Origin of the sequence: Dietzia timorensis (assembly GCF_001659785.1) — a bacterium.
Taxonomy (GTDB): Bacteria; Actinomycetota; Actinomycetes; order Mycobacteriales; family Mycobacteriaceae; genus Dietzia; species Dietzia timorensis.
In genome coordinates this window covers 2471060-2528730 of the sequence record NZ_CP015961.1, presented here as the reverse complement: position 1 = coordinate 2528730, position 57671 = coordinate 2471060, and the positions used below count along the sequence as shown (strand labels likewise).

42 protein-coding genes (1 of these 42 cut by a window edge) are annotated in these 57671 nt (G+C 65.7%); 29 read left to right on the top strand and 13 right to left on the bottom strand.

Annotation, left to right across the window (positions count from 1 at the left end; all coding sequences use genetic code 11):
- The 8 genes from BJL86_RS11625 to BJL86_RS11590 form a co-directional block, all read left to right on the top strand.
- Positions 1-526 carry the 3' portion of a lipocalin family protein gene (locus tag BJL86_RS11625; protein ID WP_231887151.1) on the top strand. The gene continues 197 nt to the left of window position 1, outside the view, so 526 of the gene's 723 nt are visible here — the last part of the coding sequence; its start codon lies beyond the left edge, outside the window; the stop codon is at positions 524-526.
- A 59-nt stretch (positions 527-585) separates the two neighbouring features.
- Entirely contained in the window at positions 586-2100 is a 1515-nt protein-coding gene (mftF, locus tag BJL86_RS11620) for a mycofactocin biosynthesis glycosyltransferase MftF (RefSeq protein WP_082908391.1), read from the top strand.
- Positions 2097-3455, top strand: a complete 1359-nt coding sequence (locus BJL86_RS11615) for a GMC oxidoreductase (RefSeq protein WP_067472743.1) — start codon at positions 2097-2099, stop codon at positions 3453-3455. The genes mftF and BJL86_RS11615 overlap by 4 nt, the downstream gene beginning before the upstream one ends.
- 67 nt (positions 3456-3522) lie before the next feature.
- Complete coding sequence (locus BJL86_RS11610; RefSeq protein WP_067472787.1) at positions 3523-4461, top strand: alpha/beta fold hydrolase; 939 nt, start codon at positions 3523-3525, stop codon at positions 4459-4461.
- 303 nt (positions 4462-4764) lie between these two features.
- Positions 4765-5148 (top strand): thioredoxin, encoded by a 384-nt coding sequence (trxA, locus tag BJL86_RS11605; RefSeq protein ID WP_067472740.1) that lies wholly within the window; start codon positions 4765-4767, stop codon positions 5146-5148.
- Between the two features lie 249 nt (positions 5149-5397).
- Entirely contained in the window at positions 5398-6519 is a 1122-nt protein-coding gene (locus BJL86_RS11600) for a Zn-dependent alcohol dehydrogenase (RefSeq protein ID WP_067472738.1), read from the top strand.
- Positions 6520-6573: 54 nt separating this feature from the next.
- A complete protein-coding gene (locus BJL86_RS11595; protein WP_067472737.1) occupies positions 6574-7197 on the top strand; it encodes a DUF1707 SHOCT-like domain-containing protein in 624 nt (207 codons plus the stop codon).
- A gap of 125 nt (positions 7198-7322) precedes the next feature.
- Positions 7323-7850: a putative glycolipid-binding domain-containing protein gene (locus tag BJL86_RS11590; RefSeq protein WP_067472736.1), complete on the top strand. Its 528-nt coding sequence runs from the start codon at positions 7323-7325 to the stop codon at positions 7848-7850.
- Positions 7851-7878: 28 nt separating this feature from the next.
- On the opposite strand, the gene BJL86_RS11585 is transcribed toward BJL86_RS11590, so the two are convergent.
- A complete protein-coding gene (locus BJL86_RS11585) occupies positions 7879-8445 on the bottom strand; it encodes a dihydrofolate reductase (protein WP_067472734.1) in 567 nt (188 codons plus the stop codon).
- Positions 8442-9245 carry a thymidylate synthase gene (locus BJL86_RS11580; RefSeq protein ID WP_067472732.1) on the bottom strand — a complete coding sequence of 268 codons (804 nt, stop codon included), beginning with the start codon at positions 9243-9245 and terminating at the stop codon, positions 8442-8444. The genes BJL86_RS11585 and BJL86_RS11580 overlap by 4 nt, the downstream gene beginning before the upstream one ends.
- A 135-nt stretch (positions 9246-9380) precedes the next feature.
- Here BJL86_RS11580 and BJL86_RS11575 point away from each other — a divergent pair, with 135 nt between their 5' ends.
- Positions 9381-10202 carry an ABC transporter ATP-binding protein gene (locus BJL86_RS11575; protein ID WP_231887150.1) on the top strand — a complete coding sequence of 274 codons (822 nt, stop codon included), beginning with the start codon at positions 9381-9383 and terminating at the stop codon, positions 10200-10202.
- Here the strand turns inward: BJL86_RS11575 and BJL86_RS11570 are convergent.
- Together BJL86_RS11570 and BJL86_RS11565 are read right to left on the bottom strand one after the other, a co-directional pair.
- Positions 10199-10978 (bottom strand): inositol monophosphatase family protein, encoded by a 780-nt coding sequence (locus tag BJL86_RS11570; RefSeq protein ID WP_082908393.1) that lies wholly within the window; start codon positions 10976-10978, stop codon positions 10199-10201. The genes BJL86_RS11575 and BJL86_RS11570 overlap by 4 nt on opposite strands.
- Positions 10979-11042: 64 nt before the next feature.
- On the bottom strand, positions 11043-12182 hold the full coding sequence (locus BJL86_RS11565) for a DoxX family protein (protein WP_067472731.1): 1140 nt from the start codon (positions 12180-12182) through the stop codon (positions 11043-11045).
- 444 nt (positions 12183-12626) lie between these two features.
- Between BJL86_RS11565 and BJL86_RS11560 the strand changes: the two genes are divergently transcribed.
- The 3 genes from BJL86_RS11560 (at position 12627) to BJL86_RS11550 (ending at position 19640) form a co-directional block, all read left to right on the top strand.
- Entirely contained in the window at positions 12627-13853 is a 1227-nt protein-coding gene (locus BJL86_RS11560) for a hypothetical protein (RefSeq protein ID WP_156515241.1), read from the top strand.
- A 62-nt stretch (positions 13854-13915) separates the two neighbouring features.
- The gene (locus BJL86_RS11555) at positions 13916-18766 is read left to right on the top strand and encodes an Lhr family ATP-dependent helicase (RefSeq protein WP_232228992.1); all 4851 of its coding nucleotides are present in this window, start codon (positions 13916-13918) and stop codon (positions 18764-18766) included.
- Positions 18759-19640: a DNA-formamidopyrimidine glycosylase family protein gene (locus BJL86_RS11550; protein ID WP_067472532.1), complete on the top strand. Its 882-nt coding sequence runs from the start codon at positions 18759-18761 to the stop codon at positions 19638-19640. Before BJL86_RS11555 ends, BJL86_RS11550 begins: the two co-directional genes overlap by 8 nt.
- Here the strand turns inward: BJL86_RS11550 and BJL86_RS11545 are convergent.
- The 5 genes from BJL86_RS11545 to BJL86_RS11525 all read right to left on the bottom strand — a co-directional run bounded on the left by BJL86_RS11545 (position 19637) and on the right by BJL86_RS11525 (position 27347).
- Entirely contained in the window at positions 19637-20917 is a 1281-nt protein-coding gene (locus tag BJL86_RS11545) for a DUF7373 family lipoprotein (RefSeq protein ID WP_067472521.1), read from the bottom strand. The two genes, BJL86_RS11550 and BJL86_RS11545, sit on opposite strands and share 4 nt — an antisense overlap.
- Positions 20918-20962: 45 nt before the next feature.
- Positions 20963-22486, bottom strand: coding sequence for an Hsp70 family protein (locus tag BJL86_RS11540; protein WP_232228991.1), 1524 nt, complete (start codon positions 22484-22486; stop codon positions 20963-20965).
- A 327-nt stretch (positions 22487-22813) separates the two neighbouring features.
- Positions 22814-24094: a DUF7373 family lipoprotein gene (locus BJL86_RS11535; RefSeq protein ID WP_075844982.1), complete on the bottom strand. Its 1281-nt coding sequence runs from the start codon at positions 24092-24094 to the stop codon at positions 22814-22816.
- A 63-nt stretch (positions 24095-24157) separates the two neighbouring features.
- Entirely contained in the window at positions 24158-26041 is a 1884-nt protein-coding gene (locus BJL86_RS11530; protein ID WP_067472512.1) for an Hsp70 family protein, read from the bottom strand.
- Positions 26034-27347: a DUF7373 family lipoprotein gene (locus tag BJL86_RS11525; RefSeq protein WP_156515231.1), complete on the bottom strand. Its 1314-nt coding sequence runs from the start codon at positions 27345-27347 to the stop codon at positions 26034-26036. Before BJL86_RS11525 ends, BJL86_RS11530 begins: the two co-directional genes overlap by 8 nt.
- Before the next feature lie 251 nt (positions 27348-27598).
- Here BJL86_RS11525 and BJL86_RS11520 point away from each other — a divergent pair, with 251 nt between their 5' ends.
- A complete protein-coding gene (locus BJL86_RS11520) occupies positions 27599-28393 on the top strand; it encodes an SDR family oxidoreductase (protein ID WP_257787267.1) in 795 nt (264 codons plus the stop codon).
- Positions 28394-28449: 56 nt separating this feature from the next.
- Here the strand turns inward: BJL86_RS11520 and pgi are convergent, their stop codons facing one another.
- Together pgi and BJL86_RS11510 are read right to left on the bottom strand one after the other, a co-directional pair.
- Positions 28450-30132, bottom strand: coding sequence for a glucose-6-phosphate isomerase (gene pgi, locus BJL86_RS11515; protein ID WP_067472506.1), 1683 nt, complete (start codon positions 30130-30132; stop codon positions 28450-28452).
- A gap of 146 nt (positions 30133-30278) precedes the next feature.
- On the bottom strand, positions 30279-30596 hold the full coding sequence (locus tag BJL86_RS11510; RefSeq protein WP_067472505.1) for a chorismate mutase: 318 nt from the start codon (positions 30594-30596) through the stop codon (positions 30279-30281).
- Positions 30597-30677: 81 nt separating this feature from the next.
- Between BJL86_RS11510 and BJL86_RS11505 the strand changes: the two genes are divergently transcribed.
- Positions 30678-33212: a UvrD-helicase domain-containing protein gene (locus BJL86_RS11505; protein WP_082908374.1), complete on the top strand. Its 2535-nt coding sequence runs from the start codon at positions 30678-30680 to the stop codon at positions 33210-33212.
- Positions 33213-33269: 57 nt separating this feature from the next.
- Here BJL86_RS11505 and BJL86_RS11500 read toward each other — a convergent pair whose 3' ends face one another.
- Positions 33270-34397, bottom strand: coding sequence for a M23 family metallopeptidase (locus BJL86_RS11500; protein ID WP_231887137.1), 1128 nt, complete (start codon positions 34395-34397; stop codon positions 33270-33272).
- 464 nt (positions 34398-34861) lie between these two features.
- Here BJL86_RS11500 and sucC point away from each other — a divergent pair, with 464 nt between their 5' ends.
- The 8 genes from sucC (at position 34862) to BJL86_RS11460 (ending at position 44383) form a co-directional block, all read left to right on the top strand.
- The gene (gene sucC / locus BJL86_RS11495; protein WP_067472500.1) at positions 34862-36025 is read left to right on the top strand and encodes an ADP-forming succinate--CoA ligase subunit beta; all 1164 of its coding nucleotides are present in this window, start codon (positions 34862-34864) and stop codon (positions 36023-36025) included.
- 16 nt (positions 36026-36041) lie between these two features.
- Positions 36042-36944 carry a succinate--CoA ligase subunit alpha gene (gene sucD, locus BJL86_RS11490; protein ID WP_067472497.1) on the top strand — a complete coding sequence of 301 codons (903 nt, stop codon included), beginning with the start codon at positions 36042-36044 and terminating at the stop codon, positions 36942-36944.
- Positions 36945-37065: 121 nt separating this feature from the next.
- Positions 37066-38529: a DUF5336 domain-containing protein gene (locus tag BJL86_RS17420; protein WP_067472494.1), complete on the top strand. Its 1464-nt coding sequence runs from the start codon at positions 37066-37068 to the stop codon at positions 38527-38529.
- A gap of 108 nt (positions 38530-38637) precedes the next feature.
- Positions 38638-40470: a cell division protein PerM gene (locus BJL86_RS11480; RefSeq protein ID WP_156896127.1), complete on the top strand. Its 1833-nt coding sequence runs from the start codon at positions 38638-38640 to the stop codon at positions 40468-40470.
- Between the two features lie 129 nt (positions 40471-40599).
- Positions 40600-41199 (top strand): phosphoribosylglycinamide formyltransferase, encoded by a 600-nt coding sequence (gene purN / locus BJL86_RS11475; protein WP_197487538.1) that lies wholly within the window; start codon positions 40600-40602, stop codon positions 41197-41199.
- 74 nt (positions 41200-41273) lie between these two features.
- Positions 41274-42902, top strand: coding sequence for a bifunctional phosphoribosylaminoimidazolecarboxamide formyltransferase/IMP cyclohydrolase (gene purH, locus BJL86_RS11470; protein WP_067472549.1), 1629 nt, complete (start codon positions 41274-41276; stop codon positions 42900-42902).
- A gap of 25 nt (positions 42903-42927) precedes the next feature.
- The gene (locus BJL86_RS11465; protein WP_067472546.1) at positions 42928-43740 is read left to right on the top strand and encodes a CPBP family intramembrane glutamic endopeptidase; all 813 of its coding nucleotides are present in this window, start codon (positions 42928-42930) and stop codon (positions 43738-43740) included.
- Between the two features lie 10 nt (positions 43741-43750).
- Positions 43751-44383 (top strand): TetR/AcrR family transcriptional regulator, encoded by a 633-nt coding sequence (locus BJL86_RS11460; protein ID WP_331710371.1) that lies wholly within the window; start codon positions 43751-43753, stop codon positions 44381-44383.
- A gap of 57 nt (positions 44384-44440) precedes the next feature.
- On the opposite strand, the gene BJL86_RS11455 is transcribed toward BJL86_RS11460, so the two are convergent.
- Positions 44441-48007: an indolepyruvate ferredoxin oxidoreductase family protein gene (locus tag BJL86_RS11455; protein WP_067472544.1), complete on the bottom strand. Its 3567-nt coding sequence runs from the start codon at positions 48005-48007 to the stop codon at positions 44441-44443.
- A gap of 271 nt (positions 48008-48278) precedes the next feature.
- Between BJL86_RS11455 and BJL86_RS11450 the strand changes: the two genes are divergently transcribed.
- From BJL86_RS11450 to BJL86_RS17160, 7 genes are all read left to right on the top strand, one after another.
- Complete coding sequence (locus BJL86_RS11450; RefSeq protein ID WP_067472541.1) at positions 48279-49859, top strand: carboxyl transferase domain-containing protein; 1581 nt, start codon at positions 48279-48281, stop codon at positions 49857-49859.
- A gap of 9 nt (positions 49860-49868) precedes the next feature.
- The gene (locus BJL86_RS11445; RefSeq protein ID WP_075844980.1) at positions 49869-51983 is read left to right on the top strand and encodes an acetyl-CoA carboxylase biotin carboxylase subunit; all 2115 of its coding nucleotides are present in this window, start codon (positions 49869-49871) and stop codon (positions 51981-51983) included.
- A gap of 18 nt (positions 51984-52001) precedes the next feature.
- A complete protein-coding gene (locus tag BJL86_RS11440) occupies positions 52002-53147 on the top strand; it encodes an acyl-CoA dehydrogenase family protein (RefSeq protein ID WP_067476337.1) in 1146 nt (381 codons plus the stop codon).
- Complete coding sequence (locus BJL86_RS11435; RefSeq protein WP_067476334.1) at positions 53144-53683, top strand: MaoC family dehydratase; 540 nt, start codon at positions 53144-53146, stop codon at positions 53681-53683. Before BJL86_RS11440 ends, BJL86_RS11435 begins: the two co-directional genes overlap by 4 nt.
- Complete coding sequence (locus tag BJL86_RS11430) at positions 53680-54546, top strand: HpcH/HpaI aldolase/citrate lyase family protein (protein ID WP_067476332.1); 867 nt, start codon at positions 53680-53682, stop codon at positions 54544-54546. The genes BJL86_RS11435 and BJL86_RS11430 overlap by 4 nt, the downstream gene beginning before the upstream one ends.
- Before the next feature lie 158 nt (positions 54547-54704).
- Complete coding sequence (locus BJL86_RS11425; protein ID WP_067476330.1) at positions 54705-56333, top strand: AMP-binding protein; 1629 nt, start codon at positions 54705-54707, stop codon at positions 56331-56333.
- A gap of 746 nt (positions 56334-57079) precedes the next feature.
- The gene (locus tag BJL86_RS17160; RefSeq protein WP_067476325.1) at positions 57080-57670 is read left to right on the top strand and encodes a PDDEXK family nuclease; all 591 of its coding nucleotides are present in this window, start codon (positions 57080-57082) and stop codon (positions 57668-57670) included.
- Position 57671: the final 1 nt, after the last annotated feature.

The window sequence follows — 57671 nt, the reverse complement described above, 5'->3', positions numbered from 1 at the left end:
GCTCGGCTCGGTCGGCGGGGACCCGCTCACCGAGGTCGGCCACGTCGATCCCGAGCGTTATGCGGGCAAGTGGTACCAGCTTGCCGCCATACCGCAGCCGTTCAATATCCAGTGCGTCGCCAACACGACCGCCGAATATGAGGTGACCAACCCGACGACCCTGTCCGTGCGCAACTCCTGCGACCGGGCGTTCGGTGGCCGCTCATCCATCGACGGCGAGGCCCGGGTGACAAACGAGGAGACGAATGCCTCGCTACGCGTTGCGTTCTCCGGCGTACCCGGGCAGGACCCCAATGGGCCGACGAATTACCGCATCACGTATCTGGCGGACGACTATTCGCTCGCGATCGTCGGGTCCCCGGACCGCAGCTCGGGCTTCGTGCTCAGTCGCACCCCGGACCTGCCCGCCGATCGCTGGGACGACGTCAGCGAGATCATCACCGAACGGGGCTGGACCGACTGCGCATTCCTCTCGTCTCCGACCACGGACGGACAAGGCGGAATGACGCCGCTATGCCTGCGCTAGCGGCGTCGCCGCGGTAGGTGTGTGACCTCAAACCGGCACATGCCACTACTGTGGAGGGCGTGAGTGAGGGCGCGCGCGACGAACACACCGAGGCACCGGCGGCGCCGACTCACGGCGCGCTCGCACCGATTCTCGACGTGCGCACAGAGGTGTCCTGGCTAACCGACGGGAGCTACCGTTTCGTGGGCGGCGAACCCATGACGATGCTGCGGTTGGACGGCCAGGCATTCAGTCGTCCGCCGCTCGGGATCGGTCTACTCGGTATCTCCGACCGGATCGCCGAGGCGTTCTATGCCCGCGGGCTCGCGCATCCCACGCCGATCGCCTACAGGGGTCCCTACCGCCTCGACGAGTCCTCCAGTCTTGCGCACCTGTCCATCGTCGTGCCGGTCAAGGACGACCACGAGGGTGTGCGGGCGCTAGCCGAATCGCTCGGGCCGATTCGAGCGCGCGGGGCTTCGATGATCGTCGTGGACGACGGAAGTGCAACCCCGTTGCGAGGCGCCGATCTCGGCGACGCCGAAACGGTGCAGATCGTGCGCCACGATCGCACCCGGGGGCCGGCCGCCGCCCGTAACGCGGGCATCGCGCTGGCCGAGCAGCGCGGCGCGACAGAGGTGATGCTCCTCGATGCCGACACGGTTGTCTCCGGAAGCGGATGGCTCGCCTTGCTCCGCCTACACTTCGCCCGGCCGGACGTGTGCATGGTGGCTCCGAGAATCGTTGCCGCCGAGCCCGGCACGAGGGGCGTGCGCGGGTTCGAGACCGCCCGTTCCGCCCTTGACATGGGTGCGCACCCCGCCCGGGTCGCCCCGCGTACCTCGGTGCCGTACGTGCCCAGCGCCGCATTGCTGCTCCATCTCCCGAGGCTGCGCGAACTCCTCGGCGAAGGCGATCTTTTCGCCGCCGGTATGCACGTTGCCGAAGACGTCGACCTGTGCTGGCGCGTGCTCCGCGCCGGTGGCGAAATCCGCTACGAACCCGTCGCTCACGTCGCCCACACCCATCGACTCGGCCTCGTCGCGATGCTGCGGCGACGAATGTTCTACGGCGAAGGCGCATCTCGGCTTGCCCGGGATCACGAAGCCGAGATCGTCCCCGCGATTTTCAGCACCAGAACGTTGATCGCAGCGGCCGGTTTCTGGTGGTTTCGGCCCTGGTCTCTCGCGCTTGCCGCGGCGATGACGGTGTGGTCGGCGGCATCGGTTCACAACACTCTCGGCGGCAGCAAGCGACTGACCGCGCGCATCGTAATCAAGAGCCAGGCCAACTCTGTATGGCAACTCGCCTCCGCAGTGCTTCGCCCGTACGCGCCCGCAACGCTTGCCGTTCTCGCGGCTACCTCCACCTCGTCGATCGGTCGCAGGGGCGCAAGGATCGTCGCCGTTGCCGCAGTCGCCGAAGGTGTGCGGCACTGGTGGCGCCAACGGCCGCCGCAGGGCCGCCCGGTCAACGACCTGCCCTCGCATCTCCTTCTCCACCGCGCCGACGATCTCGCCTACGGGCTCGGGGTGTGGAAATCGGTTCTCGCCGAGCGAAGCCCCAGGGCGCTCCGGCCGGAACTTCGGCGATGATCTCCTACTCTTCTGGCGCCCCTCGGCTGCCCGACGTGATCATCGTCGGAGCCGGGCCCGCGGGAGCCGTGCTCGCCCGGCGGCTCGCGGACGCCGGAGCCGAGGTGAGGGTGCTCGAGGCCGGGCCGGACACGCGCGAGACGCCCCGGCAGCCCGCGGCTCTACTTCCGTTGAGTGGGGACGAGCCCGCGGCCCGGCAGATCGCTGCGCGCGGTCGCGCCGGAGAGACAGTGTCCGTCTGGCGCGGCCGCGGTCCGGGAGGTTCCGGCGCGATCAACGGGGCCGCGTGGACTCCCGCGCCCGCCGACGTCGTCAAAACCTGGCCGGGATGTACCGCCGATCGTTATGCCCGGGCACTCGGCCGCGCCGAAAGCGTGATGTTGCCCGTAGAGGTTTCGCCCTCGCCGCTGGCAGTAACATTGTCCGGCGTTCTCGGAGAACCTATGGCGCCCGGTCGACTCACCGTTGAGCCCGACGGGCGCCGCCGCGATCCATGGACCGCATATTGCCCCGAACGTGCGGGAGCGACACTTCACTGCAGCGCAGGTGTACGCGAGCTGCTTCTTTCGGGCTCCGATGCCGCAGGACCGGGCGGCTCGATTCGGGCCGAGGGGGTTGTGCTGGATGACGGCGAACGACTGTACGGCGGAGAGGTTGTACTCGCGGCCGGCGCAATAGACACCGCGCGGCTGCTTCGACGAGCCGCCGCGAACCCCGTGGTACAGGCTCACCCGGAAGTGCGTTCCACATTGAGTTCGGCGGGGCGCGACGCGCGCGAACACCCGGAGACTCTTCTCGACCTGCCCGGTTCATTGCACACACTGCTGCACGAGGCGCCGGCGGGGATACTCGGCGCACGCATTCCGCTGACAATCGCTGGACGCCGCATGGAAGTGCGCCCCTACGAGCGGCCCTTCCACGCCGCGATCCCAGGTCTGCCGGAGGCCTCGGCCCAGATCGGCGTGGCCCTGCTTGATCCGCGCTCGGTGAGCATCGTCGAGGACGACAGGCTCACGCTCTCGGCAGTTACGGACGACTCCGACCGCGAGGTACTGGACGCGGGCGCCGGCCTCGTGGCGGATGCCCTGGCCACGCTGGCAGAAGCCCGCGGCGGCCTGGCGGTGGGGGAGGTCCGACGTCATACCGGGTACTCCCAGCACCTCTACGCCACCGCCCCCATGGGACAGGTGACCGATGCGGACGGGCGCGTCGAGGGGCTGGACGGGCTGCGCGTCGCGGACGCGGCGATCCTGCCGCCGGGGCTGGGCGCGGGCCCGTATGCGAGCGTGTTCGCGGTCGCCGAAGCGGTGGCGGAGTCGATCGCCGCGGGCAGCCGGGCCGGTCTCGCGCGGTAGTTCGGTGCGGCGGAACACATCGGCGAAAGCCCGCGCGGTGCGTCGGCAGTGGTGCACAATGACGTCCATGTCGACTGCGACCGGATCACAACCCCAGGTGGAGGCCTTCACGGTGCGCGGGGCCGTGGGAAAGATCGCCGGGGACCGCTGGAGCCCGCCGCAGCACGCGGAGCGACGCGACAAGGCCGGGAACCCGAAACCTCCGGTGCTGATGCTCCACGGCGGAGCGCAGACGCGACACTCGTGGAACCGCGCGGCGACCGCGCTCGCCGGCGACGGCTACGAGGTGATCACCCTCGACGCGCGCGGCCACGGCGACAGCGAGTGGGCGCCCGATGGCGACTACGACATCTTCGCGATGGCCGACGACCTCGTTCTCGCCGTCGGCCAGCTCTTCGACGGTGCGCGCCCGGTGCTCGTCGGCGCCTCGCTCGGCGGGATCACCGCGCTCATCGCCCTGGGGCGCGGGGATGACGTCGGAGGTGCCCTCGTTCTCGTCGACGTGGCGCCCAAGCTCGAACGAGAGGGGGTCGAGCGCGTCGGCGCCTTCATGCGTTCCGGGGTCGAGGGCTTCGATTCCCTCGAGCAGGTGGCCGATATGGTCGCCGAGTACCAACCGCACCGGCCGCGCCCGAAGAACATCGACGGGCTGCGAAAGAACCTGCGACAAAAGTCCGATGGACGCTGGTACTGGCACTGGGACCCGCGCTTCGCGGACAATGCCAACGGGGACAACGCGGCGCTCGGTGCCGAGGTGCTGGGCCGGTATGCGAGCTGTGTGCAGGTACCGACGATGATGCTGCGCGGTTCGAATTCCGACGTGATCGCCGAGGACGCGGGGGATGCGCTGCGCAAGCAGATCCCGCACGTCTATACGCGATCGGTCGCCGAGGCGGGGCATATGCTCGTCGGCGACGACAATGCGGTGTTCCTCGGTAACCTCGGTTGGTTCCTCGACGAGATCGCCGGCCCGCGAGCCGAACAAGCCGGTCGCGCGGAAAGTTAAGGCGGCAGGTTAATTACCTGGGGAAACAGGCTTCCTGGGCGCCTGGGGAATTGGTGCTCGATGCCCCATCTTTGGGGTGGAGTTCGGGACGTTGTAATCGGTGTATCCCCAGGTAAGCGCCCTTCGGGGGCGCAAAGTTCGATTTTGGAATGAATCTCGTGCCAAGCTGGTTGCACTCATTGAGTCAACTAAGGCCAACAAAGTAATCGCCGCCCCAGGCGGCAACCCCCGGTAGAGCCACTGCCGGCATCGGTTGCGGTGGACTAACGACGGCGGACACAAACCGTAAAAGGAGCTATATAAATGGCAACCGTGGACGTCACCAGCAGCGAATTCGAGAAGACGGTCACCGAGAACGACATCGTCCTCGTCGACTTCTGGGCTTCCTGGTGCGGACCGTGCCGTTCGTTCGCACCGACGTACGAGAAGACCTCCGAGAACCATGAGGACGTCGTGTTCGCGAAGATCGATACCGAGGCCGAGCAGGATCTCGCGGCCCAGCTGCAGATCCAGGCGATCCCCACCCTCATGGCTTTCCGCGAGGGCGTGGCCGTATACCGTAACTCCGGCGTCGAGTCCGCCGCCCGCCTCGAAGAGCTCATCGGCAAGATCAAAGAGCTCGACATGGATCAGGTGCGTAAGGCCATCGAGGAAGAGACCGCGAAGGCGGCTCAGGGCAACTCCTAGTCGCCTTCGGCGCGGGCTTTCCCGAGTCTTTCGGAGCCCCCGTAGGGATTTCCCTACGGGGGCTTTTTCGTGCTCCGGCCAGAAAAAACTAGAACACGTTCACGCACGGGCTGTGCTGTGTGCCACAATGCTTGGCAGACACGTAGAACGTGTTCTAGAACTCGTCGAGTTCGCCGCGGCTCGAGTAGGGGCGGGGCGTGGGCGAACTCGGCGCACGACGCGCAAGACAAGTGAGAGGGCCGAAAGAACGTGAAAACCAAGGTCGCCGTCGCGATGGAAATCGGTAAGCCGTTCGAGCTCATGGAGGCCGAACTCGACGGTCCCAAGGATTTCGAGGTACTCGTCAAGTGGAAGGTCGCCGGCCTGTGCCATTCCGATCTCCACATCTCCTCCGGTGATATGCCGGCCACGCTTCCGCTGGTTGTCGGCCATGAGGGGTCGGGCATCGTGGAGGAGGTCGGGCCCGGCGTCACGCGCGTCAAGCCTGGTGATCACGTGGTCGGCTCCTTCATTCCGGGCTGCGGCACGTGTGGCGCGTGCTCGCGCGGCATGTCGAATCTGTGCAACGAGGGCTGGAACGGCACCACCGGCTTCATGGCCGATGGCCGGCTTCCGTTCAAGCTTCCCGGCGGCCGTGAGGCCGGCGGGATGACGAACCTCGGCACGTTCGCCGAGCGCGCGGTCGTCAAGGAAAAGTCCGTCGTGCCGGTCCAGGAATGGATTCCGTTCGAGACGGCGGCGCTCGTCGGCTGTGGTGTGACCACCGGGTACTCCTCGACGATCAACACTGCGGGCGTCAAGGCCGGCGACATCGTCGTCGTATTCGGTATCGGCGGGCTCGGCGCCAACGCGTTGCAGGCCGCGAAGCTCGCCGGTGCTCGCTACGTCATCGCCATCGACACCGATAAGACGAAGGAAGACGTCGCGATGAAGTTCGGCGCGACGCACTTCTTTTCCGACCCGGCCGAAGCTGGCCCTGTGGTCAACGAACTGAGCTGGGGCGAGCAGGCCGACAAGGCGATCATCACCATCGGCGTCGCCGACGCGGCGGTCACCGAGGCCGCGTTCAACCTGCTCGGCAAGCGCGGCGTGCTCGTGCTCGTGTCGATGGGAGCGATGGACAACTACTCGGTGCACATCCCGGGGCTGTTCCTGTGCCAGTTCGAGAAGGTGATCAAGGGCTCGCTCTTCGGTTCGGCCAACGCGAACTACGAGATCCCGGACCTACTCAAGCTGTGGGACCAGAAGCACATAATGCTCGACGAACTCGTGTCCCACCGGTTCACACTCGACCAGGTCAACGAGGGATACGAGATGATGGAGACGCCTGGCTCCGGCCTTCTTCGCGGGCTGATCATCCACGACGACTAGTACGCGAGCCGCGACCGGCGGACCGCCTGGGCGAAAGCTGTTAATCTGCACCCCATGGGAGACCTGAACGACAATGATCGTGAACGTGCCGCGAAGGCCCTGGAAAAGCAGGTCGGCCTCGGTCGGTTGACGCTCGGCGAGTTCTCCGACATGTCCGGCAGGATATGGGAGTCGGAGACCGCCGAGCAGCTCAACGCAATCTTGGCCGAGGCCGGCGCGCTGCCTGAAAAGGGCAGGCCGATCATGGCGGAGGAGGCCGACTCGCAGGCGGTCATCCGCCGCGAAAGCTCGGCCGTGACCATCCGCAACGTCGGCCCGGTCAAGGGCTGGATGGACGATGTCGAACGCAAGGGTCGCTGGGACCTCACCGAGGGCGCCGAGGTCTTCACGCTCATGGGCGATATCTACCTCGACCTGCGCGAGGCAATCATCGATTCGGAGATCACCGACCTCAAGACCCATTCGGTCATGGGAGATACCCGCATCCTCATCCCGCCGGGGGTGCGCGTCGAACTCAGCGGCAGCCGCATCATGGGCGCGCTCAAGACCGAGGAGGGGCGGTACGCGGCGCCGTATGGGCCGATCATCCGTATCCAGGCGGATACCTTCATCGGCGATGTCAAGATTCGCGTGCTCGAACCCGGGCAGCGGGTGCCGAAGAACTGGAAGTGGTTCTGATCGCGTGACTCCAATGTCGCACGCACTGTGAACGCGATGACAAATCTATGCTCCTCTTGCGGATCGATGCTCGTGCATTAGATCTTCCGCAGGACTTTCTTCTCTCATTGCTCTAGGAGGTAAAGATGGTTGAGGTTGTGTGGACCGGCTTGGAAGATCCCTCCCGTGAAGTGTGCTCCATCGAGAGTGGACCACAAGGCGTGGTTATCGCCAGCCGCATCCAGGGAGGAGATAGCGACTGTTCGTACAGGCTTCAAGTAACAGTGGATTGGACATTCGAATCCCTGGAAATTCAGTCGAACGGACGCGATCTTGACCTCCGTCTTACGGAGCGTGGCTGGGTCGTCGACGGCACACAACGACCTGACCTGAAGGATGCACACGAGGTCGATATCTCTGTGTCTCCGTTGAGTAATACGCTCCCCATCCGGCGTCTTGACCTAGCGGTGGGAGAGAGCGCAGACATCACAACCGCATATATTCGAGTGCCAGAACTCGACGTCACGACCGATCCACAGCGATACACGAGGACGGACGAAAACGTGTACTTGTACGAATCCCGAGATTCAGACTTTCGCCGGTCCGTTCTCGTGGATTCGGAGGGATTAGTGATCGAGTACCCGGGGCTATTTCAAAGAGAACGTCGCAATTAGGCATCCCGCGAATTCTTGACAGTGAAGGCTAATCCACCATCGGCGTCTGGTTCTCAATCCGCTCGTAGCGGATAAACCGGTAGCGCACCGGCCCGTCCCAGCCGTCGATGTGCCCGGACTCCGAGGTTTCCCACTCGCTCGTCTCCGCCGCGCGCCACTGCGCAGGGGAGAGCTCGGGCGCGCGCACTGCCCCGATCGCATCCGCGTCGAACTCGGTGACGATCGCCTCGCTCGCCATATCGTGCAAGGCCGCGTAAATCGAGCCGCCCCCGAGGACATCGGCGCCCTCACCCACCATGTCCACCGCCTCATCGAGAGTGCGCGCGACCTCGGCACCCTCAGGGGTGAAATCCGGGTCCCGAGAAAGAACGATGTTGCGCCGGCCCGGGAGGGGACGGAACTTCGGCGTCAGAGATTCCCACGTGGCGCGGCCCATGAGCACCGTGTTCCCGCGGGTGACCTGCACGAAATGCTTCATGTCCTCGGGCACGTGCCACGGCATGCCGTCCCCTGTGCCGATCACGCGGTCGCGGGCCTGCGCCCACACCATGCGCAGGTGCGGCGCGGACGAATCCTCGCTGGGCGAGCCGCTCATACCGCCACCGGCGCCTTGATGCCCGGGTGGTGCTCGTAGCCGACGACCTCGAAATCCTCGAAACGGTAGTCGAAGATCGAGGCGGCCTTGTGCAGCTCGAGTCGCGGGTACGGGTACGGCTCTCGGGAGAGCTGCGTGCGCACCTGCTCGACGTGATTGTCGTAGATGTGGCAGTCGCCGCCGGTCCACACGAAATCGCCGACCTCGAGGCCGGCCTGCTGCGCCATCATGTGCGTGAGCAGCGCGTACGAGGCGATGTTGAACGGCACGCCGAGGAACAGGTCCGCCGAGCGCTGGTACAGCTGGCACGAGAGCTTGCCATCGGCCACATAGAACTGGAACAGCAGGTGGCACGGCGGCAGCGCCATGTTCTCCAGCTCGGACACGTTCCACGCGGAGACGATATTGCGGCGCGAATCCGGGTTGTCGCGCAGCGTGTCGAGCGCCGCGGCGATCTGGTCGATGTGGCGGCCGTCCGGGGTCGGCCACGAGCGCCACTGCACCCCGTACACCGGGCCGAGATTGCCCTCCGGCGAGGCCCATTCGTCCCAAATGCTCACGCCGTGCTCGTGGAGGTAACCGATGTTGGAGTCGCCGCGCAGGAACCACAGCAGCTCGTGCGCCACGGACTTGAAGTGCACGCGCTTGGTGGTGATCAGCGGGAAGCCCTCGGCCAGGTTGTAGCGCAGCTGGTGGCCGAACACCGACCGCGTTCCCGTGCCGGTGCGGTCTGCCTTCGGCGTGCCGTTGTCGAGCACGTGCTGCAGGAGGTCCTCGTAAGGCGTGTGGATCGCGGACATACCCTAAAGTATGGCCGAGTTTCGCCCGGCAGGTCGAACCGTGGGCCTCTTCGGCGTGCCACCATCCCGGGGGAGTAGACCGGGAGGGCGTGCACGTGGCCGGGGCGCCGGCCCGAAAACAAGGGGAGGACACAGATGGCAATGGACGCGGACGCATCGAATATGACGCCGGACGCCGCCGATTTCGTGTTGGCCGTCGATAGTGTCTCGCTTATCCGCCAGCGCCGTCCGCTCCTGCAGGACGTGAGCTTCCACGTGCGTCCGGGAGAACACTGGGCGCTGCTGGGCCCGAACGGTGCGGGAAAGTCGACGCTGCTCAGCCTGTGTGGGGCGCGCGAGCACCCGACGCGCGGCGAGGTCCACGTCCTCGGGCACCGGCTCGGCCGGGTGGACACGCACTGGCTGCGGTCGACCATCGGCCACGTCGACCCGCGCTCGCGAATCGAGCCGTGGCTCACCGTGCGCGAGGCCCTCTACACCGGGCTGTTCGGCGCGGCCGGGCTGCGCCGGCACTGGGCGCCCGACACCACCGAGAAAGAGCTCGCCGAGCGTCTGCTCGCCTCGCTGGGGATCGAGGAGAAGGCCGACCGCAAATGGGAGGTGCTCTCGCAGGGTGAGCGCGGCCGCGTGCTCATCGCGCGGGCGCTCATGCCGCAGCCGTCGCTGTTGCTGCTCGACGAGCCGACGACGGGCCTCGACCTCGCCGCGCGCGAGATCCGGCTCAAAGTGATCGGGCAGCTGCGGGACCTGCGACCGGAGTTGGCGACGGTCATGGTCACCCACCACCTCGAGGAGCTTCCCGCCTCGACGACGCATGCGATGGTGCTCGCCGATGGACAGGAACTGGCGTGCGGGACGGCCGAGGAGGCTATTACGTCCGGCGTCATCTCCGAGGCTTTCGACTACCCGGTGCGGGTGGAGCGGCGCAACGGCCGCTGGTCGGCGATCGGTTCTTAACGGCGCGCTGCGGCCGGGTCGCGGCGCTCGTAGTTCTGCGGCGGCAGTTGCGCGGCCGCGGCGAGGACCTCGTCAGTGATCTCCGGCCGACAGACGAGGAAGTCCTTACGCCAGACGTCCGCCTGATTGAATTCGAGCGGAGAACCGTCGAGGTGGGAACAGTGCAGGCCGGCGCGCAGCGCGACGCCGGCCGGTGCCGCCTGGTCCCATTCGTTGTGGCCGCCGGTGTGGATGTAGGCGTCGGCATCGCCGAGGAGGACGGAGATCGTCTTCGCCCCTGCCGAGCCCATGGGCCGCACCATGCGTTCGATAGACGCGGCGAAGTCGTCGATCCCCGCGGGCGGATTATTGCGGGAGACGACGATCTTGCCGCTCATCGGACCGTCGACGTATTCGCATAAATCGTCGCGGAATACGCGCTGCGCATCAGGCATGCCCACCGACGCCGCCTCGATCTTGCCCCCGGACGCCAAAGCGACGTGCACCGCCCAGTCGCCGCGCCCGGTCGCGTACTCCTTGGTTCCGTCGATGACGTCGAGGATCCACACGCGCTCGGAATCGAGCCGGGCATGGTCGTCGGCATAGTCCTCGGACAAGATCGCATCGTCCGGGCGATTGACGCGCAGGACCTGGTCGACCCAGTCGTGCGCCACGCGGTTGGCGACCTGCGCGAGATCGCGCGCCTCGATGAGGCCGCCGGTACGCGCGCCCGTGGCGATGGCACCGATGCCCTCGGCGATGTAATAGGCCAGTTCGTGATCGTTGAGGTCTCGCACGCCCCCAAGCATAGGGAGGACCGGCGACATTTGCGGGCGAGCGCGGGCCGCGCTGCCAGCGACGTCAGCGATTGACCGGCTTACCCGACCACGAGAACCCCTTGTCGAACAGGTACTCGCCCTCGGTGTCTCGAGTGGCGTGCAGGGTTCGGTCTCCTCCCAACGTGAGCTCATCGCCGCCGAGCGACACGGTAAATGATTCCTCGACGACCTCGCTGTCGTGCGACTCTGCATCTCCGCCGTCATCCGGGTTCTGACCGAGGTTCGTATCGCCGCCGAGCTTGGCATCGAGAGTGACGTCGACGGTGGGATCGGCATCGCCGCCGGGCTCGCCTCGGAGGGAATACGTGCCTATCCACAGTGTGCCGTCGACCTCGCGGACCGAGACAACCTGCGGCTGCGGCTCGCCATCGGGTGATGACGTCGACGGTCCGGTCGCCGGGCGCCTGCCAAACGCGATCTGGCTCCACCGTGAGTCCTCTGCGAGATTCTCAGCCGGACCACGGGAATCCGTGTGTACGCGCCAGACCCCGGCAAGCGGGGTCGCCTCGTCCTCGGTCCCGTAGTCGGACAGCGCCATCGACTGCGTGGCGAATGGCAGGGCGATCGCGCAAACCGCGGCGAGCGCGGGGAAGAAGCGCGTGACCCGCCGCAGCTTCTCCGGCGGCACCGCGTTAGGGAGCACGGCACGATTGACCGGCGCCCCGATAAGGAAGCGGAAGACCCGCGGGATCCACGGGATGAGGATGACGGCGCTGAGTACCGCAAGCATGCCCGACAGTCCCTTGACCGGCACGTCGTAGGTCATGTTGAGCAGCCACACCGAGAATCCGGCGCCCAGACCCGCGAGCGCGCCGAGCGCTGCGGTACGCCTCCACAAAAGTAGTAGCCCGACGAGTACCTCGATCGCGCCGGCGGCGAATTGGATGGTGGGCGAGTAGCCCATCCACGTCCACAGGATGCCCATGGGTGACTTCTCGCCGACGGTGATGAGCGATTCGGGGTAGTCGATCGTCCCCATCTGGAGCAGGAACACCTTCGACCAGCCGTAGATGAAGAAGTATCCGGCGACGAACATGCGAAGAAACCAATGCGCGCACCACGCGGTTGTGACCCAGCGGCTCTGGCGGGCCGGTTCTGCGCATTCGGCTTCGGCAGGCGTGGTGGGCGGCGGTGAGATTGCGTCTGTGTTCGTCGAAGTCATGCCCCGATTTCTACATGCAATCCCCATGCCAAACCAGTGCTCCCGCAACAAATCAGACCCAGGTATGACGGCGGACGGGCCGAAATCGTCCCGCGGTCCGACTCGCATGTTTAAGGAGAAGAGAATTCGATATACGCCAGGGTTACTGCTGCGCTACGAGGTGACACTTTGTCTGCTCCGCGCGCAGCTGTCCGCTAGGGCCTTACAGGGTTCAAAGTCACCGGGAACTTCTGTACGCGCGAGAGCATCCGAGGATTGCGTGGACGGATCCACACACTTGATTCGAGAGCGGCATGTACTCACCTGTGCCCCGGCGTCACAAATTGCGAGTGCCAGCGAGACATGTAGTGCTCGCAAGCTCGGTTCACTGTCCGATGCGTGCGGGGACAGAAGAGAGTTCTTGTTGCCGCAGGACGAGTTCAGACACGAGAAGGAGCTTCTGCCTTGTCATACATCTACGAAGAGTGCATAGACCTCTTGAACGAGAATCTGGTCGAAAAGCTTGGCTGGACTCCTATCGAAGGCGCCGCCTTTGTTCGGCCGTTTTCCGTAGAAGGCGCGGCATCGTCGTTGTTGCGATGGCGGGTTTCGCCAAGGGTGTTCGACCTCGGGCCTCGCATCTGGATGAACTGCGAGTTTGCACTGGAAGCAGAAGTATCGAGTGCTGACGCCCCAAGCTCTTTGTCGCGCTTTGCCCGAGCGCGAGGGCCTGAAACCGAAAGCCATTGGTCTGCGCTGTACGAGTCATCGCCCTTCCACGAAACGACATGGGCTCCCACGACGGCCGGCTGCGTCGATCTAGATGCAGCAGCCGGTCTGGTCCAGAAGTTCGTCCTCGATCCAACGCTGGAATTCGCGGTAAGCGACCCCGCATGGCTCACGACCTCCAAAGTGTCGCAGATCGCACTGACCTCCTCGGACGGCTACCGAGTCGACCCGAAAAGGTGGAGGACCGCCGTGATCGTCCTAGCAATGTGCGGGCATCCGAAGTACGCGTCGGAGATTATCGACGAAGTCGGCACACGCCCCCGAATGCCGATCGATTCTGATGCAGCCTTGAGCGAGTGTCGGGCGGAAGTGGAGTCGATATCGACGTGCGACTCGGCCCTACTGTCCTTGACCGATGACGACTTGGGAGTTCCTCCACTTTTTCCTCGACAAGGCGAAGTCGTTCCCGCCCGCGCATCATTCAGGCGCGGCGCCGAGCGACCAGTAGCCATACCCGAGCCACAAGCCGGACCCGAACTCCTGGAGGAATCCTTTCTCGGCTTCAACGACCTCGAAACCTGGCTGGGCGGAATGTCGATTCTCGATGTCGAATTCTTTGTCTACGACATCGCCGGGGCCACCACGGGCGATCGTTGTGGTGCGGTCGATGCGCCGGTGATCGAACGGCATCTCCTCGATACTTTCGCGTCGTGGGACGAGGCGGCCCGCCCTGAGAATCGCGACCTTCTCGACCGCTATCAGAGGCACCTAGGGCAGATGGTGCTCACGCTGGAGCCGGGCAGATGGGCCGAGCGGTGGAATGGAAACGGATTCCTCGATCCGTTCGTGAAGCTCGATAGTGGAAACGTCCTGGACCCGACCGTCTTTATTCGCGAGGCATTAATCAGGCGCTCCGGTGAAACCTATGCCCGGTTGGTGGACGTCATCAACGCGAATCGCTGACCACCTGTCGCACTATTGGCGGACCGCGTCGAATGTCGGGGTCATGCGGAACAATGGGACGCGTGACTGATTCGACGTCGAGCTCTGAAGCGCTCTCGGCTTTCACCGCGCCCACCGCGCGGTGGTTCGCCGAGTCCTTCGGCGCGCCGACCGCGGCCCAGGCCGGCGCATGGGAGTCGATCAGCCGCGGCGCACATACCCTCGTCGTTGCGCCCACAGGGTCGGGCAAGACGCTCGCCGCGTTCCTTTCCGCGCTCGACCGGCTGTTCGCCGAGGAACCGGGGCGCAAGGGCACGAGCGTCATCTATGTCTCACCCCTCAAAGCCCTCGCCGTCGACGTCGAACGCAACCTCCGCGCCCCACTCGCCGGCATCGCCCGCACCCGCGAGGTCGAGGGCCTGCCCGAGCGGCGCATCACCGTCGGCATCCGCACCGGAGACACCCCGCCCGGAGAACGCGCCAAGCAGCGCCGCAACCCTCCGGACATCCTCGTCACGACCCCCGAATCGCTCTACCTCTTGTTGACGTCGCAGTCCCGCGAGGGCCTCGCCGCCGCGCATACGGTGATCGTCGACGAGGTCCACGCGCTGGCCGGAACCAAACGCGGGGCGCATCTCGCGCTCAGCCTCGAACGGCTCGACGCCCTGGCCGCCGAGGAAGGCGACGCGCAAGAATCATCCGCCCAGCGCATCGGTTTGTCGGCCACGGTGGCCGAACCACACACCGTTGCCGCGTTCCTCGCGGGCGAGCGCTCTGTAAATGTAGTGGCTCCGCCGTCAGCCAAGAGGTACGACATCGCGGTGCGGGTGCCCGTCGACGACCTGGCGGATCTGTCCGGCACACCGTCCCCGGTGGAAACGCCGCCGGGCAGCGCGGGGCAGGGCTCGATCTGGCCGCATATCGAGCGGCAGGTCGTGGACCTCATCACGGAGCACAGGTCGACGCTGGTGTTCGTCAATTCCCGGCGGTTGGCCGAGAGGCTCTCCGCGCGGATCAATGAAATCCACGCCGCCGACACTGCGCCGGAGAACCTTCCAGACGAACCGCCGCGCCCGCCGGCGCAGATGATGGTGCCCTCAGAGGTCACACGCGGGGCGCCGTCGGACCTGGCGATGGCGCACCATGGTTCGGTGTCGAAGGAGCGGCGCGCCGAGGTCGAGCACGCGCTCAAGAGCGGCGAACTTCGCGCCGTCGTCGCGACGAGTTCGCTTGAACTCGGCATCGATATGGGCGCGGTCGACCTCGTGATCCAGGTCGAATCGCCAGGGTCGGTCGCCTCAGGGCTGCAGCGCGTCGGCCGAGCCGGCCATAACGTTGGCGACACCTCGGTGGCCGTTTTCTACCCGAAGCACCGCGCGGACCTCGTGCATTCGGCGATCACCGTCGAGCGGATGCTCGCCGGCGCGATCGAAAAGACGGCACCCGTGGCCAACCCGCTAGACGTACTGGCACAACACACCATCGCCGCCGCCGCGATGGACGACCTCGACGTCGAGGAATGGTTCGACCTCGTGCGCCGGACCGCAAGTTTCTCGGGCCTGCCGCGCGCCGCCTATACCGCGACCCTCGACATGCTCGCCGGCAAATATCCGTCCACTGACTTCGCCGAGCTGCGTCCGCGCGTGGTGTGGGACCGCGACGCAGGAGTCCTGCGCGGTAGACCGGGAGCGCAACGCCTCGCCGTCACCTCTGGCGGTACCATCGCCGACCGCGGCATGTTCGGCGTGTTCATGGTCGGCGACAGCCCCACGCGCGTCGGCGAGCTCGACGAGGAAATGGTCTACGAATCGCGCATCGGCGACGTGTTCGCGCTCGGCGCCACGAGCTGGCGGATCGAGGAGATCACCCACGATCGCGTCCTCGTATCCCCGGCTCCGGCGCATTCCGGACGGCTGCCCTTCTGGCGCGGAGACGAGACGGGCCGCCCGATTGAACTCGGGCGCGCACTCGGCGCGTTCCTCCGCGACATCGCCACCGGTTCGACACAAGTAGAGGAACGGTTGAAGGCTGCGGGGCTCGACGAGCGCGCCCGCGAGAACCTCCGCCGCTTCGTCGCCGAACAGGTCGAGGCCACGTCCGTCGTTCCGTCGGACAAGACCATCCTCGTCGAGCGCTTCCGCGACGAGGTGGGGGACTGGCGCGTCGTCATCCACTCACCGTTCGGCGCCGGAGTGCACTGGCCCTGGGCCGAGGCGATCCGCGCCCGCCTGGCCTCCCGCCACGGATTCGACGCCGTCCCCGTCGTCCACGACGACGGCATCATCCTGCGCGTCCCGGACGTGGGAGGTGCCGATGACGGCGCCGTTCCCGATCTCGACGCGCCCCTCGATTCCCTCCGCGCCGATCCGTGGGGATCCGGCGCCGGGCAGCCGCCCGTCGGCGCGAACGAGATCGTCTTCGACCCGGCGGAAGCGGTGGACATCGTCACTTCGCACGTCGCGGACACGGCGCTGTTCGCCTCGAAGTTCCGCGAGTGTTCGGCGCGCGCGATGCTCCTGCCGCGGCTCGACCCGGGCAAGCGTGCGCCGCTGTGGCAGCAACGCCAGAAGTCGTCGCAGCTGCTCGACGTAGCCAAGCAGTACCCGGACTTTCCCATCATTCTCGAGGCCGTCCGCGAATGCCTGCAGGACGTGTACGACGTGCCGGCGCTCGAGGAGGTTCTCGGTTCGATTGCCTCGGGGGAGATTCGGGTCTCCGAGGTCACAACGTCCACGGCCTCGCCGTTCGCCGCCGCGCTGATGTTCGACTACATAGGCGCCTTCGTCTACGAGGGCGACGGGCCACTCGCCGAACGTAAGGCCGCCGCGCTCAGCCTCGATCCCTCGTTGCTCGGCCAGCTCCTGGGCCGGATCGAACTGCGCGAGCTGCTCGACCCCGCGATACTCGAACAGGTCGAGGACCGCCTGCAGCACCGGGCCGAGGGGTACAAGGCGCGGGACGCCGAGGCGATCGCGGACCTGCTGCGCCTGCTCGGTCCGCTCACCCGGGAGGAGCTCGCCGAGCGCGCCGAGAATCCCGCCGAGGTCGATCGAAACCTCGAGCAGCTTAGCGGCGAATCCCGCGCCGCGGAGGTGTCCTTCGCGGGCACGAACTGGTGGGTGGCCAGCGAGGATCTCGGCCGACTCCGCGACGGAATCGGCGTCCCACCACCACCGGGCACCGCGGCAACGTTCCTCGACTCCGGCGACGATCCCCTCGGCGAGCTGGTGCGCCGCTACGCCCGCACCCACGCCCCCTTCGACGCCGCCGCGATCGCAGAGCGGTTCGGCATCGGCGCGTCCATCGCCCGCGGCGTGCTCGACCGGCTCACGGGGAACGATCAGCTCGTCGCGGGTGAATTCCGCCCTGGCGGAACCGGAACGGAATGGTGCGACCCGGAAGTTCTGCGCCGCATCCGCAAACGTAGCCTCGCCGAGCTCCGTGCGGCCATCGAACCGGTCGAGCCCGCAGCCCTCGGCCGCTTCCTCCCGGCATGGCAGGGCCTCGGCCGAGGCAATCAGGAACACGGGGTCGACGGGCTCCTCGCCGTCATCGAGCAACTCGACGGCTCCGCGCTGCCGCTCTCGGCCTGGGAGCCGCTCGTCCTCGCCCCACGCGTGCGCGACTACGAGCCGGGAATGCTCGACGAACTGCTTGCCGCCGGTGAGGTCCTCTGGTGTGGTCGTGGCCGGTCCGGCGCCCGCGACGGGCTTGTCTCACTCCACCCGGCCGATTCGGCGCCGCTCACCCTCCCCGCGGCCGACCTCACTGCAGCCCGCGCGGACCTCGGACCACTCCATCGCGTTGTTCTCGATGTCCTCGAACACGGCGGCGGACAGTTTTTCCGCGACATCGTCGCCGCCGCAAAGGCCGAGGCGGATCGCCGCTCCGAACCAGGCACCGCCGATGACGGCGCCGCGATTCCAGCCATCTCGGAGATCGCGGTGCGCGACGCGCTGTGGGAACTCGCCTGGCTCGGCCTCGCCAAAGGCGATACCTTCGCGCCGCTGCGCTCGGTGCTCGCCGGGGCGCTCCCGGCAGCGGGGAGCGCCGGAAAATCCTCCGGCTCCGGCGCGCCCGCGCACCGATCGACCTCGCGCGGTCGGGGAAGTCGTTCGTCCCGCGCCCCGCGCCTGGGCCGCGCGCGCCTCGGTAGCGTAGCTCTTGCCGGAGGCGCCACCGCAGGCGTCGGCGGCACCATCGGCACCGGCATGCGCACCCCGCCGGTCGTCGCCGGCCGCTGGTCGGCGACCCCTTCGCCCGAGCCGGACGCGACGGTGCGGGCGCACGCAGCGGCCGAACTCGTGCTCGCCCGCCACGGCGTCGTCACCCGCGGAGTGGTCGAGTCCGAGGGCATCAGCGGCGGCTTCGCGGGCGTATACAAGGTGCTCGCGGCGATGGAGGACTCCGGGGGTCCGCGCCGCGGCTATTACATCGAAGGGCTCGGGGCGTCACAGTTCGCCGATGGCGCGACCATCGATCGCCTCCGCGGTTTCGAGGCCACTGCCGACGAGACCACATGGTCCAGGGGGCAGGACATGCCCGATGTTCACGTGCTCGCCGCCACCGATCCGGCCAACCCGTATGGCGCGGCTCTGCCGTGGCCGCAGCCTCCGGGCGACGGGAGTCGCGCGGGCCGCAAATCCGGCGCTCTCGTCGCCCTCGTCGACGGCGAACTAACCTTCTACCTTGAGCGCGGCGGCAAGACTCTACTTGTGTACAGCGAGCGTGAGGATGCGGTCGGGCTCGCCGTTCGCAGGCTTGCCGCCCTCGTGCGCGACGGCCACATCGGTTCGGTGACTGTTCATACCATTAACGGCGAACCCGCCGCAGCATCGCGATGGGCCGAGCAGCTCCGCGGTGCGGGGTTCGGCGCCTCCCCGCAGGGGCTGCGGCTGCGCGCGGGCATCGGCTCGGGAGCCGGACGTGCCTGAGGGCGACACGGTCCACCGCGCCGCCGTCCGCATTCACGAGGCGATGGCAGGCCACACGCTCACGCGCACCGATTTCCGCGTGCCGAAGTTCGCCACAGTTGACCTGACCGGCCGGCGCTTCCTGCAAGCGCGGGCCGTGGGCAAGCACCTGTTCATCGATGTGGGAGGGGCGGCGCACTCCACGACAGATGTGCCGTCCGCCGTCGTCCATTCTCATCTGAAGATGGAAGGTAAATGGTTCGCCCACGACGCGGGGACGAAGTGGACGTTTCCGGCGTTCCTCGCGCGCGTCGTCCTGCGCACGTCCAGCGATGACGGCGGAGCCGAGGCAGTCGGCGTGGAGCTCGGGGAACTCCACGTGTTTTCGCCAGGCGAGGCGGCGGCGCGAGTGGAACATATCGGCCCCGACCTACTCGGCGAGCCGCGGCCGGGGGAGCCCTTTCGCGTCGGGGACTGGAGCGGGGCCGAGGCGCTGCGCCGGATTCGCGCCGACGGCGATCGCGCGTTAGGCGCGGCGATTCTCGACCAGCGGCTAGTGGCGGGGATCGGAAACGAGTATCGCAGTGAGCTGCTCTTCCTGCGGGGGATCGATCCACGTCGCACGGTGACGGACGTCGACGAGGTAGGCGGGCTCGAGCCGCTGCTCATGCTTGCCCGCAAAACGATGGCGATCAATGTGCACCGCCAGATCCGCATGTTCACCGGAATCGACAAACCCCGCCGGCGCCACTGGGTATACGGGCGCGGCGGGGAGCCATGTATGCGGTGCGGGACGGCAATCATTGCCGGAGAGCTCGGCGAGCTGGCCGGCGACTCTCGCGCCGCCGACCGCTTCGCCAGGACCGTCTTCTACTGCCCGAACTGCCAGCGCTAGTTCGGCTGCTTCTGATCGGCTTTCGACAAGATCATGTACTGCGCTGCCGTGCGCTGCTTCATGTCCTCGACGTCGGTGTCGCTTTGCATTTCGGGGATCTCCGCGACATAGCGTCCGACCTGAATGATGCACTTCTTCGGTGACAGCGACGACGAGTCATCGACACACAGGGCATCTGGAAGACCCTGGGGCCCCTCGACTTCCGCAGCCCCGTGCTCTTCGAACTCGCGCCGATACTCGTTGACGATCTTCTCGGCTCCCGCATCGTCGGCGGCACGGAATACATTCGTTGCCGAAATCGCGGTGTGCTCGGCACCGACCTCCTGGAGAAGGTCGAGCCACACGTCGGAATTCAGCCGAAGCCCGGCGGTGCCACGAGGACCGAATACGGAACCATCGGCGCCGAGTAGTGCTGGATCGTCGGCTTCGTCGCGAAGCGCATAGATCAGGATCTTGTCCTGATCGATGTCGGGCCACGATTCTTCGCCGCCGCCGGGCTCGTCGGAGTTCGGGGTGCGCGGGAACTGGTCGGCTAGTGGAACCTGCTGATCGACCGCGCGGCCGATCGATTCGAGTGCCTTATCCTTCTGGTCGTTCGGAACGATGAACTGGTCGATGAACAAGTACGGGCCGTGCGCGGTAAATGCGCGGACGCGAACATTCGCTGAGTCGCCTTCCCCTTGAGGCGTGGAGGTGACCAGGGTGCCCGGCTGCCCCGGTACCTCCTCGGCCGTTGCCGGACCTTCTGTCGAGGCCGTGACATCTGCATTGTGCAGGTCGTTCGCAATCCGCCCAGTCTCGTCCGCAGTCGCGAAGCTCAGCACTGAATGCTGGTAATTCGACTGGTCTGAGCCGTCCGTGGATTTTGTGGCACCGCCGACCGTGTAGCCCGCATTGATGGGGGCCTCGCCAAAGATCTCCGTCGCGTTCTCGGGGAGAAGGCCGGAGATATTGGACAACGAGCGTAGGACGGGCACCGGGAACTGCCCGCCCTCGGTGAAGGCGGGATCGGCTTCGAACGGCAAAATCGAATACTCGGCGAGCCTTTGGCCTTCAATGTCACCGATCTGCTCGGCGGTGGGTTTTCCGAATTCTTCGGCGGGCTCGGTCGGGTAGTCGCCAGTATCGAGTGCCGACTCGTCGACGCCTTCGGTGTTGGATTGCTCGGCGCTTTCTGGGGCGGCAGAGTCGGTGGAATCGTCGTCACCACACGCCGCGAGGAGGGCGGTGGAGATGACGAGAGCCGAGGCCGCGGCGAGGATCTTCGAATTCTTCATGTGTGTAGTCCCTTTCTTTCTTGTGATGATCAAGTGTCTGTATTTCTAATCCGCGAGGAAGCCGCCACGCTTGAGGAAGTCTTTGGCCGCCTCGGATGATTCGAATGAGAAAATTTGGAAGCTGACGTGGGTTTCGGAGTTCGAGTATTTGAGGTCCGTGGAAAGTTCATTGTTAGATATCGCCGCAGCGGCGGTTCGAGCATTGTTTTCCAGGAGTTCGTTGGTTTCCGCCATGCTGGACTCGCGTAACCCCTTGCGCATTGCTGCAAGTTCGCTGGTCGTGTAGTCGGGATCGGCCGACACGGTGAAGAAGTGTGGCCTGTGGGTTTCGTCTGTCCCAGCCAACGACGCGGCTTCATCGAGGAAGTCACATCGAATTTCGAGGCCGCCGTACGTCGTTTCTCCCGAGATCTCGCAGGCCGTGAGATCTTGAGCGAACTGCGACGGAAGTGCCGCAAGGACTTCTTCTTTAGTTGTGGCCGGCCCGTCAGGGCTCACGTCAGTCGCTGGCTCTGCAGATTCAGTCGGGACGCTATTGTCATCTCCACCGCTGAGCGTCAACCAGACGATTCCGCCAAGCGCGAGCACAATGACGGCCGCGATCGCGAATCCGGCGACCCATTTGCCACGGTGGGGGGTTCTGGTTCCGCGTAAGGCATTGGACGAGGGTGCACCGTGAGACTTCTGAGGGGCACCGGTGCGCCCGTTCGTGCCCGAATCAGCGGCAACATCGGTGAGGCGCTGAGCCCTGGCTACGGGCTGAGCAGCAGTGAGAGCGCCGAGCGCGACCACTGCCTTGGGATCATCCAGCGTGGTGATCGGCCCGAGTAGGGCTAGACGCTCGGCGACGAGCGGGATTCGAGACGAGCCACCGGTGAGGTACAACGCTTCGAGGTCATAGGCCGAGGTGATTCCTGCCCGTTCAAGCACAGCCGCCGTCATATCGTGTGCGTGCCGCAGGGGCGCGTCAATGATTTTTTCGAGTACCCCGCGGCTCAGTTCGAGCGACAACTGGCCCTCGCCGGTGGGCACGAGTATCCGAGCCGTCCTCGATTCTGACAAGAGCTCTTTGGCTCGGGTAATGGAATCGGCCAAGGCGTAATGTTGCTCGACGCGCGCTGAACTGCGGAGATAGGCAAGCGCCTCGGGGTGCGTTGTGCTCAGCTCTTCGTCGACCCATTCGCGAATCAAGGAATCGAGGTACCTGCCGCCATTATTGACATCGCCGTCGGCGGCGAGCACCTGGAAAGAGCCATCGTCGTTCATCGACAACACAGCAACATCTAGCGTGCCGCCGCCATAGTCGAACACGGCGATCTTCGAGCCGGACCGGAGTCCCTTGGCGCGGGTGTAATAATGCGCGGCTGCGCGCGCTTCGGAAACCGTTCGGACACGCGTGCGCTCGAAACCTACTGCGGCTGCAGCGTCGAGAAGAACCTGGACTTCCCGTTCCGACCAGGATTCGGGGTGTGTGATTACCAGTGATTCCGGGGGGACACTGTTGTGTTCCGCGGCGGCGCGATCGATGACAGAGCGAAAAATCGCGGCGATTGGTACCGACGCAGGCAAGTCGTACCCGTTGACGTGGGCAGTGCCCTGCGCGATCGTCCTCTTCGGCGCGGACAGGAATCCTGTCGGATTCGCTCTAGCTTTGTCGATCGCCACGGCTCCCACATCCACCAGCTCTGGCGATTCGACGAATACGGAGGATTGCATAGTCGAGGCATCGTGGCTCAATCGAATAGATGCGATCGTTCTTCCGGGCGAATGCGAGTGGGCCGCAAAAGTTGTCGACGTTCCGAAGTCGATTCCGAGGGTCCAGGCATCGCTAGACGATGTAGACACGTTGATCCTCCCTTCGTTCGTTTTGCCGCTGATGGAGGGTGCGGAGCAACATCACGCCTCCTGGTCGGCCTGTGTGAGGATGGCGTATTGCGCTGCCAACTCCTGATGGACTCCGGAGACGGGACCGATATTGGTGACAAGACCGACGTACTTGCCGACAATCACCAGACACTGATTGACGCGGTTCGTTCCGGCTGGTGCGAAATAGCACGCCGAGCGTGGAATATCTGCCGGAGCCTCGTCCTCAAAGAAGCCGAAGTCGAGATAGAAGTCCTTCAGATCCTCGTCGAGGCGAGTGGCACGTTCCTCGTCACCGGCCCTGAACACCGTGGATCCCCAAACCCCGATGTGTTGAACGCCGGCTGTGTTCAAGATATCGACCATTCTTGGGCCGCCCCTCGACAAATGACCGAATCCTCTAGGGCCGTACTCCCCAGGAGCGGAGCCCTCGACGTATTGGGGCTTCGATGGTTCGGGAAGTGCGTACCGAATTACTTCGCCCTGGTCGATCTTGGTGTTGACGTCGGACTCAGACGGCTCTTCGGAGTCAGATGTCGATGCGGCCGTGAATTGGTCGAGAAGGGGATTCTGCACATCCAGAGTCCTCGCCACCGTTTCGACGGCGCGGTCCTGGTCTTCCTGTGGGGCCGTCACGGAGGTCCGCACGACGAATTCACCCCTGGTGGAATACGACAGGACCTGGAGCGTGTCGTCCTCGGGATCCACGCGACTTATTTCCGTTGTGGCGACGGCGTCGGGGTACCGGGGGATCTCCACCGGGGTTCTACTGACGGGTAATGGTTTGGCCCCTGGCATCAGGGCCTCACGATCGCGTTCCATCTCACCCATACGCACTGCGGCCTCGGCAGCGGACTCCTCATCTGGGAAATGTGAGATCTCAAAGAAGAGCTGGTCCTTGGGATCATCATCGGGCGCATTCGCGTAACCACTGCCGACAGTGCCAAAGTCCCATCCGAGTTCTGTCTTGACCTCATTTTGTGTATCGGATCCATAGCCGTCTTCAACCGACGTGTGTATTTGGATGTTGAGTTCGTCGGATGCTTCATAGAGTGGATCAATCTCGACGGGAAAGGCCGTGAACTCGGTTAACCTTTGTGCGTCGAATTGAGTCATTGTCGCTTCGTCCGAATGGCCGAAGTCGCCATGTGGCTCGGTGGCAAAATCTCCCGTATCGAGAGAGTCAAGATCGACGGTCGGAGTCGCGGCTGATTCATCCTGATCGGAGGAAGCGGTGCCTGAGGAACAACCGCCGAGTACGACTGTGGCGGTTAGTGCAACGGCGATTCCGCCGCGCAGCGGAGAGGTTTTCATGGAGACGTCTTTCCCGGTCGTGATGGTGAAATACTTGCTTGTGTGTCCGGTGAGGCGAGAGCCCTAGTTGATGAGAGCCGAATTGGCGAGAAATTGCCGGGCCTGGTCGAGAGTCCGGAATTCGGTCACATGAACCAGAGCTCCTGTGGAATTGTTCGCGTACTCGACGTCAATCGAATCGAGAGTGTCGTCGGGCCCTTCGGTGCCCTGGATGCGCGCGGCCGCCGTGCGCTGGGAGTTCTCAAGCAGTTCATCGACAGGCGCCCCATCGCCTGACGAAATATTGGGAGTACTACCGTTTCGAATTGCTATGACACGAGCTTCGGCATCATCAGGGTCGACGGAGACGACGAGCTGGTTTTCCAATCCCGGGCCCTCGTCTGGCTTGGGAACAAGCGTGCTGCCGGAGTTGAAGTCGCATCGGAGCTCCCGGCCTCCGTTCGTTGTTTCGCCCGTAGCCTGACACGACTCTGCGTCGATCTCATCGGCGAGCCTGCGGGGTAGAGCATCGATGATGTCTTCCGTTTCGGTGACGGGAGTGTTGTCGGCCTGCTGCGCCGCAGGTGCCGCTGTTTCCTGCGTTTCGCCGCTGGACTCGTTACTCGAGACGGCCCGCACGACCAGCGTGCCGACGATCGCGACGACGATGAGGGAGGCGATCGCGGCCAGCGCCAGTGGAAGGGCTCGCTTTTTCGCGCCCGTCCCTGCGCCGGAGGTTCCCTTTGGTGAGGCGGACGGCTGCGCCTTCTCAGGGTAATGCTGGCCGGCATGCTGGTTACCTATTCGGCCGCCGTAGAGACCGGGCCCGGCAGTCCGGGCGCCGGGCTCGAGTCCACGCAAGATCGGCGCGGCGGCAGAAAGCGCACCTTGAGCGACCACGGTCTTGGGATCGTCAAGCGTGGCGATCGGGCCGAGCGTCGAAAGCAGCTCGTGAACGGCGGGAATTCGCGAGGAACCGCCGGTGAGGTACAAGGCCGTCAAATCTGCGGGCGAAGAAATCCCCGCAGTGGCGAAGGTGCGCTGCGTGAGGTCGTACGCCGCCTGCAATGCGGGCGCGATGATTGCCTCGAGCTCGCCCCGGGTGATCTGCAATTTGATGCTTTCGGCTCCCGAGGGCACCGAGATCGTCGCGGTCTGCGTCTCCGACAGCAGCTCCTTTGCCCTCCGGATCGAGTCATCGAGGCTGTAGAGCTGTTCTATGGATGCGGACGTGCGAAGGTACCCGAGAGCGTCGGGGTGTTCTTCCTCCAGCTGGGCGTCGACCCACCGCCGGATTTGGGCGTCGAAGTTCTTACCTCCGATCTGGTTGTCTCCGTGTGCCGAGATCACGTTGAAGGTGCCCTCGGGCGTGGATTGGAGTACGGCAACGTCGAGCGTGCCGCCACCGAAATCGAATACGCCGATCTTGGAGCCCGGCTCCAATGGCTTGGCACGGGTGTAATACTGTGCCGCCGCACGTGGCTCGGACACCGTCGTAATTCTCGACGGATCGAGACCGAGATTCTTCGTGGCCGATAGAAGCACGTCGATCTCTCGCTCGGTCCATGCTTCAGGGTGAGTGAGGACGAGTTGGTCCGGCGGTTGGCCGTCGTGCGCCGTCATCGCCCGGTGGAGTACCGAGCGAAGGACCGCGGCGACCGGCGCAGATGCGGGGATGTCGTAGCCGTTGACGAAGGTGCTTCCCTGCGGGACCACGCGCTTCGGCGACATGACGAATCCGCTGGGATTCTTCTGCGCCATATCGAAGGCCACGTCGCCAACTTCAATCGACTGCGGGGACTCGACGAACACGGACGACGACATGGTCGTGCGGTTGTGGCTCAGTTGTACGGTTTCGATCGATTCGCTGACCGCGCCCGTGTGCGCGGCAGCGGTGTTCGAGGTGCCGAAATCTATGCCGAGGGTCCACCCTCGGCGGCCGCCGGCATCGTGAATATCACTAGGCATCTTGATCAGCCTTTTCGAGAATTAGCGCTTGTGCGGAGATCTTCTGGTGGACTGCTTTGGTGTCGTCCAACTCTTGGGCGACGCCGATATATCGGCCGTTGAGCACGTAGCACACGTCGACGCGACCGGTCTCGTCAATCCTCTTTTCACAATTCGCGTCCGGAAGGCCCTGTGGCGACTCCGTGGTTTCGTACCCCTCGTCGGAATCGATCCGGAGAAAATCGTCGAGGAGACCCTGTGCAGCTTCGTTGCTTTCCGCGCGGAACACTGTCGTGTCCCACATTCCGGTATGGTCTGCGCCTGCCTTCTCCAACGCATCATGTGTCGCCCGCTGATCAGAGTAGAAGTGAGAAAGTCCGCGAGGGCCGTACGACGCCATCGTCACGCCGCCCATATTGCTGTCGTCTTCGGTGTCGGGAATCGTGTACAGGAGCACCTTGTCCTGGTCGATGAGCGTTTCGGGCCTTTCCGCGTCGCCTCGCTGCGCCTTCGTGGGGAGGCCGACGAACTGCTCGGTCAGCGGCTCCTGGACCTCCAGCGACTTCGCGATCGTATCCAGCGCCCATTGCTTCTCACCAACGGGAACCTCGGCGAAGCTATAGGTGATGTAGTCGCCCTTCGGGGCGAACGAGAACACCCACTCGGTATCGGGGTCACCCGTGGGCGAATAAGGGGTGGCGCTGACCACTTTTGCCTCCGGCCGCCCTGGAAGCTCTTCGGGTGTTGCGGGCGTGAAGGTTTCCGCTTCTTCTGCGGCTTGCTCTGGAGGCGCCCCCTCTCCGGTGACCATGTAGTGGGTCACGGCTGCGGCAGCGGACTGGGCGCCCTCGGGCGACTGGAAACGCAGAACGCCGGTCATGAGCGATTTTTGGGGATCGTTGATCGACGTCGTCGGGGTTTCGCCACCGCCGACGAAGCCATAAACAAAGTCGCTGTTCCCGATGATCGCTGCGGAAGCGTAACCCAAGCCCGCACCGATGAGGTTCTGGCCAGAGCGGATCGTGTGAGCCATCACGCTCGTGCGCTCGGAGAGCACCGGATCGATTTCGTAGGGCAGGGCCACGTATTCGGCCAGACGCTGCGTCTCGTAATCGACGACGTTGCTGTCGTCGGTCTCGCCGAACTCCGGCTGTGGCTCCGTCGGATAATCGCCGGTGTCCAGTGCCGCGGGATCGAGGGGCGCAGTTTCCGAGGTCGAGGAACCGGCCTCCGCATCCTCGCCGTCTCCACCGAGCATCGAACAACCGGCCAGAGCGACTACGGCACACAGTGCCACCGGGAGCGGAATCATCCTCGTCCTGCGCATTACCGTCGACCTCTCGTTTCTTCTCTGCCCTCATGGTGTCCACCGTCTGATGCGAGCAACGGCGCTTATGTTCCGCTCACTATTCGGCGATGTGAATCCCTGCGCGCTCAGGTTCACCCGGTTAACTCTATTGGTTCGCTGGCAATGAGCTGTGGGTTATCGCGTCCACAATGGTCATGAGTTCGTGAAATCCGGGTAAATTGACCCAAAAGTACACACGCACGAGTCGACGAGAAGATGGGTTCGTATCGGTGGTTTTGGGCATTTCAGGCAAGCGCGGCAGCAAGAACGAGGAGCGGAAGAACATCCTCATCACCGGCGCGAGCGCGGGCCTCGGCGAGGGAATGGCCCGCCAGTGGGCCGCACATGGGCACAATCTCGCACTCGCTGCGCGCCGGCTCGACAATCTTCAGGCGCTGCGAGAAGAACTTCTGGCGTCGAACCCGTCGATCACCGTGGAAATCGCCGCGCTCGACGTCTCTGATCCCGAAGCCGTGCGTCGTGTGTTCACGGAACTGGACGACGCACTCGGCGGAATCGACCGCTATGTTCTCAACGCCGGTCTGGGCAAGGGTGCTTCGGTCGGGGCGGGCAAGGCCTGGGCGAATGCCGAGACTGCCAAGGTCAACGTCCTCGGTACTCTTCACCAGGCCGAGGTCGCCATCGAGCTCATGCGCGCCCGCGGCGGCGCCGGGCACCTCGTGTTCATCTCCTCGATCGCGTCGCGGCGCGGAATGCTCGGCGCCGAGACGACCTACGGCGCAACCAAGGCATTTGTGACGTCGCTGGCGCAGGGAATTCATGCCGAACAACGCCGCCGCGGTTCGCAGATCAAGGTGTCGACAATTCTGCCCGGTTATATCGCGACGGAAATGACGAGCCAGAACAAGAGTCCGCTCAAGGCGGACCTCGATAAGGGAGTGCGGGCGTTGGTCGCGGCGATTGACCGCGAACCCGCGCAGGCCGCCGTGCCTCCGCTGCCGTGGTCCGTGGTCGACCCCGCACTTCGGTTCCTGCCCGAGCCAGTATCACGGAAGTTCCTCTAGCCTGCGGACAGTCTGGCGCGACATTCAAGGCGCGCGAGTGGCCGACGGGATGCGGTCTACGACCGGCCGCGGGCGGAGCGGTAGGCGGCGAGCAGTGCGTCCGTGGAACCGTCGAAGGCGGCGGCGCCCTTGGTAGGGGCTGCGTCCGACGTCAGATATGGGAGTAGTTGCCCTGCCTGCTTCTTGCCCAGCTCCACGCCCCATTGGTCGAACGCGTTGATGCCCCAGATGGCGGCCTGTACGAACACGATGTGCTCGTAGAGGGCGATGAGCTGGCCGAGCACGCCCGGGGTGAGGCGCGGCGCGAGCACGGTTGTCGAGGGGCGGTTGCCGGGCATCACCTTGTGCGGGGCAAGGTCTGCGGGTACGTCCTCGGCGAGGATCTCGTCCTCGGTCTTGCCGAACGCGAGTACGCGCGACTGTGCGAAGAAGTTACTCATGAGCAGGTCGTGCATCGAGCCGGAACCGTCCGAGGTCTGCACGTCCTCGGCCGGATTCGCGAAACCGATGAAGTCGACCGGCACGAGCTGGGTGCCCTGGTGGAGAAGCTGGAAGAACGCGTGTTGGCCGTTGGTGCCGGGCTCGCCCCACCACACCTGGCCGGTGGGGTAGGCGACGTCCGCGCCGTCGAGCCGCACCGACTTGCCGAGCGACTCCATGGTGAGCTGTTGCAGGTAGGCGGGGAAGCGCGACAGGTCCTCGGAATAGGGGATCACCGCCGTGGACTGGGCGCCGAGGAAGTCCGAATACCAGACGCCGAGTAGACCCATGATGATGGGAAGATTCTCCCGCGTCGGCGCCGTGGCGAAGTGCGTGTCCATCGCGTGGAAACCGGCGAGGAACTCGTCGAACGCCTCGGGGCCCGCGGTGAGCATGCACGTCAGCCCTATTGCCGAATCCACCGAATAGCGGCCGCCGACCCAGTCCCAGAACTCGAACATGTGGTTCGTGTCGATCCCGAACTCGGCAACCTTGTCCGCCGCGGTGGACACGGCCACGAAATGCTTGGCCACGGCCGACTCGTCCCCGAGCTCGGCGACGAAGTGCCTGCGCATCGCGTGCGCATTGGTGAGGGTTTCCTGCGTGGTGAAGGTCTTTGACGCGATGACGACGAGCGTGCTCGCCGGATCGATCTCCGCGAGCACTGCGGTGAGGTCCGCCGGGTCGACGTTCGACACGTACCGGGCGCGAATGCCCGCAGTCTGGTAAGCGCGAAGCGCCTTGTCGACCATCACGGGGCCGAGATCCGAGCCGCCGATGCCGATGCCGACAACCGTGTCGATATCCCGGCCCGTGTGCCCCTTCCATTCGCCGGAACGCACCCGCTCGGCGAAGGTGCGCATCTGCGCAAGCACCGCGTGCACGTCGGCCGCGACGTCTTGCCCATCGACGGACAGCTCCTCGCCTCGGGGCAGGCGCAACGCGGTGTGGAGGACCGCGCGGTCCTCGGTGGTGTTGATGTGTCTGCCTGCGAACATCTCATCGCGTTTGCCCGCGACATCGGCGCGCTTCGCGAGCGCGAACAGCTTCGTAGCGATCGATTCGGTGATGAGATTCTTGGAGAAATCCACGTGCAGATCGCAGGCGTGGATGGTGAACTTACCGGCCCGCCCGCCGTCGGCGGCGAACAGTTCGCGCAGCGATGTGTCGGCGAGCTCGGCGACGGCATCGCCCACCGCGTCCCACTCCGGTGTCGTCGAGATATCGGTGGCTGCAGCCGCGGGTGGCTGAGCGTTCATCGCTGTTCTCCTAGCAAAGGATTCGAGGTCGCACAGGCTCGAACGGAAGGCCTCCGCGCCCTCGGCTCGCGCCCTCAACAACCCACAATAATGACGGCGGACGTACTTCGCCGGGCACGCGGGCGCAGACCGCGCCCACCTGCAACTTAACCGAGACGGCCGCGGCCGAGACGCAGCAGCAGCGAGGCGAGCATGCGTCCTTCCTCGCCGAGCTCTGAGAAGCGTTCGTAGACCTTGAGTTCCCGCGTATGCACCAACCGGGTACCGCCGGAGGCCATGCGTGTCTTACCGATGAGTCGCGACACTTCCGCGCGGCGCTTGACCGACGCGAGGATCTGGGCGTCGAGGCTGTCGATCTCCTGGCGCAGCTGCTGGATCTCGGCCTCGGACAGAGGATCGTCGGTACCCGCGGGGTCGACAGAGGCGTCGCCGTTCGGCGTGTTCTCGGAGGCGGCATCACTCATGGACTACAGCCTAATGTGCGAAAGGCTGACGCCGGAGCGAGTACCCGGAATGTCGCACCCGGGCGGTAACCTACATGCATCATGTCTCCACGCACAGACCCGAATTCCGCAGCTCATTCGTCCGCCACCGTGGCCACGTCCGCCCGGACCCAAGGCGGCAATGGGGGATCGGGCTACGTGGAGCGCCTTGTCGAGGGGCTCAACCCGCAGCAACGTAAGGCCGTGGAGCACCGTGGCGGGCCGCTGCTCATCGTCGCGGGGGCCGGCTCTGGCAAGACCAGCGTGCTCACTCGCCGCATCGCCTACCTGCTCGCCGCGGGCGGGGCGCACCCGGGGCAGATCCTGGCCATCACCTTCACCAACAAGGCGGCTGCGGAAATGCGCGAGCGTGTCGCCGATCTCGTCGGTCCGGAAGCCTCGCGGATGTGGGTCGCCACGTTCCACTCGATCTGTGTGCGCATCCTGCGCGCGCAATACGAGCTTGTCCCGGGTCGCAATTCGAACTTCTCGATCTACGACGGGGACGACGCGCGCCGGCTGCTCGGCATCATCGCCAAGGAGCAGGGCCTCGACGTCAAGAAGTACACCCCGCGGTACCTCGCCAACTCCATCTCGAATCACAAGAACGAGCTCGTCTCGCCGGAGCGGGCAATGGATATCGCGATGGAAGACGGCGACCGAAACGCGCAGACGATCGCAGCCGTCTATATCGAGTACGCCGCGCGCCTGCGCTCGGCGAATGCCTTCGACTTCGACGACCTCATCGGCGAAACGGTCGACCTACTCCGCAACAATCCTCCGGTCGCCGAATACTATCGGCGCCGCTTCCGCCATGTCATGGTCGACGAGTATCAGGACACCAACCACGCCCAGTACGTGCTCGTCCGCACCATCGTCGGCGGCGGGGCGAGCGAACAGGGCAAGGAGGAGCCGGAGTTCTCGGTTCCGCCGTCCGAACTGTGCGTCGTGGGCGATGCGGACCAGTCGATCTACGCGTTCCGCGGCGCGACAATCCGCAATATCGAGGACTTCGAGCAGGACTTCCCCAATGCGGAGACGATTCTTCTCGAGCAGAACTACCGCTCGACGCAGACGATCCTCTCGGCGGCAAACGCCGTCATCTCCCGCAACGAGGGGCGCCGTCCGAAAAATCTGTGGACCGCGTCGGACGAGGGCTCGGCGATCACCGCGTACGTCGCCGACAACGAACACGACGAAGCTCGTTTCGTCGCGGGCGAGGTCGATCGCCTCGTCGATTCAGGAGACCTGAACTACTCAGACATCGCGGTCTTCTACCGCACGAACAACTCCTCGCGCGTGCTCGAGGACATCTTTATCCGCCTGGGTATCCCGTACAAAGTCGTCGGCGGACTCCGCTTCTACGAGCGCAAAGAGGTGCGGGACGCCGTCGCATACCTCCGCATTCTGCTCAACCCGGAAGACACCGTCTCGCTCAGGCGCATCATCAACACCCCGAGGCGCGGCATCGGGGACAAGGCCGAGCAGGCCGTGGTCGCCCACGCGGACGTGCGGCAGATCGGCTTCGGTTCGGCGCTTCGCGATGCGGCTGAAGGCAAGGTCTCCGGCCTCGGGCCGCGCGCGGTCAAGTCCATTGCGGCGTTCGTGGAGATGACTGATGGACTCCGCGGACGCCTTGAGGGGGATGGGCATGCGGCTGGGGAAGGCTCGCTTCCCGATATCGGCGATCTCCTCGATGCCGTGCTCGACGCCTCCGGCTACCGCGATGCCCTGCAGGGATCGAACGATCCGCAGGACGGGACGCGTCTCGATAACCTCGAAGAACTCGTGGGAGTGGCGCGTGAATTCTCCTCGGAGGCCGCTCTGCGACGCTCTGCGGACGAGGTTCCCGGCGAATCGGGTGGAGAGGACGCGCTCGATGCAGAGCTGGACGAGGGGCTTGCGGTTCCAGGGTCGCTGGAGGCGTTCCTCGAGCGCGTGTCGCTCGTCGCCGATGCCGACGAGATTCCGGAGGATGATGCGGGCGAGGTCACGTTGATGACCCTGCACACCGCCAAGGGGCTGGAATTTCCGGCGGTCTTCCTCGTCGGTTGGGAGGACGGGCTCTTTCCGCACATGCGTGCGCTCGGGGATCCCGCGGAACTGGCGGAGGAACGCCGGCTGGCTTACGTGGGCATTACCAGGGCACGCCAGCGTCTATACATTTCCAGGGCGATGTTGCGCTCGACATACGGTCAGCCGATGACCAACCCACCGTCACGATTCTTCGGCGAGATCCCCGACAGCGTCGTGGAATGGGAGCGTGAGGAACCGCAGCGTTCGTCCTTTATCGACAGCGACTATTCCGCGCCCAGGCGATTCGGCCAGGACTCTGGCGGTTTCGGCGGAATCGGTGCGGCCGGGGCGGGCGGCAGTCGTTTCGGTGGAGGAAGCTCCCGCGGCATTCCGAAGGCCGCGCCGAAGAAGCCGGCGCTGGAGCTCGAGCTCGGGGACCGCGTCAATCACGACAAGTACGGACTCGGCAAGGTCGTGGCTGTGGAAGGATCGGGGACGACCGCCCGAGCACGGATAGACTTCGGTGACTACGGAACGGTGCAACTCATGCTGATCGGCGGCGTGCCGATGACCAAGCTGTAGCGCTCGACGTGGTCCGCATGCGGCGGGAACATCCGCCGCGCTACCGCGTGAGGGAAACTACTTCGAGCCGATGGCACTCAGGGACGGGGTGCTCGTCGCCGACGCGCCCTTCTTGGGTGCAGTGGCGCGCGGCTTGCCCGCGATCACGCCGACCGGACCGATGGTCGCGTCCCGCCCGGAGGCACGGGTCTGCCCCGAAGCGAGCGCGATGAGCTCCTGCGTGTTCTCACCCGCATCGCCGACGACGGTTGAGCGGAGGCTTTCCTCCAGACCGGGGGCGCCGGTCTCGTTGGCAGGATCGGGAACAAGCGAACCCGCGACAGAGGCGGCAATACTGGCCGGGTCCGTGGATCCCGGGAGCGCAATGTTCTCGGCGGCCTCGCCGATCGAACCGACCGAACTGAGGTCGACCCCGTTCTGGATCAGCCAGGGGAGCGGATCAACGCGCTGCTTTCCTTCGTTCTCCCACACCTCGAAATGCAGATGGGTGCCGGTTGAGAATCCGCGGTTTCCCATTCCGGCGATGTGATCGCCGGCCGAGACGCGTTGACCCTTTTCGGTGTCGATTGATTCAAGGTGACCGTAAACGGTCATCACTCCGTCGTCACCCATAATGCGCACCCACTGCCCGAAACCCTGGGCAGGGCCAGCATCGATGACGACGCCGTTGGTTGCGGCGACGATCGGGGTGTTCGTCTCGTTGGCGATATCTATCCCGCCGTGCATCTCGCCCCAGCGCTGCCCGTACCCGGAAGTGAACGTGCCCACGGCAGGTGCGACGATCTTCGGACGGCGGTCGAGTTCCTCTAAGACCTCGCGCTCGACGTTTTTCGTCTGTCCTTCGTATAAGGACGTGATGACGGAATCGTCCTGGGCCGGATCCCACTGGACCTCATCGGCGACCGGAGCGGCCTCGGCCTCCGCGGTACCGCCGGCGCGCGTCTCACCGCTGGCCAGGAACAGCACGTCAGCCTCGGATTGCGAAGCTCCGCCGACGTTGGCGCCGTTATATGCTGCGAACGACGCGCCTGCAGCGACCGCCACTACGGCCGCCCGTGACTTCATCGAACCCGATGGGCCGGGGACGCGGTGAGAAGCTGCCTTGCGGGGAGACCGTTCGGGGTCGCCAGAGTCGATGCGCATGCGCTCTGCGAGCTCACTTACATCTGTTTTCTGGCGTCCCATTACGCACCCGAGGCCTTCCCGTGATCGTTTCGTGATCACTAACAACGTCTTAACGTAGCCGCACTCGCGGCCCGGTTCAAGCTGATTCGGGACCAACGCCCACGCGCGCCCGCTTGTCTAAAAGACTTCTGCAACACGAATAACAGCGGCCACTCGTTTACCTGCTGTTTGTTTCGATAAGGGTCGGCATATGGCGATGGTCACATTCGGTTGTTGGCGATGCTTGCTTCGCGCAACCCCTCACGCCGCCGGTTCTCGCAACCGTGCACAGCTTTCCACTGTGGAGCCTGTCCGACGCGGTCGAGTAACCCCTGGTCGGTCAGCTATCGGGCGCGAGCAACGGCGGTGCCTCAGGGGGATGACAGGTCACTCGATGCGCGCATTCAGCAATGGGGTTAAAGTTGAGGCTGGACTCGGTTCCCGACCCGGTGCCGAGAAAATCAACATGTCAAGATGGTGAGCTGATGGATCTCTTCGAATACCAGGCAAAGGCTCTCTTCGCGAAGCACGACGTACCCACCACCCCCGGGCGCGTCGCGGATACTGCAGAAGAGGCAGAGCAGATCGCGCAGGAAATTGGCAAGAGCGTTGTAGTCAAGGCTCAGGTCAAGGTCGGCGGTCGAGGCAAGGCCGGCGGCGTCAAGCTGGCGGACAACCCTGCCGACGCAAAGGCCCACGCCGAGGACATCCTCGGTCTCGATATCAAGGGCCACGTCGTGAAGAAGCTCCTGGTTGCCGAGGCGTCGGATATCAAGGAGGAGTACTACATCTCCTTCCTGCTCGATCGTGCGAACCGTAACTACCTGGCGATGTGCTCGGTCGAGGGTGGCATGGAGATCGAGGAGGTTGCGAAGAACTCCCCGGATCGTCTCGCTCGGATCAACATCGACCCGACCGAGGGTGTGGACGAAGCCAAGGCGCGCGAGATCGCCGCAGCCGGCCATCTCCCGGAAGAGGTCCTGGACTCTGCGGCCAAGACGATCGCGAAGCTCTACGAGGTCTTCGTCAAGGAAGACACCACCCTCGTCGAGGTCAACCCGCTCGTGCGCACCCCGGACGACCAGATCCTCGCGCTCGACGGCAAGGTCACGCTGGACGAGAACGCCGAGTTCCGTCAGGAGTCGATCGCCGAGTTCGCCGATGCGGGCTCGACCGATCCGCTCGAGCTCAAGGCCAAGGAGAACGACCTCAACTACGTCAAGCTCGACGGCGAGGTGGGCATCATCGGTAACGGTGCCGGCCTCGTGATGTCGACTCTCGACGTCGTCGCCTACGCAGGTGAGAAGCACAAGGGCGTCAAGCCGGCGAACTTCCTCGACATCGGTGGCGGCGCCTCTGCAGAGGTCATGGCTGCGGGCCTCGACGTCATTCTCGGTGACGACCAGGTCAAGAGCGTCTTCGTCAACGTCTTCGGTGGCATCACCGCGTGCGATGCCGTGGCGAACGGCATCGTCAAGGCGCTGGAGATCCTCGGCGACGAGGCCACCAAGCCGCTCGTCGTCCGACTCGACGGAAACAACGTCGAAGAGGGTCGCCGCATCCTCGAAGAAGCCAACCACCCGATCGTGACCCAGTCCGCCACCATGGACGAGGGCGCCGACAAGGCCGCCGAGCTGGCCGCCAAGTAAGGACGAGAGACTTCACATGTCGATTTTTGTAAACAAGGACTCCAAGGTCATCGTTCAGGGCATCACCGGTGGCGAGGGAACCAAGCACACCGCGCGCATGCTCGCCGCCGGTACGAACGTCGTCGGCGGTGTCAACGCCCGCAAGGCCGGCACCACCGTCGAGCACAAGGACGCCGACGGGAATGACGTCGCGCTTCCCGTTTTCGAGTCGGTCAAGCAGGCGATGGACGAGACCGGTGCGGACGTCACCATCCTGTTCGTCCCGCCGAAGTTCGCCAAGGACGCAATGATCGAGGCCGTCGACGCCGAGATCGGACTCGCCGTCGTCATCACCGAGGGCATCCCGGTGCAGGACGCTGCCTACGCGTGGAACTACAACGTGTCCAAGGGCGAGAAGACCCGCATCATCGGCCCGAACTGCCCGGGCATCATCACTCCGGGTGAGAGCCTCGTCGGCATTACACCGGCGAACATCACCGGTAAGGGCCCGATCGGCCTCGTGTCCAAGTCCGGAACGCTCACGTACCAGATGATGTACGAGCTGCGTGACTTCGGCTTCTCGACCGCCATCGGTATCGGCGGCGACCCGGTCATCGGCACCACCCACATCGACGCGATCAAGGCGTTCGAAGAGGATCCGGAGACCAAGGCCATCGTTATGATCGGCGAGATCGGCGGCGACGCCGAGGAGCGCGCGGCCGACTACATCAAGGCGAACGTGTCGAAGCCTGTCTTCGGCTACGTCGCCGGGTTCACCGCTCCTGAGGGCAAGACGATGGGCCACGCCGGTGCCATCGTCTCGGGCTCCTCGGGCACTGCGGCAGCCAAGAAGGAAGCGCTCGAAGCGGCAGGCGTGAAGGTCGGCAAGACGCCGTCCGAGACCGCAGACCTCGCGCGCGAGGTTCTCGCCAACCTCTAAGTAGGCGGTCGTCGATGACGGGGCAGTCCGATGCGGGCTGCCCCGTTCTCATTTGCGATTAATGGTTTCGCGAGCGCTTTCCAGCTATTACGGTGGGCAAAGACTAAAGAGAAGGAGTCCCATGACTGACAATTTCGGACAGCGTCCGGCAGGTGAGCCCTCGGACGGCTATTCGCGGGATGCATTCGGAAGCGATGCATTCCCCGCCGCGACGAACGATTACGGCGATGGGTTCCGCGGCGCGCATGCTGCGGACGAAGGCCACACCTCCGGTTCGTACACGGGGGGAGCGCACTCGGATTCCTATCCGGCCGGCTACGGCTCCAACCCCGGGTATGGCCAGGGCGTCGCCGGGGACTCCTCGACGCTCGGCTCCAGCTCGGCCCCCACCTCGCAGTGGAATGCCGACTCTCAGCCGCAAGGCGGTGCCCACTCGGCTCCCGGCGGTTACCCGAGTAACGAGCCCAGCGTAAGCACGTCTTCCACGCAGTACAGCGCGCCGCAGGGCTACACGCCTGCCGCGGACTCGACCACCCAGTACAGCTCGCCGCAGGGATACACGCCTGCCGCGGACTCGACGACGCAGTTCAGCTCGCCGCAGGGCTACACGCCTGCCGCGGACTCGACCACCCAGTACAGCTCGCCGCAGGGCTACGCTGCCGCATCCGGGGCGGGTGCTTCCGCAGAAAGTTCGTCGAACGATTCGGCAGCGCTGGGTGCAGCAGCCTACGCGAGCCAGACAGCCGGTGCCGGCCAGGCTGCGGGCAGCTACGGCCAGCAACAGTCTTCGCCTAGTCAGGCGGCAACGTATGGCCCGCCTGCCGAGGCAAAGGCCCCGCTGACGATCGTTCAGTGGCTCGCGATCGGTGCGACGGCACTCGGCGCCCTCACTTTCCTCATGGGATTCCTCGAATTCCAGTCGTTCTCCGCACTCGGTGATGAGACTTCGATCAGCGGGTTCGCCGTATACCCCTGGGTGCACGGTGGCTTCCTCATCGTGGCGATCCTTGCGGGGCTGTCCATCAAGTTCAGTGAGCAGCGGATTCCTGCGTTTGCTATCGCAGCGGGTACATGGCTCGCGTTCTTCGTGTCCCAGCTCGTCGGGGCCGGCAACATCACCCCCGAGTCCGGACTCGGGTTCAGCTCGTCTACGTGGGGCTTTGGCGTCATTCTCACCCTGATTCTCGGCTTCCTCGCCGTCATCGTGCTGGCCGCTTCTGTGTTCGCGACCGACGAGATGATCGACGACTTCAAGAAGAAGTCTGCGGAGCGGAAGGCGCAGAAGGCAGAGCAGCAGCGCATCCAGCAGGCCCAGCAGGCCCAGCAAGCGCAGCAACAGCAGCAGTTCGGCGGACCGAGCCAGCAATTTGGTGGCCCGGGTCAGCAAGGCGGATACCAGGGGCAAGGCGGTTACCAGGCGCCGGGCCAGCAGGCAGGTGGTTATGGCCAAAGTGGCTACGGGCAGGCTCCCGGAGGCTACGGGCAGAGCGCCTACGGACAGCAGCCGGGTGGCTACGGCCAGCAGCCCGGCGGATACGACCAGGGCGGCTACGGCCAGCAGCCCGGAGGCTACCCCGGCCAGTAGATCTCAGGCTGGATAACGAACGGCACGCCGGTTCCCGGAACCGGCGTGCCGTTCACCATTTCCGCCCGGTCCGGTCCTTACGGTGGACGGGTGGAGCGCCAACGATCTATGAGTTCGAGAGACCGAGGGGCATCGCCGAAAATCGGCGTGCCCAAATTGTTGACGTCGGCGGTCGTTCCCGTCGGGGTCACCCTCGCTCTTCTCGTGGCCTTGACGCTTATAGCGCTGCTCGCGATGCGTCGCGAGTTCGCGTCGATGCCGCACTTCGTGTCGACGATGTGGCTCGCCGTGAATCAGGCGCCGCTTTCCGCGGACGGCGTGACGCTCAGCGTGCTTCCGCTTGTCCCGACGCTGCTCTACGGCTTTGCGGTCGCTTGGCAGGCGAGGGTCACCGCAATGCCCTATGCGCTTGAGGCCGAGGAGTCGGTGTCGAGCGCGATGCCCGGGGTGCCGACTGACCAGATGGAGGCGGCGCACAGAGCGGCGGCGTTGACCACCGTCGTCATGGTGCTCATCCCGGTGATCGTGACCGGGCTCGCGGCGACCGTGCTCGACACCGCCAGTACCGATTTCCCCGCACGCGTCGACGGAGTCGGCATAGCGTTGCTGTGGACCGTCGTCGTCAATCTGGTGTCGGTGACGGCGGGGCTCTGGTGGGCGCACGTGCGGTGGGTGCGCAAGCAAGTGCCGAATTATGTGGTCGCCGGCCTCCACATGGGCGGGGCGTTCGTCGCCGCCACGTGGGTGATCTCCGGGATCGTCGGCATCATTTTCTTCCTTATCAACTGGTCCGATCTGGGGATGCTGTTCGGCACCGCAGAGGGCGATGCCTGGGGCCTGGTGGCGTTGTTCCTGCTGTCGGTCGGCTACGCCCCGAACGTCTTCGCGCTCGGCTCCGCCGCGGTCGTCGGCGGGCAGGCCAACATCGGCGACGCCTCGGCGAGCGTGTTCACCGTGGCACCCGGCGACCTTCCGGCGCTGCCGATTCTCGCGGCCTGGCCCGCGTCGCAGCCGTCGTGGTGGTGGCAGCTCGCTCTCGTTGCGGCCGCGCTGGCAGCGGTGCTCATCGCGCGCTACAGCGCCCGATGGTTCGCCGCGACACGTGATGGCGTGTTCGCATGCCTCGTCGCCGCGGCCACCGCCGTCGTGGTGTCGGTGCTCGCGCGCTTCCTCGTCGGAGGGAATGTCGGCCTTCTCGGTAGCGCCGGCTACCCTCTCGGTCTGACTTGCCTGCTCATCGTCGCATGGATGGGTGTGCTCGGCTCAGCGACCATGGCACTGTCGCTCGTCGGAGTTGAACGAAAGCGCACCGCCGCGGCGGACAGGATCCGCCAGCGCCGCGAGCGCGTCGCCGCGAAGAACGCAGCCCACGGTGGCCAGGGCGCAGCCGCCGGAGCGGCCGGCGCGGGTGCCGCCGCCGGAGCAGCCGCCGCTGGCGCCGCGTCCGGAACCGAAGACACGACCCCCACGCATGACGGCGGAGGTGCCGACTCGCAGGGCCCCGCGTCCGCGACGGCGCAGGACCAGGCCGCGAGCGAAGCGTCCGCCGCCGATACTTCGGTAGGGGCTGCGGAGGACGCCGTACCTGCCGCCGGTGGGGCCGACGATGCCGCGTCCGTCGAGGACCGCTCGGTGCCCGAAACCACCGCCGAGGCCTCCACGTCCGAGCCGAGCGAGGGCCAGGGCGACCAATCGCCCGCCGTCGTGGAGAAGAAGGTGTTTGGCACCGAAGACTCCGAACGAGACATCACCGACGAGTTTCCGGTGATCACCGAGCAGATGCTCGCCGAGGCCGAAGCCGCCGACGGATGGACCGAGGACGCGGACGAGGCGGAGCCGGTAGGGAACCAGGGAACCGGAGTTGACGCGGGGTTCGGGGCGGAGGCCGAGGCCGGTGAGGGAAGCGACAGCGAGCCCGGCGAGGGCGAGAGACTAGACTAGGCGGCATCGCAACCCGCCATCGACAGCTTCCGCTTCGAAGAGGAGACCGCACCGCCTGTGAGTTCCACCGAAGACAACGCGCACGCGCGCCACGCGCCCGCGCCCGCGCCTCAGGAGGCGGCCCAGCAGCTGCGCATCGTCGTTCTCGCGTCCGGTGGCGGCACGCTGCTCCAGGCAATTCTCGACGCGGCGAACTCCGGATTGGCGCCGGTCGATGTCGTCGCCGTGTTCACCGATCGCGAGTGTGAGGCGGTATCGCGGGCGCAGGCGTTCGGCGTCAGGACGCAGGTGGTGCCTGTGGGCGAATATCAAGACCGCGCCGCGTGGGATGTCGCGCTGAGCGAGGCCGTTGCCGGGGCGTCGCCGGACCTGGTGGTGTCGGCGGGGTTCATGAAGATCCTCGGGCCGCGGTTCATCGACGCGTTCGCCGGTCGAACGATCAACACCCACCCGGCGCTTCTGCCGGCGTTCCCCGGCGCGCACGGCGTGCGGGACGCGCTCGCGTATGGCGTGAAGATCACCGGCTGCACCGTGCACCTCGTCGACGCGGGCGTGGACACCGGGCCGATCCTCGCGCAACGCGCCCTTGGCATCAACGCCGGCGAAACCGAAGATCAGCTGCACGAGCGGATCAAGGTGCTCGAGCGTGAGCTCATCGTTTCGACGCTCGTCGGGATCGCGGTGGGCGAAGTCGATCTCGCCGGCGCGGCAACGCGTCGGCCCGGCTAGCCGCCACGTCCGGCGTCATTCCAAGGTTTCTTGTTTCCAGCTACGTCCCGGTCCACAACGCGAAAGGCGACTCAATGTCCGCGAACTCCTCGTCCGTCCCCGAACTCACCGGCGACCCCCGCGACGCCGAGACGAAGCGCCCGATCCGTCGCGCTCTCGTCAGCGTGTACGACAAGACCGGGCTCGTCGAACTCGCCAAGGCGCTCGGCGAGGCCGGCGTGGAGATCGTCTCGACCGGGTCTACGGCGAAGCAGATCGCCGAGGCCGGGGTGGACGTGACGCCGGTCGAGCAGCTCACCGATTTCCCTGAATGCCTCGAAGGGCGTGTAAAGACGCTGCACCCGCGCGTCCACGCCGGCATCCTCGCCGATACCCGCAAGCCTGAGCACCTCGAGCAGATCGCCGAGCTTGGCGTCGCGCCGTTCGACCTGGTGATCGTGAACCTGTACCCGTTTACCGAAACCGTGGCCTCGGGCGCGAACTACGACGAATGCGTCGAGCAGATCGATATCGGCGGGCCGTCGATGGTGCGCGCGGCGGCGAAGAACCACCCGTCGGTGGGCGTCGTCGTGTCGCCGGAGTCGTACGGCGCGGTCGCCGAGGCGGTGGCCGGTGGCGGGTTCACGCTGTCTCAGCGGCGCGCGCTCGCGGCCGAGGCGTTTCGTCATACCGCAGCGTACGACGTCGCAGTGGGGACGTGGATCACCGAGAAGACCAGCGGCGACAGCGTAAGCGGTGAGGCCGTGGAGCAGTCGGAGTTCCCGGTGTGGACAGGACAGTCGCTGCAGCGCAAGGCGACGCTGCGGTATGGGGAGAACCCGCACCAGTCCGCCGCACTGTACACCGACGCGGCGGCAGCGCCGGGGATCGCGCAGGCGACGCAGCTGCACGGCAAGGAAATGAGCTTCAACAACTACCAGGACGGCGACGCCGCGTGGCGAGCCGCGTTCGATCACGCCGAGCCGTGCGTGGCGATCATCAAGCACGCGAACCCGTGCGGGATCGCGGTCGCGGGCGATGTGGCCGCGGCGCACCGCGCGGCGCACGCCTGCGATCCGCTGTCCGCGTTCGGCGGCGTGATCGCGGTGAACCGCGAGGTAACGGTCGAGATGGCCAAGCAGGTCGCAGAGATCTTCACCGAGGTGATCATCGCACCGTCGTACGAGGACGGGGCCGTGGAGATCCTGCAGGGAAAGAAGAACATCCGGATCCTCACCGCGCCCGTGCCCGAGGAGCGGATCGAGCGCAAGCAGATCACCGGCGGCGCGCTACTGCAGTCCCGCGACGTACTCGACGCCCCGGGCGATGTCGCCTCGGGCTGGACCAAGGCGTGCGGCGAGGACGTGTCCGACGAGGTTCTGCGCGACCTCGTGTTCGCGTGGCGGGCCGGACGTGCGGTGAAGTCGAACGCGATCCTGCTCGCCTCGGGCGGCGCCACGGTCGGCGTGGGGATGGGTCAGGTCAACCGCGTCGACTCCGCGCACCTCGCGGTGCAGCGGGCCGGGACCGAGCGTGCGGCCGGCGCCGTGGCGTCCTCGGATGCGTTCTTCCCGTTCGCCGATGGGCTCCAGGTTCTTATTGACGCAGGGGTGAAGGCGGTTGTCCAGCCGGGCGGATCCGTGCGTGACGGCGAGGTGATCGAAGCCGCAGAGAAGGCGGGGATCACGATGTACCTCACCGGGGCGCGCCACTTCTTCCACTGAGGCGCCAGCGAGTTCGGATCTCTCTATGTTCCAGCCCAGCCAGGACCAACGTTTTCCCGCCGGCGGCGGGCTCCAGCAGCCGGCGCGGGTAGCCGCGACCGTGCAGGCGCCGACGTGGGGTCCTGCTTCTGCGCGCTGGTCCTCACCGCTCGGCGGGAAGTTCGGCGTGCTTGCCGTCCTCAAGATCATTGCGCTCGTGGTCGGCTACTTCGCCGCGCTGATCTTCGCACTATTTGTGGTGTCCTTCGTACGGGATGGGGCGTCGACGACGGCTCTGTTCATTCTCGTGCTGCTGGGCTCGTCCGTGGTGATGGGCATCGGTATGTGGGCATTCGTCGTGTCACCGCTCGGTGGGCGTTGGGACGTGATCGGCTGGCGGCCGCCAGCGCGGTCGATGTGGAATCTCCTGTGGCAGATACCGCTGGTCATCGTGTCGGCATTGGTCGTGCAGATCGCAGTCATCGCTCCCTTTACATCTGCAGAGCCGGCGCAGGGCTCGGTCGAGGACGTGCTCGTGGGGACGTCCCTGCCGGTCGTGGCGATCGGCGTCATCCTGATATGCGGCGTGGTTCCGGTGTGGGAGGAGCTGTTCTTTCGGGGCGTCGTGTTCGGGATGATCCGCACGCGGCTCGGCCGGTGGGGAGGTGCCGCGCTCGCCGGTTGCGCATTCGCAATCGTTCATCTCGTGGCCGTTGGCTTCCCGTATCTCGCCGTTATCGGGTTCAGCCTGTGCATCATGGCCGAATGGTATCGGTCGGTCGTGCCTGGGATAATTCTCCACTCGGTTAATAACGCCTTAGTGGCCATCACCTTGTTGACCGCTGCGGCAGCAGGGTAACGTGGCGGGTGTGATCAGGAGCACAAGGAGCGCGTTACAGGCCGATAGCGAGGACGAAATACGGCTCACCCCGCGGGCGCGGGCGAAGGCGGAGCGGCGCGAGGAAATCCTCACGGCAGCTTCGAAGCTGATGTCCAAGCACGGTTTTCGAGGCGTCCGGCTCGACGATATCGGCCAGGCCGTCGGTGTGTCCGGCCCAGCGATGTACCGCCACTTCTCCTCGAAAGAGGACTTGCTCATGGAGATGCTCACCGACATTTCCGAGCGGCTGCATGCCGCCGCGGAGGCCGTAGTCGCGTCCGAATCGGATCCGGCTGCGCGCCTCGAGGGGCTGATCGCGGTGCACGTCGACTTCGTCATTACCGAGCCCGCTTTGATCTCCGTGCAATACCGCGACCTTGAGGTGCTCCCGGAATCCGCGCGCCGAAAGGTGCGTTCGCTCCAGCGCCAGTACCTCGACATCTGGACCAAGGCACTCCAGGGGCACAACCCCGCGCTCGACGACACCTCGGCGCGCATCCGCGTCTCCGGCGGCATCGGGCTGCTCAACTCGAGCCCGCGTTTTCCCCGCGCTCCGCGCGAATACCTGCGCCACTTGCTGACGGCGATGGTCCGCGCTTCGTTGACCGCCGAGGCCGAGTAGTCCGCGCTCCGCGGACACTCGGCCTCGGCTCCGTCATCTTGGGCCGCGACTTATTGCTCAGCCGGCGAAGAGTTCCGCAGTGCGCTCCGCCATCTCCGTGCGGTACTCGGCGGCGTTGTGCTCCTTGATCTCTTCGTAGCCGCGCACCATGTCTGGCAACTCCGCGGCCGCAGCAGCCCGTGCGAGCCACATGGCGTCCGGGCGTGCCGCACGCATGTGGTGGACGAGTCGGTCGACGAACACCTCGTACTCGGCGAGGATCTCGCGTTCCAGCTTGCGCGCCTCGGTGCGGCCGAATACGTCGATCTTCGTGCCGCGAAGTCGCTTCGCCTTGGCAAGACCGACGAGCGCGGGCCGGGCCCAATCGCCGAGCGCGATCTTGTTCCTCATCCCCATTGCGCGCAGGAGCGGCGGATGGAGGCGAACCGCCATCTTCGCGCCCTCGCCGAAATCCTCTGTGATCTGCGCGGCGAATTCCGGATCGATGGCGAGGCGGGCGACCTCATACTCGTCCTTGTAGGCCATCAGCTTGAACAGGTAGGTGGCGACGGCCTCTGCGAGCACTGTCGATCCCGGCGAGACAGCGTCCTCGGTGCGCCGCACTGATTCGACGCGGTCCGCATAACGCTGCGCGTAGCGCGCATCCTGGTAGGCGAGCAGCTCCGGTACGCGAACGGTGAGAATGTCTGCGAGACGGTTGCCGCTCGACTCGACGCTCGCGAGGATTGCGCGTTCCTCACCCGAAAGCACGCGGGGTGTGGGAGCCGGATGCAGGCGCTCGACTTCCGCGGTGACTGCGGCGGGGTCGGCTACCGCCTGGCGGCCGCGGCGGAAGGATTGAATGTTGCGGTCCACCGCGACGCCGTTGAGCTCGATCGCGCGCTCGATGGACTCCGCGCTGATGGGCAGCGCTCCGGACTGGTAGGCGGCGCCGACGAGCACCATGTTCGCCGCCGACGTATCCCCGAAGAGCTGCGTGGACAGCTCCATCGGGTCGAGCGCGACGACGCGGCGCGAACTTGCGCCGATCCGTCCGGAGACCTCGGAAGCAGCGGGGTAGGAGGTCCGCGTGTCGATGACCATCTTGCCGGTGGGGATCTTCGCGGTGGACAACACCGAGACGGTGCGTTCGGGCGAAGCCACTTTGAGGTTGGTCTGGTCCGCGCCCACGAGACCGTCGGCGCACAGATACAGATCGCAGCTCGCGGTCGCGACCTTCGCGGCCTGCGGCAGCGGCGTCCCGGCGATCTTCACGTCCGAGACCACGGCGCCGCCCTTCTGCGCGAGCCCGGTCATATCGAGGGTGCGCGAATGCTTGCCGTCAATCACTGCGGCCGTGGCGAGAACCGCGGACACGGTGACGACCCCGGTTCCGCCGATGCCGGTGATGCGCATGGAGAAACCAGCGCCTCCGCCGTCATACTTCTCCGGGTTAGGCGCGGGGAGGACGGCGGCGTCCAACGTGGCGGCACGCGCGGTGGGCACCTTCTTGGTCTCGCCCGGGGTGACCGTGACGAACGATGGGCAATCGCCTGACAAACAGGAGAAATCGAGATTGCAGGAGGACTGGTCGATCTGGGTCTTGCGGCCGAACTCGGTATCGACGGGGTGCACCGAGAGGCAGTTCGACTTCTTGCCGCAGTCGCCGCAGCCCTCGCAGATCCGCTCGTTGATGACCACCCGCTGGGTGGGCGTGGGGAAGGCGCCGCGCTTGCGCCCTCGGCGCTTCTCGGCCGCGCAGTGCTGGTCGTGCACGAGCACGGTGACCCCGGGGACGGCGGCGAGTTCGCGTTGCACCTCGATCATGTCCGCGCGATCGCGGACCTCGACACCTGCGGGAAGGCCGAGATGGCGAGTGCGCTTTTCATCGTCGGTGGTGACGATGATCTTCGCGACCTTCTCCGCCTGCAGCATGCGCAGCGTCTCGACCAGCGATTTGCCGCCGACCGCGTCCTGCCCGCCGGTCATCGCGACCGTGCCGTTGAACAACAACTTGTAGGTGATGTTGTCCCCGGCGGCGACGGCCGCACGGATCGCGAGTGAGCCGGAGTGGTCGAGGGTGCCATCGCCCAGGTTCTGCACGAAGTGGCGCTCGCCGACGAACGGGGCCATGCCGATCCACTGCGCTCCCTCGCCGCCCATCTGCGTGACGCCGACGACATTGCCGACCTGCTCCTCCGGCTGTAGCAGCACCATTGCGTGGCAGCCGATGCCGGCTCCGACCAGGGTGCCATCGGCCGTCTTTGTCGACGCATTGTGCGGGCAGCCACTACAGAAGTAGGGGGTGCGCTGGATGAGGGGGAGCTCGATGCGCGTGGGACGACGAGTTTCGGTGTCGAGCCAGCGCTGCGCGGCCTCGATGTGGTGAACTGCGCCGAGACGGTGGGCGAGACCGCGGGTCACCGAATCGATGTCGAGCTCGCCGAAACGGGAGAACAATGTGGAGCCATCCTCGTTGGACTTGCCGCGCACGTTCGGGTTGTGGGGGCGGTCGTAGAGGATCTCGCGGATCATGGTTTCGATGAAGTCGCGCTTTTCTTCGACGACGATGACCTCGCTGAGCCCGTCGACGAAGCGGAAGAGCATCTCGCGCTCCATCGGGTAGACCATGCCGAGCTTGAGCAGGCGGACGCCGCGGCGATGGAGTTCCTCCTCGTCGAGCCCCATGCGCAACAGCGCCGAGCGCACGTCCATATACGTCTTGCCGGCGGCGACGATCCCGATACGGTCGTCGGGTGTGTGGGTGATGAGCTTATTGATGCCGTTGATCCGCGCATACTCGAGGGCCCGCGGGATGCGGGTGGTGAGCTGATTCTGCTCGAGCTCCATGAGATTGCGTCCGAGCAACTTCCCGCTCGGAACGTGCGGGCTTTCGCCGAGAGGCTCGAGGACTGGAGTGATGCGGTCGGGGGATACGACGGCAGTCGACGATCCGTCGGCTACGTGCGCGGAGATCTTCAGCGAGGTCCACAGTCCGGAGGCTCGCGACATGAGTGCGGCGTGCACGCCGAGGTCGAGTATGTCCTGGGAATCGGCGGGGTAGAGGATCGGCATGTACATGTCGGCGAGCGCCATCTCCGAGGCGCAGGGGACAGTCGAGGATTTGGCGCCCGGGTCGTCGCCGACGAGGGCCACCGCTCCGCCGCGGGACCCGGTGCCGATGAGGTTCGCGTGCCGCAGGGCGTCGGTCGCGCGGTCGAGCCCCGGCGCCTTTCCGTACCAATAACCGACGACTCCGTCGAGCGGGCGTGCGGCGGAATTCGGGGTCGAGGCGAGCGTGCCGGCGGTGCCGGCGAGCTGCGAGCCCATCACGGTGGTTGCGCCCAATTCCTCATTGACGGCGGGGCGATGGTGCACATCGAAGGGGTCGAGGAACCTGTGGGCGCGGCGGGAGATCTCGAGATCGTATCCGGCCAGTGGTGAGCCCTCGTACCCGGAGATCATCGAACCGGTGTGGAGCCCGAGGCGGCGATCGATGATCGCCCGATCGCGAACCATGCGGACCAGCGCGGAAATGCCGGACAAGAAGATCGTCCCGGATTCGCGGGTGTAGCGGTCCTCGAGCGAGAAGTCGCCGAGGTGCTCCGCGTCGCTGTGCCGATGGGGGCCGAGTACTGAGGTCATGGGGGTCACCGAACCGTTTCGTATTCATCGTTGTCGCGCACGGCGGGAGCGCGTCGGGGGTGGTGACGCGCTCCATGCGCACTTCGCAGGTGCGGATGCGCAACTGCGTGTGATCCAAAACATACCCAATCGATGTGAACTGCGCCACAACTTCTGATTCGGTGGACAATTGTGAGGGGTATCACTACTATCGAATTACAGTTAATCGAAAGTAACCGAAGTTGGGTTCGGGGAGACCTGGACTCGACCGGAAACGGTCAGGGGACGAGGAATGGCTTCACGCACGCCCGGTGAGAACCGCACGGCGCACATCGAACTCCTCGAAGAACTGCGCGCCGCGCGCGAGGAGGTCGCCGCCGGCGGCGGGGAGAAGGCGCGTACGCGCCACATCGAGCGGGGCAAGCTGCCGGCTCGCGACCGCATCGACGGTCTGCTCGACCCGGGTAGCCCGTTCCTCGAAATCGCGCCGCTCGCCGCCTACGGGATGTACGAGGGAAAGGCACCTGCTGCGGGGGTGATAGCAGGTATCGGCCGCGTCTCCGGGCGCGAATGCCTCATCATCGCCAATGATGCGACGGTGTCCGGTGGCACCTACTATCCGGAGACCGTGAAAAAGCATCTCCGCGCGCAGGAGATCGCCGCGATGAACCACCTGCCGTGCATCTATCTCGTCGACTCCGGCGGCGCCATGTTGTTACAGCAGGATCAGGTGTTTCCCGATCGGGATCACTTCGGCCGCATATTTTTCAACCAGGCGCGGATGAGTGCCCAGGGAATTCCACAGATCTCCGCCGTCATGGGCTCGTGTACCGCGGGCGGCGCGTACGTACCCGCCATGAGCGACGAGGCGGTGATCGTGCGGAACCAGGGCACGATCTTCCTCGCCGGTCCGCCGCTGGTGAAGGCGGCCACCGGGGAGGAGGTCACCGCGGAGGAGCTCGGCGGCGGCGACCTGCACGCGAAGACTTCCGGCGTAGTCGACCACCTCGCGGCGGACGACCAGGACGCCCTCGCCAAAGTTCGCGACATCGTCGCCACGTGCCCGCCGCCGGGTGACGCCGAGTGGGATGTCGTCGACGCGGTGGCGCCGGCGAGGCCGCAGACCGATCTCTACGACCTTGTGCCCACCGATTCGCGGACGCCGTACGACGTCCGCGAGGTCATCTCTACAATTGTTGACGGCGGGGCGTACTCCGAATTCAAGCCGGAATACGGCGCCTCGCTCGTGACTGCATTCGCGCGCATCGACGGCCACCAGGTCGGGATCATCGGTAATAACGGCGTGCTGTTCTCAGAGTCGGCGCTCAAGGGCGCGCACTTCATCGAGCTGTGCGATCGGCGAAAGATCCCGCTGGTGTTCCTGCAGAACATCACGGGATTCATGGTCGGGCGCCAATACGAGGCCGGCGGAATCGCGAAGAACGGGGCGAAGATGGTTACCGCCGTCGCCTGCGCGCGCGTGCCGAAGTTCACGATCATCATCGGAGGCAGCTTCGGCGCCGGCAATTATTCGATGTGTGGGCGGGCGTATTCGCCGCGCTTTCTGTGGATGTGGCCGAACGCGAGAATCTCGGTGATGGGCGGACCGCAGGCCGCCGACACACTCGCCACGGTGCGGAAAAACCAGGTCGAGCGCTCGGGAGGCGAGTTCACCGACGCCGAATACGAGGACTATGCGAGCCCGATCCGCGAGCAGTTCGAGAGCCAATCGAGTGCCTACTATTCGACGGCGCGCATGTGGGACGACGGGATCATCGACCCCGCCGACACCCGAAAGGTTCTGTCCCTCGGCCTTGCGGCCGCCGCCAACGCGCCGCTGGAGCCCATCTCCAACGGCATCTTCCGGATGTGATGTGACCTCATGACTGTAGAGACAGACCACTTCTCTTCTCGCCCGGTTGCCGGGGCGAGCGGCTTCGACACGGTGCTCGTCGCCAACCGCGGGGAAATCGCCTGCCGAGTGATCCGGACGCTGCGCGAAATGGGCATCCGCTCGGTCGCGGTGTACTCCGACGCCGACCGCGACGCGAAGCACGTACACGCCGCTGACGTCGCCGTGCATATCGGCCCGGCGGCCGCCAGCGAGTCGTACCTCGTGATCGACAAGATCCTCGCCGCGGCCAAATCGACGGGCGCGCAGGCGATCCACCCGGGCTACGGGTTCCTCTCCGAGAACGCCGAGTTCTCCGCCGCATGCGAATCCGCGGGCGTCGAGTTCATCGGCCCGGCGGCGTCATCCATCAGGGAAATGGGCGACAAGATCTCGGCCAAGGCGGCGGTATCGAGCCGCGACGTGCCGACCGTGCCGGGGATTTCGCGACCGGGGCTCACCGATCCAGAGCTCATTGCCGGCGCCGAAGAGGTCGGATTCCCGGTGCTGATCAAGCCCTCGGCGGGCGGCGGCGGCAAGGGCATGCACCTCGTGCACGAGGGCTCGGAGCTGCCCGCAGCGCTGCAGACCGCGCGGCGCGAGGCGGCGAGCTCGTTCGGCGACGACACGCTGTTCATAGAGCGCTTCGTCGACACCCCGCGGCACATCGAGGTGCAGATCCTCGCCGATGCCCATGGCAACGTCATCCACCTCGGCGAACGCGAATGTTCGCTGCAGCGGCGCCATCAGAAGGTCATCGAGGAGGCGCCGAGCCCGCTGCTCGATGCCGCCACCCGCGAGCGCATCGGCGCCGCCGCCTGCGATGCGGCGCGCTCGGTCGGCTACCGCGGGGCGGGCACCGTCGAGTTCATCGTGTCCGCGCACGCGCCGGACGAGTTCTTCTTCATGGAGATGAATACCCGGCTGCAGGTCGAGCATCCGGTCACCGAAATGGTCACCGGCGTCGACCTTGTCGAATGCCAGGTCCGCATCGCGGCGGGCGAGGAGCTTCCCCTCTCGCAGGAGGAAGTCTCGCTACGTGGGCACGCAATCGAGGCGCGCGTCTACGCCGAGGACCCGGCGCGCGGATTCCTGCCGACCGGCGGCACGGTGCTCGCGCTCGATGAGCCCTCCGGCGACGGCATCCGCGTCGACTCGGGATTGCGGCCCGGCACCGTCGTCGGCGGCAATTATGACCCGATGCTGTCGAAGATCATCGCGTGGGCGCCGACCCGCGACGCAGCCCTGAACAGGCTGGATACCGCGCTCGCCGCCACCCGCGTCGACGGCGTGGGTAGCAATCTCGACTTCTGTCGATTCCTGCTCGCGCAGCCGCGGGTGCGCTCCGGAGAACTCGACACCAACCTGCTGGACCAACTCGTCGCCGATGACGGCAGAGGTGCCGGATACGCGCCGCCGTCGGTGCCCGCGGCGGCCTTCGCGGCCGCGTGCCAGGCGATCGAGTCCGCGCAGGAGCCGAGCCGCGCCCGCGGCCATGCCGGTTTCGATGCAGGCCGCGGCTGGCGACTCGGGGGACCGGCGGAATACATCGCCCGCTTCGAGGTCGGGGCGGCCGCGCCGGTCGTCGCGCGGCTCCGGGCGGACGACCCCGAACGACTCCTGCCCGGCGCGCTCGGCCTCAACCGCAGCGGCGAGGTGGACGCCCCCGCCGAGGAGACCTTCGAGGTCTACGTGCTCGGCGGCCCGACCGAGTTCCGCGTCACGTGCGCCAGCGTGACGACCGAATTTCGGGCGACGCTGCAGCGCGAACCCGGAGGCGATGTGCGCGCGGTGTGGGTCTCTAGCGACTCCGGTAGCTGGACTCTCCAACTCCTGCCCACCCGCGTTCCGCGCGACGCGATCGACGCGTCGAGCGACCGCGCGATCACCTCGCCCATGCCTGGATCGGTGGTCGCGGTCCACGTCTCGGACGGCGCTGAGGTTGCCGAGGGCGATGCCGTCCTGGCCGTCGAGGCGATGAAGATGGAACACACGCTGCGCGCGCCGGCCGCCGGCGTCGTGAGCCTCAAGGTGGCCGCAGGCGAGCAGGTCGGGGCGGATGCGGTGCTCGCCGTCATCGATAACGAAGACGAAACACAAAAGTAGAGGACAAGGGAATTCACCATGGCTGAGCTAGAAGGCGACTACGCCGAGCTGAAGAACACGGTCGCGGACTTCGCGGACAAGGTCGTCGCGCCACAGGCCGCGGAGAACGACCGCGAGCACCGGTTCCCCTACGACATCGTCGCGCAGATGGGGGAGATGGGGCTGTTCGGGCTTCCGATCCCCGAGGAATACGGCGGCATGGGCGGCGACTACTTCGCCCTCGCCCTCGCCCTCGAGGAGCTCGGCAGGGTCGACCAGTCCACGGCGATGACGGTCGAGGCCGGAGTCGGGCTCGGCATGATGCCGATCTTCAAATTCGGCACCGAGGAGCAGAAGCAGACGCTGCTTCCGGACCTCGCGGCCGGCAAGGCGCTCGCGGGATTCGGGCTCACCGAACCCGATGCCGGTTCGGACGCCGGCGCCACCAAAACCACCGCGAAGCTCGACGGCTCCGAGTGGGTCATCAACGGCGCCAAGCAGTTCATCACGAACTCCGGCACCGACATCACCAAATTCGTCACGGTCACGGCGGTAACCGGCGAGCGGGAGAACGGCAAGAAGGAGATCTCGACGATCATCGTGCCGTCGGGTACGGAAGGATTCGTCGCCGAGAAGGCCTACGACAAGGTCGGTTGGAACGCCTCGGACACGCACCCGCTGAGCTTCTCCGACGCCCGCGTGCCCGAGGAAAACCTGCTTGGCGAGCGCGGCCGCGGCTACGCGAACTTCCTGTCGATCCTCGACGAAGGACGAATCGCCATCGCCGCCGTATCGGTAGGCGCGGCCCAGTGCTGCGTCGACGATTCGATCGCCTACGCGCGCGACCGCAAGTCCTTCGGGCAGCCGATCTCGCAGTTCCAGGCGATCAGCTTCAAGATCGCGCGGATGCAGGCCCGCGTCCACGCGGCCCGCCTGGCCTACTACGACGCCGCGCGGCTCATGCTCGCCGGTAAGCCGTTCAAGTCCGAGGCCGCGATCGCGAAGATGATCGGCTCCGAGGCTGCGATGGACAACGCCCGCGACGCGACGCAGATCCACGGTGGCTACGGCTTCATGAACGAGACCCGCGTGGCCCGCCATTACCGCGACTCGAAGATCCTCGAGATCGGCGAGGGCACCACCGAGGTCCAGCTCATGCTCATCGCGCGGGGTCTCGGGCTGTGAGCGCGGGGGAGGCACACGGCACCGGCGGCGAGGTCGAGGTCGTTCGCGAGGTCGTTCAGCGCGGGCTGTGGTTCGAGGAATTCGAGGTCGGCGCGCTATACAAGCACCGCCCCGGTCGCACCATGACCGAGGCCGACAACGTCCTGTTCACGACCCTGACGATGAACACGCAGTCGCTCCACCTCGACGCCGCGTGGGCAGCCGAGCAGCCGGGCTTCGGCGGCGAGCGACTGATGAACTCGATGCATACGTTCTCTACACTTGTAGGGCTCTCGGTCGCGCAACTCACGCAGGGCACGATCGTCGCGAACCTCGGCTTCTCCGAGGTCTCGTTTCCGGCGCCGGTGTTCCACGGCGACACCCTCTACGGCGAGACACTGTGCGTGGGCAAGCGCGAATCGCGCTCGCGGCCCGGCGAGGGCATCGTCTCGCTCGAACACATCGGGCGCAATCAACACGGAGAAGTCGTGGCCAAGGCAGTGCGCAAGACGCTCGTGCGGTGCAAGCCTGACGTCGGAGAAGGTGATCCGTCATGACCGATCGGCACCCATGGCAGCCGCCAGGCCCCGCGCTGCTGTTCTGCCCCGCCGACCGGCCGGAGCGGTTCGCGAAGGCGCTCGACCGCGCGGACGGGGTGATCCTCGACCTCGAGGACGCGGTGGCGCCGGAGAACCGGGGCTCCGCGCGCGAGGCGCTTCGCGCGGCCGCCGCGGACCTCGACCCCGGCCGCTACATGGTGCGCCTCAACGCCGTCGACACCCCGGACTTCGCACCGGATGCCGAGGCGGCGAAGCAGATGGGCGCGTCCGCCGTCATGCTTGCCAAGACCGAATCTGCGGAGGACGTGCGCGCGGCTGCGGAAGCGAGTGGAGCGGACGTGATCGCGCTGTTGGAGACACCGCGCGGCGTCGTCAACGCCACCGAGATCGCGGCAACCACGGGATGCGTCGGAATGATGTGGGGTGCCGAGGACCTCGTCGCAGCGATGGGCGGGTCAACCTCGCGGTTCCAGGCAGAAGAGGCCGAGCTCGGGCGAACGGCGAACGACTACCGCGACGTGCCGCGCCACGCCCGTTCGGCGGTGGCTCTCGCGGCGGCCGCTTTCGGCCGGTTCGCGATCGACTCGGTGCACCTCGACATCGCGGACACGGGTGGTCTGCGCGCGGAGGCCGTGGACGCGGTCGCTCTCGGCTACGCCGCAACCGCGTGCATCCACCCGTCGCAGGTCGCCGTGATTCGCGAGGCCTACGCCCCGCCGGCCGCGGAGGTGGAGTGGGCGCAGAAGGTGCTCGCCGCCGCGGAGAAGAGCGGCGGCGTGTTCACGCTCGACGGACGCATGGTCGACGGTCCCGTGATCGCCCAGGCGCGCGCGACGATGCGGCGCGCCGCCGTCTCCTGAGCCGACCTCTCTCGCGCGGCCGGTGGTTCGCGGTCGCGGGCGCCCTCCACTTTCGGTGGATGGCCGGACGTTTCGGACCGGACTATGGTCTAGGTCACAATCGCAATTGTGCCAAGTGGGTCGCGCCGGTGCGCGGCCCGGACCTATTGGGGGAACCGATGTCCGCTCTCTCGCTATCTCACGCCCGCGGCGCCGCCGAGCCTGCGCTTCTCACCACGACGATCGGCGAGAACCTCGCCCGCACGACCGAGCGCTTCGGCGAACGTGATGCCCTGGTCGACGTGCACGCAGGGGTCCGTTTCACATACGCCGAGTTCCTCGGCGTCGTGCGGCAGGTCGCGACCGGCCTCCTCGATCTAGGTGTGACGGCAGGGGACCGCGTCGGCGTGTGGTCCCCGAACCGCTGGGAGTGGACGGTGGTGCAATACGCGACGGCGGAGATCGGCGCGATCCTGGTCAACATCAACCCCGCATACCGCACGAGCGAGCTCAGCTATGTGCTGGGGCAGTCCGGCATCTCCGTGGTCCTCGCCGCCGAGAAGTACAAGGATTCCGACTATGCCGGGATGCTCGAAAAGGTCCGCCCCGAGACGCCCGGGGTGCGCGAGATCGTACTGTTCGAATCCGAGCACTGGCAGACGATCCTCGACACGCCCGCCGACGAACAGCGGTTGTCCGATATCGCCGCGTCCCTGCGCGCGGCCGATCCGATCAACATCCAGTACACCTCGGGGACCACGGGCTTCCCCAAGGGCGCGACCCTCTCGCACACGAACATCCTCAACAACGGGTACATGGTGGGCGAGCTCGTGGGCTATTCCGAGGTCGACCGCGTATGCATTCCGGTGCCCTTCTATCACTGCTTCGGGATGGTGATGGGCAACCTCGCGTGCACCTCGCACGGTGCGGCGATGGTGATCCCGGCGCCGACCTTCGACCCGGTCGCCTCGCTGACCGCTGTCGAGAAGGAACGCTGCACCAGCCTCTACGGCGTCCCGACGATGTTTATCGCCGAGCTCGCCCTCGACAACCTCGCCGATTTCGACCTCGGCTCGCTGCGTACGGGAATCATGGCCGGCTCCCCATGCCCAGAGAACACGATGCGCCGGGTGATGAGCGAGATGGGGATGGAGGAGGTCTCCATCTGCTACGGAATGACGGAAACCTCGCCGGTCTCCACCCAGACCCGCGTCGACGATTCCGTGGACCGCCGCGTCTCCACCGTCGGTCGCGTCGGCCCGCACCTCGAGGTGAAGATCGCTGATCCTTCGACCGGCGAGACCCTTCCGATCGGCGTGCCGGGCGAGCTCTGCACCCGCGGCTATTCGGTGATGCTCGGCTACTGGGAGAATCCGGAGAAGACCTCCGAGGCACTGGTCGACGGCTGGATGCGCACCGGCGACATCGGCGTCATGGACTCCGACGGCTACGTCCAGGTCACCGGCCGCATCAAGGACATGGTCATCCGCGGCGGCGAGAACATCTACCCGCGCGAGATCGAGGAGTTCCTCTACACGCATCCTGACGTCGTGGATGCTCAAGTTATCGGCGTCCCCGATGCGAAGTACGGCGAAGAACTCATGGCCTGGATTCGGCTGTCGCCCGGCGCGGACGAACTCACCGCCGAGTCCCTGCGCGCCTTCGCCGACGGCAAGCTCGCACGCCACAAGATCCCGCGCTACGTCCACATCGTCGACGAGTTCCCGATGACGGTGACCGGCAAAGTTCGCAAGGTCGAAATGCGCGCGGAGGCCGAGAAAATGCTCGCCGGCGGGGACCCCTCCTAGCCAACGCCCCGCCTAACCGGCCGCCAACGCGCCCGCCGCCGCGTCCCTCGGGGACAAGGGCGAGACGAGGCGGCGTACGTGCCGTCGAAACGTCTACAAACCGCTCTACGCATCCTGAAATCGGGGCCGTCGGCGTACAAACCGTCGAGATGTAAAGAAACCGCCCTACGCACGCGGAAAATCGACACTCTCGACGGTTTGTAGCTAGGAGACCGAAAAATGGTGTGCAAAACCCCAAGAATTCATGCCGTATCGGTTGCCCTCAAACCGCGTCCGGTGCGCTGACGTGCGTCGACCCTCTATTCACAGGCCCAATCGAGCGTCCACAGAAGTGCGCTTAGTGTCGTCGCTCGCCGATCCGCGTCCAGGCTGTGCTCAACACTGTGTCCATGGCAAAAATATTGAAGTTGGAAGACACCAACGTCTGCCTTGTCACGCGAAGCGAATTGCTCGACAAAGGATATACCAGGGGAAAGATCGCTAATCTCTTGCGAAAGGGCGAGCTCGTCCGAATATGCAATGGTGTCTATCTCGACCCGCCGGTTGAAGTGAATTACCGCGAAAGCACACATCTCCTCGGTTGTGCGGGGTTCATGCTTAGCGCTCGACGCGACTGGGCCCTGTCCCATTGGAGTGCCGCACTCATGCACGGACTACCCGGGTGGAAACTTCCACTGGCGACGACGGCGGTCACCATGGATTCACCAACGCCGAGAAGTATGAAAGGGCCCACCAGCTATCAGCGCATGACGCGTCTGCCCGCCGATGATGTCACGATCATTGCAGGGTTCAAGGTCACCGGAATCGAACGCACACTGCTCGATGTGGGAACGACCTGTGGATTCGCGGCAGCAGTCGTCGCGATCGAGTCAGCGCTTTACAAGCAACTGGTCCGTAAGCACGTCCTCGTCGAGTACTTCGGATCGAAACGGAACCTCAACAACCTTCCCGCTGGACTCAAAGCATTAGCTTTCGCCTCCGCCTTGTCCGAGAGCGTCCTCGAATCGCGCAGTCGCTTGTTCTTCGACCACTTCGGCATCGCCCAACCCGAACAACAGGTCCTCATCCACACCAGAAGCGGGCGGAAGTATCGCGTCGACTTCCTCTGGCGCGCGCTCAAACTCATCGGCGAAGCCGACGGGAAGGCGAAAATCGTCGGGGCCGGCACCACCCGCGAACAGGAGAAACGACTCCGCGAGCACTGGCGCCGCGAAGAAGACCTCCGGGCCGAGGGTTACACGGTCGTGCGATGGACGTGGGACGACCTCGCTAACCCACACGAGCTCAGAACGCGCCTCGAATCCGCCTTCGCCCAGGCGAGACGTGTCGCTGCATAAC

Coding starts and splice junctions, on each gene's coding strand:
- BJL86_RS11615 (WP_067472743.1), top strand. CDS start 2,097: ATGATCTCCTACTCTTCTGGCGCCCCTCGGCTGCCCGACGTGATCATC.
- BJL86_RS11425 (WP_067476330.1), top strand. CDS start 54,705: ATGTCCGCTCTCTCGCTATCTCACGCCCGCGGCGCCGCCGAGCCTGCG.
- BJL86_RS11580 (WP_067472732.1), bottom strand. CDS start 9,245: ATGTCCGCGATCCACACGCCTTACGAGGACCTCCTGCAGCACGTGCTC.
- pgi (WP_067472506.1), bottom strand. CDS start 30,132: ATGAACGCTCAGCCACCCGCGGCTGCAGCCACCGATATCTCGACGACA.
- BJL86_RS11610 (WP_067472787.1), top strand. CDS start 3,523: ATGTCGACTGCGACCGGATCACAACCCCAGGTGGAGGCCTTCACGGTG.
- BJL86_RS11545 (WP_067472521.1), bottom strand. CDS start 20,917: ATGAAGAATTCGAAGATCCTCGCCGCGGCCTCGGCTCTCGTCATCTCC.
- BJL86_RS11455 (WP_067472544.1), bottom strand. CDS start 48,007: ATGACCTCAGTACTCGGCCCCCATCGGCACAGCGACGCGGAGCACCTC.
- BJL86_RS11595 (WP_067472737.1), top strand. CDS start 6,574: ATGGGAGACCTGAACGACAATGATCGTGAACGTGCCGCGAAGGCCCTG.
- trxA (WP_067472740.1), top strand. CDS start 4,765: ATGGCAACCGTGGACGTCACCAGCAGCGAATTCGAGAAGACGGTCACC.
- BJL86_RS11565 (WP_067472731.1), bottom strand. CDS start 12,182: ATGACTTCGACGAACACAGACGCAATCTCACCGCCGCCCACCACGCCT.
- BJL86_RS11430 (WP_067476332.1), top strand. CDS start 53,680: ATGACCGATCGGCACCCATGGCAGCCGCCAGGCCCCGCGCTGCTGTTC.
- BJL86_RS17160 (WP_067476325.1), top strand. CDS start 57,080: ATGACGCGTCTGCCCGCCGATGATGTCACGATCATTGCAGGGTTCAAG.
- BJL86_RS11535 (WP_075844982.1), bottom strand. CDS start 24,094: ATGAAAACCTCTCCGCTGCGCGGCGGAATCGCCGTTGCACTAACCGCC.
- BJL86_RS11525 (WP_156515231.1), bottom strand. CDS start 27,347: ATGCGCAGGACGAGGATGATTCCGCTCCCGGTGGCACTGTGTGCCGTA.
- BJL86_RS11440 (WP_067476337.1), top strand. CDS start 52,002: ATGGCTGAGCTAGAAGGCGACTACGCCGAGCTGAAGAACACGGTCGCG.
- BJL86_RS11480 (WP_156896127.1), top strand. CDS start 38,638: ATGAGTTCGAGAGACCGAGGGGCATCGCCGAAAATCGGCGTGCCCAAA.
- BJL86_RS11575 (WP_231887150.1), top strand. CDS start 9,381: ATGGCAATGGACGCGGACGCATCGAATATGACGCCGGACGCCGCCGAT.
- BJL86_RS11530 (WP_067472512.1), bottom strand. CDS start 26,041: ATGCCTAGTGATATTCACGATGCCGGCGGCCGCCGAGGGTGGACCCTC.
- sucD (WP_067472497.1), top strand. CDS start 36,042: ATGTCGATTTTTGTAAACAAGGACTCCAAGGTCATCGTTCAGGGCATC.
- BJL86_RS11505 (WP_082908374.1), top strand. CDS start 30,678: ATGTCTCCACGCACAGACCCGAATTCCGCAGCTCATTCGTCCGCCACC.
- sucC (WP_067472500.1), top strand. CDS start 34,862: ATGGATCTCTTCGAATACCAGGCAAAGGCTCTCTTCGCGAAGCACGAC.
- BJL86_RS11585 (WP_067472734.1), bottom strand. CDS start 8,445: ATGAGCGGCTCGCCCAGCGAGGATTCGTCCGCGCCGCACCTGCGCATG.
- BJL86_RS11510 (WP_067472505.1), bottom strand. CDS start 30,596: ATGAGTGATGCCGCCTCCGAGAACACGCCGAACGGCGACGCCTCTGTC.
- BJL86_RS11445 (WP_075844980.1), top strand. CDS start 49,869: ATGACTGTAGAGACAGACCACTTCTCTTCTCGCCCGGTTGCCGGGGCG.
- purH (WP_067472549.1), top strand. CDS start 41,274: ATGTCCGCGAACTCCTCGTCCGTCCCCGAACTCACCGGCGACCCCCGC.
- BJL86_RS11590 (WP_067472736.1), top strand. CDS start 7,323: ATGGTTGAGGTTGTGTGGACCGGCTTGGAAGATCCCTCCCGTGAAGTG.
- BJL86_RS17420 (WP_067472494.1), top strand. CDS start 37,066: ATGACTGACAATTTCGGACAGCGTCCGGCAGGTGAGCCCTCGGACGGC.
- BJL86_RS11500 (WP_231887137.1), bottom strand. CDS start 34,397: ATGGGACGCCAGAAAACAGATGTAAGTGAGCTCGCAGAGCGCATGCGC.
- BJL86_RS11465 (WP_067472546.1), top strand. CDS start 42,928: ATGTTCCAGCCCAGCCAGGACCAACGTTTTCCCGCCGGCGGCGGGCTC.
- BJL86_RS11450 (WP_067472541.1), top strand. CDS start 48,279: ATGGCTTCACGCACGCCCGGTGAGAACCGCACGGCGCACATCGAACTC.